61 protein-coding genes (1 of these 61 only partly in view) are annotated in these 55,659 nt (G+C 64.0%); 29 read left to right on the top strand and 32 right to left on the bottom strand.

Features of this window, described 5'->3' with window-relative positions; all coding sequences use genetic code 11:
* From WC704_RS01405 to WC704_RS01395, 3 genes are all read left to right on the top strand, one after another.
* Positions 1 to 192, top strand: the 3' portion of a protein-coding gene (locus WC704_RS01405) for a GcrA family cell cycle regulator (protein ID WP_372888206.1). The gene continues 519 nt to the left of window position 1, outside the view; the window shows 192 of its 711 coding nt (coding positions 520–711); its start codon lies beyond the left edge, outside the window; it ends in the stop codon at positions 190 to 192.
* 136 nt (positions 193 to 328) lie between these two features.
* Positions 329 to 2,308: a DNA topoisomerase IV subunit B gene (gene parE, locus WC704_RS01400; RefSeq protein WP_372888705.1), complete on the top strand. Its 1,980-nt coding sequence runs from the start codon at positions 329 to 331 to the stop codon at positions 2,306 to 2,308.
* Positions 2,309 to 2,341: 33 nt separating this feature from the next.
* Positions 2,342 to 3,541, top strand: a complete 1,200-nt coding sequence (locus tag WC704_RS01395; RefSeq protein ID WP_372888205.1) for a hypothetical protein — start codon at positions 2,342 to 2,344, stop codon at positions 3,539 to 3,541.
* An 8-nt stretch (positions 3,542 to 3,549) separates the two neighbouring features.
* Here WC704_RS01395 and WC704_RS01390 read toward each other — a convergent pair whose 3' ends face one another.
* The 5 genes from WC704_RS01390 to WC704_RS01370 are packed head-to-tail and all read right to left on the bottom strand — an operon-like array spanning position 3,550 to position 6,766.
* On the bottom strand, positions 3,550 to 3,816 hold the full coding sequence (locus tag WC704_RS01390) for a hypothetical protein (protein WP_372888204.1): 267 nt from the start codon (positions 3,814 to 3,816) through the stop codon (positions 3,550 to 3,552).
* Positions 3,813 to 4,349 carry a GNAT family N-acetyltransferase gene (locus WC704_RS01385; protein WP_372888203.1) on the bottom strand — a complete coding sequence of 179 codons (537 nt, stop codon included), beginning with the start codon at positions 4,347 to 4,349 and terminating at the stop codon, positions 3,813 to 3,815. Before WC704_RS01385 ends, WC704_RS01390 begins: the two co-directional genes overlap by 4 nt.
* A complete protein-coding gene (locus WC704_RS01380) occupies positions 4,346 to 5,152 on the bottom strand; it encodes a LysR family transcriptional regulator (RefSeq protein ID WP_372888202.1) in 807 nt (268 codons plus the stop codon). The genes WC704_RS01385 and WC704_RS01380 overlap by 4 nt, the downstream gene beginning before the upstream one ends.
* Positions 5,149 to 5,547: a Co2+/Mg2+ efflux protein ApaG gene (gene apaG / locus WC704_RS01375; protein ID WP_372888201.1), complete on the bottom strand. Its 399-nt coding sequence runs from the start codon at positions 5,545 to 5,547 to the stop codon at positions 5,149 to 5,151. Before apaG ends, WC704_RS01380 begins: the two co-directional genes overlap by 4 nt.
* A gap of 13 nt (positions 5,548 to 5,560) precedes the next feature.
* A complete protein-coding gene (locus WC704_RS01370; protein ID WP_372888200.1) occupies positions 5,561 to 6,766 on the bottom strand; it encodes a PLP-dependent aspartate aminotransferase family protein in 1,206 nt (401 codons plus the stop codon).
* 118 nt (positions 6,767 to 6,884) lie between these two features.
* Here WC704_RS01370 and WC704_RS01365 point away from each other — a divergent pair, with 118 nt between their 5' ends.
* On the top strand, positions 6,885 to 8,180 hold the full coding sequence (locus tag WC704_RS01365; protein WP_372888199.1) for a phospholipid carrier-dependent glycosyltransferase: 1,296 nt from the start codon (positions 6,885 to 6,887) through the stop codon (positions 8,178 to 8,180).
* Positions 8,181 to 8,322: 142 nt separating this feature from the next.
* Here WC704_RS01365 and WC704_RS01360 read toward each other — a convergent pair whose 3' ends face one another.
* The 8 genes from WC704_RS01360 to WC704_RS01325 all read right to left on the bottom strand — a co-directional run bounded on the left by WC704_RS01360 (position 8,323) and on the right by WC704_RS01325 (position 16,526).
* Entirely contained in the window at positions 8,323 to 9,423 is a 1,101-nt protein-coding gene (locus WC704_RS01360; RefSeq protein ID WP_372888198.1) for a glycosyltransferase family 2 protein, read from the bottom strand.
* Entirely contained in the window at positions 9,420 to 10,472 is a 1,053-nt protein-coding gene (leuB, locus tag WC704_RS01355; RefSeq protein WP_372888197.1) for a 3-isopropylmalate dehydrogenase, read from the bottom strand. Before leuB ends, WC704_RS01360 begins: the two co-directional genes overlap by 4 nt.
* A 47-nt stretch (positions 10,473 to 10,519) precedes the next feature.
* Positions 10,520 to 11,146 (bottom strand): DNA repair protein RecO, encoded by a 627-nt coding sequence (gene recO / locus WC704_RS01350; protein WP_372888196.1) that lies wholly within the window; start codon positions 11,144 to 11,146, stop codon positions 10,520 to 10,522.
* 149 nt (positions 11,147 to 11,295) lie between these two features.
* Positions 11,296 to 11,874, bottom strand: a complete 579-nt coding sequence (locus tag WC704_RS01345) for a hypothetical protein (protein WP_372888195.1) — start codon at positions 11,872 to 11,874, stop codon at positions 11,296 to 11,298.
* A 102-nt stretch (positions 11,875 to 11,976) separates the two neighbouring features.
* A complete protein-coding gene (locus WC704_RS01340; RefSeq protein ID WP_372888194.1) occupies positions 11,977 to 12,891 on the bottom strand; it encodes a GNAT family N-acetyltransferase in 915 nt (304 codons plus the stop codon).
* Positions 12,888 to 13,844 carry a polysaccharide deacetylase gene (locus WC704_RS01335; RefSeq protein ID WP_372888193.1) on the bottom strand — a complete coding sequence of 319 codons (957 nt, stop codon included), beginning with the start codon at positions 13,842 to 13,844 and terminating at the stop codon, positions 12,888 to 12,890. The genes WC704_RS01340 and WC704_RS01335 overlap by 4 nt, the downstream gene beginning before the upstream one ends.
* A gap of 70 nt (positions 13,845 to 13,914) precedes the next feature.
* Positions 13,915 to 15,318, bottom strand: a complete 1,404-nt coding sequence (locus WC704_RS01330; RefSeq protein ID WP_372888192.1) for an NAD(P)H-dependent flavin oxidoreductase — start codon at positions 15,316 to 15,318, stop codon at positions 13,915 to 13,917.
* A 68-nt stretch (positions 15,319 to 15,386) separates the two neighbouring features.
* Complete coding sequence (locus tag WC704_RS01325; RefSeq protein WP_372888191.1) at positions 15,387 to 16,526, bottom strand: glycosyltransferase family 4 protein; 1,140 nt, start codon at positions 16,524 to 16,526, stop codon at positions 15,387 to 15,389.
* 228 nt (positions 16,527 to 16,754) lie between these two features.
* Between WC704_RS01325 and WC704_RS01320 the strand changes: the two genes are divergently transcribed.
* Positions 16,755 to 16,934, top strand: coding sequence for a DUF465 domain-containing protein (locus WC704_RS01320; RefSeq protein ID WP_372888190.1), 180 nt, complete (start codon positions 16,755 to 16,757; stop codon positions 16,932 to 16,934).
* Positions 16,935 to 17,016: 82 nt separating this feature from the next.
* Complete coding sequence (locus WC704_RS01315; RefSeq protein WP_372888704.1) at positions 17,017 to 17,655, top strand: Bax inhibitor-1/YccA family protein; 639 nt, start codon at positions 17,017 to 17,019, stop codon at positions 17,653 to 17,655.
* Positions 17,656 to 17,693: 38 nt separating this feature from the next.
* Here WC704_RS01315 and WC704_RS01310 read toward each other — a convergent pair whose 3' ends face one another.
* A complete protein-coding gene (locus WC704_RS01310) occupies positions 17,694 to 18,809 on the bottom strand; it encodes a glycosidase (RefSeq protein ID WP_372888189.1) in 1,116 nt (371 codons plus the stop codon).
* 58 nt (positions 18,810 to 18,867) lie between these two features.
* On the bottom strand, positions 18,868 to 19,743 hold the full coding sequence (locus WC704_RS01305; protein ID WP_372888188.1) for an alpha/beta fold hydrolase: 876 nt from the start codon (positions 19,741 to 19,743) through the stop codon (positions 18,868 to 18,870).
* A gap of 49 nt (positions 19,744 to 19,792) precedes the next feature.
* On the opposite strand from WC704_RS01305, the gene WC704_RS01300 reads away from it, so the two are divergent.
* From WC704_RS01300 to WC704_RS01265, 8 genes are all read left to right on the top strand, one after another.
* Entirely contained in the window at positions 19,793 to 21,151 is a 1,359-nt protein-coding gene (locus tag WC704_RS01300) for a protein adenylyltransferase SelO family protein (protein ID WP_372888187.1), read from the top strand.
* A gap of 30 nt (positions 21,152 to 21,181) precedes the next feature.
* Positions 21,182 to 22,633, top strand: a complete 1,452-nt coding sequence (astD, locus tag WC704_RS01295) for a succinylglutamate-semialdehyde dehydrogenase (protein ID WP_372888186.1) — start codon at positions 21,182 to 21,184, stop codon at positions 22,631 to 22,633.
* An 83-nt stretch (positions 22,634 to 22,716) separates the two neighbouring features.
* The gene (locus tag WC704_RS01290; protein ID WP_372888185.1) at positions 22,717 to 22,890 is read left to right on the top strand and encodes a hypothetical protein; all 174 of its coding nucleotides are present in this window, start codon (positions 22,717 to 22,719) and stop codon (positions 22,888 to 22,890) included.
* A gap of 92 nt (positions 22,891 to 22,982) precedes the next feature.
* Positions 22,983 to 23,771: a uroporphyrinogen-III C-methyltransferase gene (gene cobA / locus WC704_RS01285; RefSeq protein WP_372888184.1), complete on the top strand. Its 789-nt coding sequence runs from the start codon at positions 22,983 to 22,985 to the stop codon at positions 23,769 to 23,771.
* Positions 23,768 to 24,064, top strand: a complete 297-nt coding sequence (locus WC704_RS01280) for a DUF2849 domain-containing protein (protein ID WP_372888183.1) — start codon at positions 23,768 to 23,770, stop codon at positions 24,062 to 24,064. The genes cobA and WC704_RS01280 overlap by 4 nt, the downstream gene beginning before the upstream one ends.
* A 240-nt stretch (positions 24,065 to 24,304) precedes the next feature.
* Positions 24,305 to 25,936 carry a nitrite/sulfite reductase gene (locus tag WC704_RS01275; protein WP_372888182.1) on the top strand — a complete coding sequence of 544 codons (1,632 nt, stop codon included), beginning with the start codon at positions 24,305 to 24,307 and terminating at the stop codon, positions 25,934 to 25,936.
* The gene (locus WC704_RS01270; RefSeq protein ID WP_372888181.1) at positions 25,929 to 26,336 is read left to right on the top strand and encodes a DUF934 domain-containing protein; all 408 of its coding nucleotides are present in this window, start codon (positions 25,929 to 25,931) and stop codon (positions 26,334 to 26,336) included. Before WC704_RS01275 ends, WC704_RS01270 begins: the two co-directional genes overlap by 8 nt.
* Positions 26,329 to 27,084, top strand: a complete 756-nt coding sequence (locus tag WC704_RS01265) for a phosphoadenylyl-sulfate reductase (RefSeq protein WP_372888180.1) — start codon at positions 26,329 to 26,331, stop codon at positions 27,082 to 27,084. Before WC704_RS01270 ends, WC704_RS01265 begins: the two co-directional genes overlap by 8 nt.
* Positions 27,085 to 27,267: 183 nt before the next feature.
* Here the strand turns inward: WC704_RS01265 and WC704_RS01260 are convergent, their stop codons facing one another.
* Positions 27,268 to 28,128, bottom strand: coding sequence for a metal-dependent hydrolase (locus WC704_RS01260; RefSeq protein ID WP_372888179.1), 861 nt, complete (start codon positions 28,126 to 28,128; stop codon positions 27,268 to 27,270).
* Positions 28,129 to 28,184: 56 nt separating this feature from the next.
* Here WC704_RS01260 and WC704_RS01255 point away from each other — a divergent pair, with 56 nt between their 5' ends.
* From WC704_RS01255 to lptG, 10 genes are all read left to right on the top strand, one after another.
* Positions 28,185 to 28,766, top strand: coding sequence for a TetR/AcrR family transcriptional regulator (locus WC704_RS01255; protein ID WP_372888178.1), 582 nt, complete (start codon positions 28,185 to 28,187; stop codon positions 28,764 to 28,766).
* A 35-nt stretch (positions 28,767 to 28,801) separates the two neighbouring features.
* Positions 28,802 to 29,845, top strand: coding sequence for a GTPase ObgE (gene obgE, locus WC704_RS01250; RefSeq protein WP_372888177.1), 1,044 nt, complete (start codon positions 28,802 to 28,804; stop codon positions 29,843 to 29,845).
* Between the two features lie 30 nt (positions 29,846 to 29,875).
* Complete coding sequence (locus WC704_RS01245; protein WP_372888176.1) at positions 29,876 to 30,433, top strand: Uma2 family endonuclease; 558 nt, start codon at positions 29,876 to 29,878, stop codon at positions 30,431 to 30,433.
* Positions 30,434 to 30,482: 49 nt separating this feature from the next.
* Positions 30,483 to 31,601, top strand: coding sequence for a glutamate 5-kinase (gene proB / locus WC704_RS01240; RefSeq protein ID WP_372888175.1), 1,119 nt, complete (start codon positions 30,483 to 30,485; stop codon positions 31,599 to 31,601).
* A 145-nt stretch (positions 31,602 to 31,746) separates the two neighbouring features.
* The gene (locus WC704_RS01235) at positions 31,747 to 32,652 is read left to right on the top strand and encodes an SDR family oxidoreductase (protein WP_372888174.1); all 906 of its coding nucleotides are present in this window, start codon (positions 31,747 to 31,749) and stop codon (positions 32,650 to 32,652) included.
* Positions 32,653 to 32,713: 61 nt separating this feature from the next.
* Entirely contained in the window at positions 32,714 to 32,956 is a 243-nt protein-coding gene (locus WC704_RS01230) for an acyl carrier protein (RefSeq protein WP_372888173.1), read from the top strand.
* 4 nt (positions 32,957 to 32,960) lie between these two features.
* Positions 32,961 to 34,223 (top strand): aminotransferase class I/II-fold pyridoxal phosphate-dependent enzyme, encoded by a 1,263-nt coding sequence (locus WC704_RS01225; protein ID WP_372888172.1) that lies wholly within the window; start codon positions 32,961 to 32,963, stop codon positions 34,221 to 34,223.
* Positions 34,224 to 34,273: 50 nt separating this feature from the next.
* The gene (locus WC704_RS01220) at positions 34,274 to 36,229 is read left to right on the top strand and encodes an ATP-binding protein (RefSeq protein WP_372888171.1); all 1,956 of its coding nucleotides are present in this window, start codon (positions 34,274 to 34,276) and stop codon (positions 36,227 to 36,229) included.
* Positions 36,230 to 36,319: 90 nt separating this feature from the next.
* Complete coding sequence (lptF, locus tag WC704_RS01215; RefSeq protein WP_372888170.1) at positions 36,320 to 37,531, top strand: LPS export ABC transporter permease LptF; 1,212 nt, start codon at positions 36,320 to 36,322, stop codon at positions 37,529 to 37,531.
* Positions 37,528 to 38,625, top strand: coding sequence for an LPS export ABC transporter permease LptG (lptG, locus tag WC704_RS01210; RefSeq protein WP_372888169.1), 1,098 nt, complete (start codon positions 37,528 to 37,530; stop codon positions 38,623 to 38,625). The genes lptF and lptG overlap by 4 nt, the downstream gene beginning before the upstream one ends.
* Positions 38,626 to 38,741: 116 nt before the next feature.
* On the opposite strand, the gene WC704_RS01205 is transcribed toward lptG, so the two are convergent.
* Entirely contained in the window at positions 38,742 to 39,842 is a 1,101-nt protein-coding gene (locus WC704_RS01205; protein ID WP_372888168.1) for a fatty acid desaturase, read from the bottom strand.
* Between the two features lie 122 nt (positions 39,843 to 39,964).
* On the opposite strand from WC704_RS01205, the gene WC704_RS01200 reads away from it, so the two are divergent.
* Positions 39,965 to 41,122, top strand: a complete 1,158-nt coding sequence (locus WC704_RS01200) for an N-acetyltransferase (protein WP_372888167.1) — start codon at positions 39,965 to 39,967, stop codon at positions 41,120 to 41,122.
* A gap of 50 nt (positions 41,123 to 41,172) precedes the next feature.
* Here WC704_RS01200 and WC704_RS01195 read toward each other — a convergent pair whose 3' ends face one another.
* The 7 genes from WC704_RS01195 to WC704_RS01165 all read right to left on the bottom strand — a co-directional run bounded on the left by WC704_RS01195 (position 41,173) and on the right by WC704_RS01165 (position 48,201).
* A complete protein-coding gene (locus tag WC704_RS01195) occupies positions 41,173 to 41,424 on the bottom strand; it encodes a hypothetical protein (RefSeq protein ID WP_372888166.1) in 252 nt (83 codons plus the stop codon).
* Between the two features lie 186 nt (positions 41,425 to 41,610).
* Positions 41,611 to 42,483, bottom strand: coding sequence for a transporter (locus WC704_RS01190; RefSeq protein ID WP_372888165.1), 873 nt, complete (start codon positions 42,481 to 42,483; stop codon positions 41,611 to 41,613).
* Positions 42,455 to 43,225, bottom strand: a complete 771-nt coding sequence (gene xth / locus WC704_RS01185) for an exodeoxyribonuclease III (RefSeq protein ID WP_372888164.1) — start codon at positions 43,223 to 43,225, stop codon at positions 42,455 to 42,457. Before xth ends, WC704_RS01190 begins: the two co-directional genes overlap by 29 nt.
* A 30-nt stretch (positions 43,226 to 43,255) precedes the next feature.
* Positions 43,256 to 43,597, bottom strand: a complete 342-nt coding sequence (gene erpA / locus WC704_RS01180; protein WP_372888163.1) for an iron-sulfur cluster insertion protein ErpA — start codon at positions 43,595 to 43,597, stop codon at positions 43,256 to 43,258.
* A gap of 40 nt (positions 43,598 to 43,637) precedes the next feature.
* Complete coding sequence (locus WC704_RS01175) at positions 43,638 to 44,831, bottom strand: M23 family metallopeptidase (RefSeq protein WP_372888162.1); 1,194 nt, start codon at positions 44,829 to 44,831, stop codon at positions 43,638 to 43,640.
* Between the two features lie 224 nt (positions 44,832 to 45,055).
* On the bottom strand, positions 45,056 to 45,526 hold the full coding sequence (locus WC704_RS01170; RefSeq protein WP_372888161.1) for a peroxiredoxin: 471 nt from the start codon (positions 45,524 to 45,526) through the stop codon (positions 45,056 to 45,058).
* A complete protein-coding gene (locus tag WC704_RS01165; RefSeq protein WP_372888160.1) occupies positions 45,523 to 48,201 on the bottom strand; it encodes a glutamine-synthetase adenylyltransferase in 2,679 nt (892 codons plus the stop codon). Before WC704_RS01165 ends, WC704_RS01170 begins: the two co-directional genes overlap by 4 nt.
* A 79-nt stretch (positions 48,202 to 48,280) precedes the next feature.
* Here WC704_RS01165 and WC704_RS01160 point away from each other — a divergent pair, with 79 nt between their 5' ends.
* Positions 48,281 to 48,454, top strand: a complete 174-nt coding sequence (locus WC704_RS01160) for a hypothetical protein (RefSeq protein ID WP_372888159.1) — start codon at positions 48,281 to 48,283, stop codon at positions 48,452 to 48,454.
* Between the two features lie 14 nt (positions 48,455 to 48,468).
* Here the strand turns inward: WC704_RS01160 and WC704_RS01155 are convergent, their stop codons facing one another.
* From WC704_RS01155 to WC704_RS01145, 3 genes are all read right to left on the bottom strand, one after another.
* The gene (locus WC704_RS01155) at positions 48,469 to 49,113 is read right to left on the bottom strand and encodes a sigma-70 family RNA polymerase sigma factor (protein ID WP_372888158.1); all 645 of its coding nucleotides are present in this window, start codon (positions 49,111 to 49,113) and stop codon (positions 48,469 to 48,471) included.
* A 76-nt stretch (positions 49,114 to 49,189) separates the two neighbouring features.
* Positions 49,190 to 49,330: a hypothetical protein gene (locus WC704_RS01150; protein WP_372888157.1), complete on the bottom strand. Its 141-nt coding sequence runs from the start codon at positions 49,328 to 49,330 to the stop codon at positions 49,190 to 49,192.
* 67 nt (positions 49,331 to 49,397) lie between these two features.
* Complete coding sequence (locus WC704_RS01145) at positions 49,398 to 50,204, bottom strand: response regulator (protein WP_372888156.1); 807 nt, start codon at positions 50,202 to 50,204, stop codon at positions 49,398 to 49,400.
* 264 nt (positions 50,205 to 50,468) lie between these two features.
* Between WC704_RS01145 and WC704_RS01140 the strand changes: the two genes are divergently transcribed.
* The 3 genes from WC704_RS01140 (at position 50,469) to WC704_RS01130 (ending at position 52,665) form a co-directional block, all read left to right on the top strand.
* Positions 50,469 to 50,645, top strand: coding sequence for a NepR family anti-sigma factor (locus tag WC704_RS01140; protein ID WP_372888155.1), 177 nt, complete (start codon positions 50,469 to 50,471; stop codon positions 50,643 to 50,645).
* A gap of 7 nt (positions 50,646 to 50,652) precedes the next feature.
* Positions 50,653 to 52,239, top strand: coding sequence for a sensor histidine kinase (locus WC704_RS01135; RefSeq protein ID WP_372888154.1), 1,587 nt, complete (start codon positions 50,653 to 50,655; stop codon positions 52,237 to 52,239).
* 291 nt (positions 52,240 to 52,530) lie between these two features.
* Positions 52,531 to 52,665, top strand: coding sequence for an entericidin A/B family lipoprotein (locus WC704_RS01130; protein ID WP_372888153.1), 135 nt, complete (start codon positions 52,531 to 52,533; stop codon positions 52,663 to 52,665).
* A gap of 58 nt (positions 52,666 to 52,723) precedes the next feature.
* Here the strand turns inward: WC704_RS01130 and tatC are convergent, their stop codons facing one another.
* Genes tatC through WC704_RS01105 form a run of 5 tightly spaced genes read right to left on the bottom strand, consistent with a single transcriptional unit; the run spans position 52,724 to position 55,507 of the window.
* The gene (tatC, locus tag WC704_RS01125; RefSeq protein WP_372888152.1) at positions 52,724 to 53,503 is read right to left on the bottom strand and encodes a twin-arginine translocase subunit TatC; all 780 of its coding nucleotides are present in this window, start codon (positions 53,501 to 53,503) and stop codon (positions 52,724 to 52,726) included.
* Positions 53,500 to 53,910 (bottom strand): Sec-independent protein translocase protein TatB, encoded by a 411-nt coding sequence (tatB, locus tag WC704_RS01120; protein ID WP_372888151.1) that lies wholly within the window; start codon positions 53,908 to 53,910, stop codon positions 53,500 to 53,502. The genes tatC and tatB overlap by 4 nt, the downstream gene beginning before the upstream one ends.
* 17 nt (positions 53,911 to 53,927) lie before the next feature.
* The gene (locus WC704_RS01115) at positions 53,928 to 54,164 is read right to left on the bottom strand and encodes a twin-arginine translocase TatA/TatE family subunit (protein WP_372888150.1); all 237 of its coding nucleotides are present in this window, start codon (positions 54,162 to 54,164) and stop codon (positions 53,928 to 53,930) included.
* Positions 54,165 to 54,191: 27 nt separating this feature from the next.
* On the bottom strand, positions 54,192 to 54,779 hold the full coding sequence (gene scpB, locus WC704_RS01110; protein ID WP_372888149.1) for an SMC-Scp complex subunit ScpB: 588 nt from the start codon (positions 54,777 to 54,779) through the stop codon (positions 54,192 to 54,194).
* On the bottom strand, positions 54,776 to 55,507 hold the full coding sequence (locus tag WC704_RS01105; RefSeq protein WP_372888148.1) for a ScpA family protein: 732 nt from the start codon (positions 55,505 to 55,507) through the stop codon (positions 54,776 to 54,778). The genes scpB and WC704_RS01105 overlap by 4 nt, the downstream gene beginning before the upstream one ends.
* Positions 55,508 to 55,659: the final 152 nt, after the last annotated feature.

Raw genomic sequence — 55,659 nt, 5'->3', positions numbered from 1 at the left:
CTCAGCGACAAGATCTGCAAATGGCCGATCGGCCACCCGGGCGAGCCTGACTTCCATTTCTGCGGCGAGAAGGTGAACCCCGGTTTCCCCTATTGCGTCGGCCATTGCGGCCACGCTTATCAGGCGCAGCTTCCGCGTCGCGATCGTCGCCCGGCCCCGCCGCTCCCCTTCGGCGGCCCGCGCGCCCGCTGATCTGCGCGACAGCTTAAAGGAAAGGGGGTCGCCGACACACCGTTGGCGGCCCCTTTTGTTTGAGCGCTTCGATCACCGCGTCGCAGTTCGGCGATGGTGCTTGGCAGTTTCCCCGCCCGCGCCGTATAGCCGCCTCATGCCAGAAGACCTGTTCGCCGCCACACCCAAGCCGATGACCGATTACGATGCCTCGTCGATCGAGGTGCTGGAGGGGCTGGAGCCCGTCCGGCGGCGTCCGGGCATGTATATCGGCGGCACTGACGAGCGCGCCTATCACCATCTCGCCGCCGAAGTGCTCGACAATGCGATGGACGAAGCGGTCGCGGGCCATGCGACGCGCATCGAGATCGAGTTGCACCCCGGCAACCGGCTGGTCATCATCGACAATGGCCGCGGCATCCCGGTCGATCCGCATCCGAAATTTCCGGGCAAATCGGCGCTGGAAGTGATCCTCTCGACGCTGCACTCGGGCGGCAAGTTCGACGGCAAGGCCTATGCGACGTCAGGCGGGTTGCACGGCGTTGGCGTCAGCGTGGTCAACGCTTTGTCCTCCGACACGATCGTCGAGGTCGCGCGCAACCGCGAACTGTATCGCCAGCGTTTCGCGCGCGGCGAAACGCTCGGGCCGCTGGAACATGTCGGCGCCGCCCCCAACCGGCGCGGCACCTCGGTCAGCTTCGTGCCCGATGCCGAGATTTTCGGGGCGGACATGCACTTCAAGCCCGCGCGCCTCTACAAACTCGCGCGTTCCAAGGCGTATCTGTTCGCGGGCGTCGAAATCCGCTGGAAATGCGCGCCCGGCATCATCACCGACGACACGCCGCCCGAGGCGGTGTTCCAATTCCCCGGCGGCCTCGCCGACCATCTGCGCGAGCAGATTGCGGCGCGTGAATGCGCCACCACCGATTTCTTCGTGACGCGCCAGGATTTCCCCGGCGAAGCGGGCCGCGTCGAATGCGCTGTCGCCTGGCCGCTGTGGAGCGACGGATCGTATAGCTGGTATTGCAACACCATCCCCACCCCCGATGGCGGCACGCATGAAGCGGGGCTGCGCGCGGCGCTAGTGAAGGGCATCCGCGCCTTTGGCGATCTGGTCGGCCAGAAAAAGGCCAAGGACATTTCGCCCGAGGATATCATGACCGGCAGCGAGCTGATGCTCTCGGTCTTCATCCGCGACCCGCAATTCCAGAGCCAGACCAAGGACCGCCTAACCAGCCCCGAGGCCGCCACACTGGTCGAACGCGCGGTGCGCGACCATTTCGACCATTTCCTCAGCGACAATATGGAGCGCGGCAAGGCGCTGCTCGCTTATGTCATCGAGCGGATGGACGAACGCCTCGCGCGCAAGGCCGAGCGCGAGGTGAAGCGCAAAACCGCGACCAGCGCGCGCAAGCTGCGCTTGCCCGGCAAGCTGACCGATTGTTCGTCCAACGGCCCCGAGGGCACCGAGATTTTCATCGTCGAGGGCGATTCGGCCGGTGGCTCGGCCAAGCAAGCGCGCGACCGCAAGACGCAGGCGATCCTGCCGATTCGCGGCAAGATCCTCAACGTCGCCTCGGCCACCTCGGCCAAGATCCACGCCAACCAGGAAATTGCCGATCTGATCCAGGCGCTCGGCTGCGGCACGCGCAAGGACTGCGTGGCGGACAACCTGCGCTACGAACGCGTCGTCATCATGACCGACGCAGACGTCGATGGCGCGCATATCGCCACGCTGTTGATGACCTTCTTCTTCCAGGAAATGCCCGAGATCGTGCGTGCGGGCCACGTTTATCTGGCGCAACCGCCGCTCTACCGCCTGACCGCCGGCACCAAGAGCCTGTACGCGATGGACGACGCCCACCGCGCACATCTGGAGGCGACCGAGTTCAAGGGCAAGAAGGTCGAAATCGGGCGCTTCAAGGGTCTCGGCGAGATGAACCCGATGCAGCTCCGCGAAACGACGATGGACCCCAAGTCTCGCGCGATGCTGCGCATCACTTTGCCGCAGGAATATGAAGAACGCGCGGTGGTGAAGGACCTAGTCGACCGTCTGATGGGCACCAATCCCGCGCACCGCTTCGCCTTTATTCAGGAAAATGCCGCGCGGATGGACGAAGACGCGATTGATGCGTAAGCTTAGGCAATAGTTTCGCGCCGGAGTTTTTTCATGCCCCGTCTAAATTCGCTGTGCCTGCTCCTTGCCACGATAGGCGCGCCAGCTCTGGCGCAAACAAAGGCCCCACAAACGACAAACACAGGCCCCGACATTGTCGTGACCGGCGTATCCCTGAACGACGCGAAGGCTGCGCTAAAAGCATGTCTGGATCAACATTGCCCGCCCGATAAGGATATCGCGGCGACATTGGCCGTTGCAGAAACCCAATTCGTCGCGGGCGATTATAAATCGGCACGTGGGACGATGCTCTCTTCGATTGGACGCAACCGTCGCTTCGCCAAGCAATATCCGGTCCCTGTGTCGGACCTGTTGCGCGCCAATTCCCGGGTTGCTGCGCATCTTGGCGAGGAGACCGCTTATCGCAGCGGCGCAATTCAGGTCGTCACGGCGCTCAAGGCGGGATTGCCCCCGTCTGACCCGCGCGTGCTGAGCGCCCAACTTGAACAGGGCGATAGCTATGCCAAGACCGGGGATATTCTCGAAGCCGTCGACCTATATCAAGAGGTCGCGAGCCACGCGCGCGCGCTCAAACAGCCGCGCAACGAAGGTTTTGCACTGCTTCGCATCGCACGCCTGTATGCCGCCCTGTCTTATGGCAAGTCGAGCCAATATTATCCCGAAGCGCTCGCCGCCGCCAATCGACTGATAGCGCGGCGTGAGCCGGATCTTGCCCCGTTTGCGCAGGCGGCAAAATTACTGAAGGCGAACATCGCGATCCGCCATGGCGACGCCGGTGCGGTTGACCACCTTATCGAAGAATACCGCGCTTCAGGCGCAGGTGCCAATGTCCCGGTTGCGCTCTACGCGCCCAAGATCGAACTGCGCCAACTTTCCGGGCGTGAGGGCGCTAGCGGCACCACACTTAACCAACTGGCACTTGATGAATTCGACAATCAATGGGTGGACGTTAGTTTCCTGGTCAATGCCGATGGCAAGGTCAGCGACGCCGAGGTGCTACGTAAGAGTAACAAACTGTCGGGCGATTGGGTGAAGCCGATTCTTACCGCTGTCGCTGCACGCCGTTATGCGCCACTTGCACCCGACAGTCCGGGCTTTTTTCGAGTCGAGCGTTATTCCTTCACTTCAGCCTGGACCACGGTAACCGGTTCGCGGCTGCGCGTACGCTCCCCTATCCCGAAAATCGAAATGGTTGATCTGTCGCGCGATGCGACCACTTCCCCTGCCGGCTGATCCACTCGTCAGCGTCGCATCCGCGCCTGATGGTATTTCATCCGAACCACCACCCCCGCCAGCACATGCAGCGCCGCCATGCCGATCAGGAACAGCGGCAGGATCATCGGCACTTGCGGCCAGTACCGCGCCCGCAGGCCTGCGAGCACCGCGCCGGCAATCGCCAGCGCGACGCCCATCCAGCGGATCGGTCGCGTAACCATGCGCAATTCCTTTTGATAGGCGGCGCGCTCGGCGGGATCGTTGAGGTTGGGGGGTGGCAAAGCGGGGGTCATCGCGCATTCCATTCGCTGGCGAGCAAGCCCCAGAGGAAGGTGTCGCGCACGCCGAGATGCGTTTCCCACTCCTCGCGCAGCCGCCCTTCGAGCGTGAAGCCAAGCGCTTTCAGCAGACCGTTTGAAGCCGCATTTTCGGGGTCGGTGTCGGCAATGACGCGGCGTTGCCCTTCGACGCGCAAGACCTGATCGAGCACAGCGCTCACCGCTTCGCGTGCGATGCCACGGCCCCAATTTGGGCGCGCGACCATATAGCCGATCTCGGAAACGCCGGGCCGTTTCTCGCGCAGCGTGACGAAGCCGATGGCAGTGTCATCGCCCGCGAGCGTGATCGCCCAACCACGAAAAACGCGTTGAACGTCTGCCGATTTGGTGAGTTTGGCGCGAGTCTCCTCGATCGACTGATGCGGCCCACTCGACCAATAGGTCATCAAATCGACATCGGCGAAAATCGGAAACAGCGCCCCGGCATCGTCCGGCGTCCGCTCGCGCAGCCGCAACCGTGCCGTTTCCAGTGTCGGAATCGGCCTCATGCCGTCAACGCATCGACCAGCGCCTTGACCTTTTTCTGCCGCCACTGTGGCAATGGCGCGACCAGCCAATAGCCCAAGCGATATGGCCGCGCCGCGCCCACCGCGACCACGCGCCCGGTCGCGAGGTCGCTCGCCGCGAGCAGTTCGGGGATCGTCGCCCGCCCAAGGCCCTGCGCAGCGGCATCGAGCGCCAATCCGGCATCGGCGACGCGGACCAGTGACTCCGCCAAATCATCGACACAACCGGGCCAGGAAATCCGCGTGTCGGCCCCACCGCCGGGCCGCTCGACCGTAATCATGCCCGCCGAGGCAATCGGTTCGCCCTCATGCTCGCCCGGACCATCGCCCCAGCGAATCGCGAGATCGAGATTGGCCTCGGTGAAATCGATCGCGCCGCTGGTGCCGAAGCTATCGGACGAGATCAGCACGAAGCGCATCTCACCATCGCTCCGTGCGATGTCGGCCAGGCGCGGCATCAGCCATTTTTGGGTAAAGTCGCGCGGCGCGGCGATGGTCAGCGATTTGCTGGTCTGCCCGGCCTGCATCGCGCGCACGGCTTCCTCGAATTGCAGGAAGCCCTGGCGCAGCGCGGCGAGCCCGCCTTCGCCCTCGGGCGTCAGCTCAAGGCCCTTGGTGGTGCGGCGGAACAGCACCACGCCCAGCGTATCCTCGAGCGCGCGAATCTGCTGGCCGACGGCAGCCGGCGTCACCGCCAGCTCGTCGGCGGCGCGGGTGAAGCTCAGGTGCCGCGCGGCGGCATCGAGCACGCGCATACCGTTGAGCGGAAGGTGCGTGCGCTTCATGCCCCCACCGCCGGCGCGATCAGCGCGAATTTGGGGATTTCCACGTCAAAGCCAGAGCCATCCTCGCCCATCATGTGATAGCTGCCGAGCATCGATCCGGTCGAGGTTGAGAGCGGGCAGCCCGACACGTAATCGAAGCTTTCGCCAGGGCCGATCAACGGCTGCTCGCCAATTACGCCCTCGCCCTCGACCGAATGGCGCGCGCCACGACCATCGGTGATGATCCAATGACGTGTCAGCAACTGCACCGCTTGCGGGCCGGCATTTTCCAGCCGGATATGATAGGCCCAAAACCACCGCCCACGCTCGGGCTCGGACTGTTCGGGCAGGAAGCTGACCGCGACGCGCACGATCACCCCGCGCGTCTCCGCGACGTAGGGGAACAGCGCCTTCACGACTGCCGCCCCGTCATAATCCCACCGCCGTCAGCGCGCGATCAAGATCCTCGATCACGTCGTCGGCGTCTTCCAGACCGACGTTGAGCCGCAACAGCCCCTCGGTCACGCCCATTTCCAGCCGCTTGTCTTCGGCGACGCCGGAATGGGTCGTGGAGGACGGGTGCGTCATCAACGAGCGCGAATCGCCGATGTTGTTGGAAATGTCGACCAATTGCAGCGCATCGAGCAAGCCGTGCGCCTGCGTGCGCCCTTCGACCTCGAACGCGAAGATCGGCCCGCACGCGTCCATCTGGCGCATCGCGAGATTGTGCTGCGGGTGGCTCGGCAAGCCCGGATGCAGGATGCGCGGCACGCGCGGCTCCAGGAAGCGACCGACCTTTAGCGCATTTTCCGATTGGCGGCGAATGCGCAAGTCGAGCGTCTCCAGCCCCTTCAACACCACCCAGGCGTTGAACGCGCTGAGCGTCGGCCCGGTGTTGCGCGTGAAGGGCAGCAGCGTGTTGGTGATGAAATCCTCGGTGCCGCACACTGCGCCTGCCAGCACGCGCCCCTGCCCGTCCATCATCTTGGTCGCGCTATAAGCGGTGACGTCGGCACCGAACTCCATTGGTCGCTGCAGCGCGGGCGTGGCGAAGGCATTGTCGACCACGCTGGTGATCCCGCGCGCGCGGGCGATGCCACAAATCGCGCTCAAATCGGCAATGTCCATCGTCGGATTGGCGGGGGTTTCGAAGAAGAACACCTTGGTGTTGGCCTTGGCCGCATCCTCGAACGCCTGCGGGTCGCGCGCATCGACCACCGTCGTCTCGATGCCGAATTTGGGCAGCAGCGTATCGACCAGCCAGCGGCACGATCCGAACGCCGCGCGCCCCGCCACGACATGGTCGCCGGTCTGGAGCTGGCACAGCAACACTGCGGTCATCGCCGCCATCCCCGTCGCCATCGTGCGGCACGCCTCTGCCCCTTCGAGCAAGGCGATGCGCGCTTCGAGCATCTCGACCGTCGGGTTTTGCAGCCGCGAATAGGTCATGCCGACTTGATCGCCAGCAAAGCGCGCCGCCGCATCGGCCGCGCAATCATAGGCATAGCCCGAGGTGAGGAACAATGCCTCGGACGTTTCCCCCCATTCGCTGCGCGCGGTGCCGCCACGCACGGCTTGCGTTGCGGGGCGCCACTGGCGCGTGATGCTCTGGTCCTGGCCGGTGCGACGCTTCATGGGCGCTGCTTTGCCGGGCGCGGGGGGCGCGCGTCAATGGGGCGATGCGTTTGCGCACCCGCCACGCACCAAATGCCGTGCCTTGAAAGCGCCGAACGGAAGACGGATAGAGACGCGCGTGAGCCCCGACCGATCCAATCCCTATCGTACCGCCGCGTTGCTGGCGGTGTTGTCGCAAGCGTTGTTCTGCTTTCGCCTGACCGTGCCGACCAAGCTGATGTTCGACGAGGTGCATTACGTGCCCGCCGCGCGCCAACTGATCGCGCTGAGCGGGCCAGTGAATATCGAACACCCGCTGCTCGCCAAGGAGATCATCGCGAGCGGTATTTTGCTGTTCGGCGATAACAGTCTCGGCTGGCGCTTCTTCTCGACGCTGGCGGGCACGGCGACGGTGCTGGGCGTGTTCGCGATCGTATGGCTGATGCTGGGGCGGGTGCGCCCGGCGCTGTTCGGCGCGCTGTTCGCCCTGTTCAACGGCACCGTGTTCATCCAGGCGCGGATCGCGATGCTCGATGGCTATATGGCCGCGTTCACGGTGCTCGGCATCGCCGCCTTGCTGTGGGCGATGCGCGCCGAGTCGAGCGGGACGGCATGGTCGCGCTGGGTGCTGGGAAGCGTGCTGCTGGGCCTTGCCGTCGCCGCGAAATGGATTGCCGCGCCGTTCGTCGCTTATGCCGCGATGGCCTTTATCGCAGTGCGGCTGAACGATGCGCGGCGTGAGGGGCGCTCGGTCTATGCTGCACTCAATGCCCGCCCGATCGGGGGCGTCCATCGACACTGGCCGGGCATGGCGGCAATCCCGGCGATCCTGGTGCTGGGGACGGTCAGCATCGCCACCTATTTCGCGACCTTTGCCCCGGCCTTTTTCTACACGGTGCAGCCGATGACTCTGGCCAAGCTGCTGCCGTTTCAAATGCAGATGTATGGCCAGCAAACACAAATCCTGCCGCACCACCCCTATCAATCGGCCTGGTGGACGTGGCCGGTGATGGTGCGGCCGATCTGGTATCTGTACGAGCGCATCGACGGTGCGCAACGCGGGGTGCTGCTGGTCGGCAATCCGGCGGTGCTGTGGGGCGGGCTGATCGCGGTCGCGGCGTGCCTGTACGGCTGGTGGCGGACACGCGCGCCTGCACTGCTGGCGGCGACGGGGCTGTGGCTGGGCAGTTATATAATCTGGGCGATCATCCCGAAATCGCTTGGCTTTTTTTATTATTACTATCTGCCGAGCATCTTCCTGTGCGTCGCGCTGGCGGTATCGCTCGATCAATTCGCGCGCGGCACGCGCTGGGATGCGCGCTTCCTGCTGCTGGTCGTCGCGCTGTTCGCGCTCTTCTATCCGGTGTTGTCGGCCATGCCGTTATGGGGCCCCAACGCCTTCCATTTCTGGACGTGGTTTCCGAGCTGGGTTTAGACCCCGTTCGCCCTGAGCCTGTCGAAGGGCCCCCTCGGCAAGGGCACCGCTCGCTTTGGAGGCGGGGCCTCGACACGCTCAGCCCGAACGGAATTTGGATGATCGCGTTTAAGCGAAGGTGGGCTTGTGAACGAAAACGACTCTAATACCGCCCCCACACGAAGCGCGACGACAGCGCATAGTTCCACACCGCCGCCACCACGATTCCCGCGAGCGCCGGGGCCGCCCACGCCCCGTGCTGCACGCTGAACAGGAACGCCGCGACCCCGACATTGGCCGCCGCGCCAACCGCGCAGACGAGGCAGAACGACACCCAGCCATCGAACAATTGCCGCGCGCCCTTCAGTCGCCGCTCGCGATAGGTCAGCGCATTGTTGAGGAAGAAATTGAAGGTCATCGCCACGCCGGTCGCCGCGATCGTCGCGGCCAGAAAGTTCAACCCCTCCTCGCGGAACAGCGCCCATAGCACCGTCAGGTGGACGAGCGCCCCCAACGCCCCAATCCCTGAAAACATCACGAACCGCACCGGCACGATCCGCCCGAACAGCCGGTCGTACAAAGCGATCAGAAACTCCATCGCCACGACATGGTCGAGCTTGCTCTCCCCCTCGCTGCGCAGGCGGAAAGTGTATGGCAGCTCGAGGAATTTCAGCGGTCGCGGGCTCGCGGTCATGACGTCGAGCAGGATCTTGAAGCCGATCGCCGACAGGCCCGGCACCAGCGCGCGCGCCACAGCGGTGCGGATCATGAAGAAGCCGCTCATCGGATCGCTGAGATCGGCCTTCAGCACATAGCGAGACAGCCGCGTCGCCAGCGCCGATTTGGCCACACGATCCTGATCCCAATCGCCCGTACCGCCCCCCGCGACGAAGCGCGAGCCGATCACCACGTCGAGCGCGCTATCCGCCTGCAGGGCATCGAGCATCCGCGGCAGCAGCGTCTCGTCATGCTGCAAATCGCCATCGATCACCGCCACCGCCGGTGCCGCAGTCGCGCACATCCCCTCGATGCACGCCGAGGACAGGCCCCGCCGCCCGATCCGCTGGATCACCCGCACGCGCGTATCGCGCAGGGCAAGATCGCGCGCTGCCTGCGCGGTGCCATCGGGGCTGTCGTCATCGACGAAGATCGCTTCCCAGCGTCGCCCGACCAGCGCCGCATCGAGCTTGGCGATCAACACTGGAACATTGCGCAGTTCGTTGAAGGTCGGGATGACCACCGCGAGTTCCAGCGCCTCGCTCATTTGAGCGCAGCCAGTACCGCATCGCCCATCGCCGCTGTCGAATGCGTCCCGCCAAGGTCGGGCGTGCGCGCGCCACCGGCAATCGCCGCGACCACCGCCGCCTCGATCCGCTGCGCCGAGGCTTCATCCGCCAGCGAGTGCCGCAGCAGCATCGCCGCCGACAGGATCGCCGCACACGGATTGGCCTTGCCCTGCCCGGCAATGTCGGGCGCGGAACCGTGGATCGGCTCGTACAGCCCGCACGTCCCCTGCCACTCATTGAGCGAGGCCGAGGGCAACATCCCGATCGACCCGACGCACATGCTCGCCTGGTCGGACAGGATATCGCCGAACAGATTGCCGGTCACGATCACGTCGAACGCGCCGGGGTTGCGCACCAACTGCATCGCGGCGTTATCGACATACATGTGCGTCAACTTCACGTCGGGATAATCAAGCGCGATCTCGTTCACCACTTCGCGCCACAATTGCGAGGTTTCCAGCACATTGGCCTTGTCGACCGAGGTGAGGATGCGCTTGCGGCGCTGCGCCATTTCGAACCCGACGCGCGCGATGCGGGCGACTTCGACCTCGTCATAGCGCATCAGGTCATGGCCCTCGCGCAGGCCAGTATGCGTGATGCCGCGACCCTTGTCGCCGAAATAGACGTCGCCGGTCAGTTCGCGCACGATCACCAGATCGATCGCACGTGCCACTTCCGGCCGGAGTGCAGAGGCATCCTCCAGCCCCGGAAACATCTTGGCCGGGCGCAAATTGGCGAACAGGCCGAGCGCCTTGCGCAGCCCCAGGATGGCCTGTTCGGGCCGAAGCGCGCGCTCCAGCCCGTCCATCTCGGGATCGCCGACCGCGCCGAACAGGATCGCATCGGCGCGCTTGGCCAGCGCGAGCGTTTCGGGCGGCAGCGGGTGGCTGGTCTGGCGATACGCCGCACCACCGATTGGCGCGCTCTCGAATTCATGGCCAAGGTCGAGCGCTTCGAGCACGCGGCGCGCCTCATGCGTGACTTCGGGGCCAATGCCGTCTCCGGCGAGAAGTGCGATCAGTGCCACAGGCGTGCTCCCTTATGCTGCGCAGGCCAATGCCGAGGCGAAGCGCCTCACGCAACCGCCCTTTTCAACCGATCGACCAGCCGCGCCCGCGCATCGAGCGTCGCCGCCCTCCGATCCACCAGGATTTGCCGCTCCAGCGCGTCGCCGGTAAGCGCGAGCGCGGCGAGAATGTCCTCCCAATCGGGCGCGACGCCGGTGGTGAGTGCGCGCGGCAGCGTGTCGCGCTCCAGCCCATAGCCAAGCTCCGCCAGCAGCAGCAGTTCATAGCGTGCCAGCGCCAGCGCCCATCCCCGCGCGGCGGGCGCGGATTCGACCGCCATGATGGTCCCGTCGAGCGCCGCATACAGCCGCGGATAGGGCTGCGCCTCGGGCAAGGCGGCGGCGGTCAGCGTCGTCACCCAATCGAGCGCGGCGGCGGGCAGCGGCTCGGCATAAAGCTGCGCGCGGCTGGTGACGAGTTCCACGCTCAGGCTGGCAAGCTGGTCATCGGTGCGCGCGCGCCATTCGCCGATCACACGATTGGCCGGCTGCAGGATCGGCCGAATACGACTGGACCGCCCGCCGCGCACATAGCCCGCCTGCAAGCCATGCTCGGCGGTGAGCGCGCGCACGATCGCGCCGTGCTCGCCATGATGGCGGATGGCGAGGATCAGGGCTTCGACACGCAGATGCATGGCGGCGGTGTAGCGCGGGGGCGAGTTTTCGCCAGCCTTGGCGTGACAATGGGGGATTTGACTTAGATTGGGTCGAAACGGTCAGGCAGGTTTCAGCGGAGGCCACTTGCTCCATAAGAAAGGTGAAGCTGCCGTTCACTCCCGCCACGCTATTTGCGGTCTGGAACTGTCACCCTGTGCAGGGGCATCGAGCAGGCGTAGGCAACCTTGTACGGCTGCTCCCAGCAACGCTCGAGTCCTTCGAAGACATTCAGGTTGAGGGGCCATTTAAGTGGTATTGGTTGTCCGTTCGGACCTTGCATGGTCAAATTTCCAGAACGAGGCAGAGCAATAAGCTTAGCCTTAGCCGCGTCGAAAGCCTGCCGATCCCTTTCGAGAAAAGCGATCGTGCCGTCCACATACAAGTTCCAGCCCAAGCCATGATCTTGTTGAACGGTCTTGTAGGATTGCTGGAACAGCGCGATGGCCGCCGCGGTCTGACCAATGTCAGCACGGAGCTGCCCTTCATGCCAAAACAAAATGCTTTCCGTCGCCTTATGCGCCATGCGCCAATCCCGGATGAGATTGGCAGCCTCGACTTCACAGCCATCTAGCTCCAGCTTACGCCACCCGCCGGTAATGTCCTGATCGAAGGCGTTCTGATCGAGCGCCATCAGCGCCGACCGATCGTATTGACAACCCTGAGCAGCAGCGGCCGCTTGTGCGAGTATAGCGAGTAGCAGTGTCATTGCCGTTAAGCATTTCACATCGCTTAGCTTGAAACAAGCCATTCCTTGTGCACGATATCGTCGTGCTGATTGGGAAAGGGCTCACCGAGAGCAACCCAATCCCTACCGCCGCACCCGCTTCGCCAGCGCCTCCAGCCCCAGCCGCGCGACCGCTCGCTTGCCCCACGCCGCGCTGCGGTCGAACACATCGAGCGCCAGCATCGTCGCGCGATTGGCGAGCGAGGGGCGCAGCAATAACAGGTCGAGACAGGCGACCCCATGCGTAGCGAAGCTGCGCTTGTGCTGGCCGTCGCCCTCGGTGAAATCGAAATGCGTGAGGCCCGGCTCGGCATAAAGGTCGCGCATCGCCTCCAGCATCAACACCCCGCCCGGCGACAGATCGTTGAACGCCGGATCGTGCCCGACATGGTCATAGCGCACTGTGCCCGCCACGACCGGGCAATAGAGATAGGCGGCAGGCTCCCCGGCGATATAGAGCAGCCACGCGCGCACCGAATCCGCCGCTGCCAGCGCATCAAGGCTTTGCAGAAACGCCGCATCGTCGGGCAGACCGCCGCCCAGCAACCGCTCCTGATAGGTGCGCCGCGAAATGCCGCGCGCAATGTCGTGAAAGTGCCGCATCTCGTCGGGCGTGCGGAACCGCCGCACGTCGAGCAGCCCGCCCGACACCTCCATCACGCGCCGCGTCTTGCGCTTGAGGCCCGAGCGCGTGTTGCCCGACAGCGCGGCCTGATACGCGTCGAACCCGATACCGAGATCGGCATAATGCCGCGTATAGCGTTGCCGTACCTGCGCGATCATCCCTGGTGCCGCCGCCAGCATCGCGTCGCGCTGCACGACAGGCAAGGAAGTGACGAGATAGCCGTGCGCCCGGGCGGAAAGCGGCGGCAATACCGGCAACCGCCCGTCCAGCACCTGCGCCAGCGACAGCGGCACGCGCACCAACTGCCGCTCCACCGCGGCCAGCGTCCGCGCGCCAATTTGGAACCGCAAGGGCAGCGGTTCCGCCTGGTTCACGCGGCCCGTTCCGCGACCATGTTCGACCATAATTGCTCGGCCTGACGCCAGCGCGTGCGCAGCGGATCGGGCCCGAGCGGAACGTCATATTGCCCGAGCCGCAGCGCCGGACGATCGGCAAAATGCATCGTCGGCAGTTCAGCCGCGCGCGCGCCCAGCAACGCGCACAGCGCCTCGAACCGGCGGACATGCACCGCATTGGGCCGCGTCCCCGCACGGTTGGCGAGTTCGAAGCCGTGGCTGACGATCGTCACCGCCGCATGGCGCTGGTCGCGCGCATGGTCGAGTGCTGCGCGCATTTCGCCCGCCGACAGCGCGCAGATCTGGAAATTGCGTAAAGCGCCCACTCTCTCCTCGATCAGCGTCACCGGCACCTCGATCATCCCGCGATGCAAAAGCGGCGCGATTTGTGCGGCGGGCAAATCGATCGCGCTCGGCCAGGGATGCTCGCCGCCATTGTGGCTGGCATCGTAGACGAACCCAAGCTCGGCGAGCGCGCAAAGCGTATCCGCATTGGCGCTATACGATCCCGCGCGAAACGCGATCGGGTGCGGCGCGCCGGTCGCGACGAGCAACTCGGTTGCCCCGCGAATCAGGTCGCGTTGTTCGGCAAGGCTATATTCGGCCAGTTCGAATCGCGCGGCCTGCGCGCCCTTGTCGCCCGCCACCGCCGTGGTCCAGTTCGGATGAAGGTGAAGCTGCACCTCTTGCCCGGCAGCGAGGATCGTCTCGACGATCGCCCGGACGGGCGCGAGACCAAAGGTGAGCGCCGGCATCGGATCAACGAAGAAGCACGCCTTCAGCCCGTGCCGCGCGAGCACTTCAAGCTGATACGACACCCCAACGCCCGCCGGTTCCAGCGATCGCGCGAAAATTTCGGCACCGACCAGGCCATCGATGTGATGGCGCCACATCAATTCCGTATCGACGGTCAAGAAAACGGGAGAGGTCATCCCATCGGCACCTAATGCGACGGGATGAAGATTTTACCAACCCAAAACACATTACGGCCACGCTAGGACATCAGTCCCCGGTCAAAATACGATCGACCAATTGCTTTACCGTTGGCACGAAACCATTGGAATAAAACGGATCGCGCTTGAACTGATACGCACCGTGCCCGGCGAACATCAGATTTTGTTCGACATCGCCGCCATGCGCGATGTTCTGCAGCGTCTTCTGGATGCAGAAGCTGCGCGGATCGGCCAAACGACCGGTCGAATTGGTTTCGGTGTCCGACCAGGAGGAAAAGGCGCACTGGCTGAGGCAGCCCATGCAATCCGCCTGATCCTTGCGAATCACCCCCTTGTCCTCGGGCGTGACGAAGACGAGCGTGTTGTCGGGCGTCTTCAGCGCATCGGTGAACCCCTCGCCGAACCATTGCCGCGCGCGCAGCAGGTCGTTGCGCGTTACCCAGAAGTTCTTGCCCTTCACCCCCACATCGAGCTGGAAGACATGGTCGCCGGCACTTTGCGTCGAAAAGGCGATCTGCCGTTCGGAACGCGCCTGCAAATGCCGCAGGAACGGGTTGAGCACCGCGCTCGAATAAAAACCGGTCGGGGAGAAGCGATGCAGCAGCACCTCGCCCTCGTCGATATTGGTGAGGCGTGCCTTCCACGCATCGGGAATCGGGCTTTCCTGCGTCAACAACGGACGCGTGCCGAACTGAAAGGCGATCGTGCCAAGCTCGGGATTGTCGATCCAGTCGGACCAGTCGCGTAAGTACCACACGCCGCCTGCCATCACGATCGGCACGCTATCGGCAATGCCGCCCTCGCGCATCGTCTCGCGCAGCGCCTTCACGCGCGGATACGGGTCCTGCGGGACGAGCGGGTCTTCGGCATTGGACAGGCCGTTATGGCCGCCCGCCAGCCACGGATCCTCATACACCACCGCCGACAGCCATTCCGCCGCCTTCGAATAGGCGCGCTTCCACAGCGCGCGAAAGGCGCGGCCCGAGCTGACGATCGGCAGATAGCTGACTTCGTAGGATGCCGCGATCTCGCTCAATTTATACGGCATCCCCGCGCCGCAGGTGACGCCCGAAACGAGCCCGCGCGTACGCTCCAGCACACCGTGCAGGATGCGCTGCGCCCCGCCCATTTCCCACAGCACGTTGATGTTGATCGCGCCCTTGCCACCGGCAATGTCGAACGCGCGGCGCACTTGCTGCACCGCCCCCTCGATCGCATAGTCGATCAGTTCCTCATGCCGCTCGCGGCGGGTGAGCGCCTTGTAGATTTGCGGGATGATCTTGCCGTCAGGATCGTAACTGTCGGCATTGACGGCAGAAACCGTGCCGATGCCGCCCGCCGCCGCCCAGGCGCCTGCGCTCGCGTGATTGGTCGCGGCGACGCCCTTGCCACCCTCGACCAGGGGCCAGACCTCGCGACCGCCATAGACGATGGGCTTCAAACCTTTGAACAACGTGACGGCCTCCGACTTAAACTTACGTTCGATATACGCTTTGGATGCACTGACGGGCAAATCGTCAATTAGACGAAGGCTTCCGGCAGCCCGATCACCCCTCCATATAGCGCGGCGTAGCGCGCGATCATGGTGGCTTCGTCATACTCGGCGACTGCCTTGCGCCGGTTGAGTTCCCCCAGCCACCGCCGCCCTTCCGGGTCGGATTTGGCGAGCGCTTCCAATGCATCGCGGATCAACACTTCATGCCCGCGCTTTTCGATGAAGCTGCTGTTTTCGGGCACGACCATCCGCAGCACGTCGCCGACCGGGGTCGAAACGATCGGCAGCCCCGCCGCCATCCCCTCGATTACGCAGATCGGGAATTGTTCGGATTTGGACGACAACGCCAGAATATCGAACAGCCCGATATATTCGTGCGGGCGCGGCAGGAAGCCGGGCAGCACCAATTGGTCGAGCATTCCCATCCGCTCGGCGGTGTCGAGAATCGCCTGCCGCTCGGGGCCCTCCCCCACGATCACCAGCCGCACGCGCGACGACATGCCGCCGACCGCGCGGACCAGCATCGGCAGGTCCTTCACCGCGCGCAGCCCGGCAAGCGTGCCGATCACGATTTCGCCCGGCTTGCGCTTGAAGCCGGGGATCGCATCGGGCTTGGGCTTTTGCGCATACAGCGCAGTGTCGATGCCATTGGCGATCCGGTGGACGCGCGCGCGTGGCTGCTTCCACGTTTTCAGCGCAATGTCTTCCAGCGTCTCGGAGGGCACCACCAACGCCGCCGCCTTGGTCAGCGCGAAGCGGCGATAGAGGTTGCGCGTCGGCTTCAACCCATCGGCTTCGTCGGCGTTGAAGCCGTCCTCATGATGCACCAGCGGCGGCACCCCGGCGGACGACACGCGCCGCGCCATCGCCCCGTCGATCGCGCCCCAATTATAGGTGAGCACCAGATCAAAGCGGCGCATATAGGCCGCGATCGCTTCATAGCGCTTGACCGAGGGGCCACCGGTCAGCGGCGGCGGGTTTTGCGCGATTTCGTAATCGATTCCCTGCGCAATTGCATCGCGCGCGCCATAGTGGCCGTCCATGCTCGACACGATCGTGTGCCGCGCGCGGTCGCCAAAGGCGTTCATCAAACGCACCGCGCGCGCCTCCTTCCCGCCCAGCGAAAAAGTGGAGTGCAGATGCAGGATGTTGACCGGACGCGCCATTGGCCGGGGGCGTTAGCGGCAAATAACGCCCGCGTCATCTCCCCCCTCTTGAAAGCGCCCGTAACGATACATATTGTTGGTTTGCGGACCGGGCCCCTCTGGCGAGGGCTGAACAAGCCCTCGTGATGTCGGACCGCATCGAGCTCGCTCGGTGCAGGACGGCCCATAACACCGTCCCCGCCCCGAAACAGCCCGATCGATTTCACCATCGAAGAAGAGGCTGCTGCCATGACCAAAATGATCGACCGCCTGACCGCCCTCCACCGCGCGATTGACGCCGCTGTGGCGCGCGAACGCGCGCGTCTGGCCCCCGATCCCCTGCATATCGCCGCGCTGAAAAAGCGCCGTCTCGCGATCAAGGACCATCTTCACCGCGCGCTGACCCGGCGCACCACCGCTACCGCATAAAGGAACCGTACCCGTGCAACCCAATGCCTATCGCACCATCCCCAACACCGTCGCCGCGCGCGATGAGGGGCTTCGCCGCTACATGCTCGGCATTTATCGCAACATGGGGATCGGCCTGGCGCTGACCGGGCTGGTCGCGATGGGGGTCGCCTCGACGCCCGCGCTGGTCGCGTTGATCTTCGGCACGCCGCTCAAATGGGTGGCGATGTTCGCGCCGCTCGCCTTCGTGATGTTCTTCTCGTTCCGCATCGACCGGATGACGACATCGGGCGCGCGCACCGCCTTCTTCGCCTTCGCCGCGGTGATGGGCGTGTCGATGGCGAGCATCTTCCTGGTGTTCACCGGCACCAGCATCGCACAAGCGTTCTTCACCGCCGCCGCACTGTTCGCGGGCATGAGCCTGTGGGGCTACACCACCGGGCGGGACCTGACGCGGATGTCGACCTTCCTGATGGTCGGCCTGATCGGCGTGATCGGCGCGAGCCTGGTCAATCTGTTCATCGGTTCGTCGGCGTTGCAGACGATCGTGTCGGTCGCCGGTGTCGTCGTCTTCACCGGTCTCACCGCCTGGGATACGCAGCGCCTGAAGAGCGAGTATTTCGCGTATGCCGGCACGCAAGCTGCCGAAAAGCTCGCGATCATGGGCGCGCTGTCGCTCTACCTGAACGTCATCAACCTGTTCCAATTGCTGCTGGGCCTGTTGGGCCAACGCGAGGAATAAGCCCTTCCCCCTCCCGCTACCACGCGGGAGGGGTTCGTTCAGGCAAAGGCCGATTTCGGGATATGCGTGATCCGACACGCGAGATCGGCCTCACCACTCGCCACGACATAATGGTCGCCTGCATCGACGATGCCCGTGGTGAACACGACATTGTCGAGATACATCAAATCCTTGATCGGATCGGTCAACGCCGGATTGGCCTCGATCAGCGGATCATGGCTGGTGCGCAGGACGATGCTCGGGTCGTCGCGGTCCAGGATCGACCAATAGGTCCGGTAAATCCCGACCACGCCCGACGGCTCGACACCATGCCACAAAGTAAGCCAGCCCTCGGGCGTCGCAATCGGCGGGGCACCGCCGCCCATCCGCGCGGTCGCCATCGTCGCGGCGTGGGGGCGGATGCCGGGCTTGTCATACGGCTTCCAATGCAGCGCGTCGGGTGAACTGGCGAGGTTGATCGATGGCCCCGCGCGCCATTCGCTGCCCGGCGGATACGCGAAATACAGGTCACCCAAGGGCCGCGTCTGCGCCCAGTATTTGTCGCCGATCAGCCCTTCGAAAATCAACATGTCCTTGTTCTGGTGATCGAGCACGATCCCCTCCAGCGTCCAGTCGAGCGCATCGGCGGAGGTGTAAAGCGTGGTCGAATGCCGCTCCGGGCTGACCGAACAGGTCGTCATCAAATAACGATCGCCAACCTTGCTGATCCGCGCATCCTCGACGCCGTAACACTGATAGGACGCGCGCGGCGTGACCGCCTTGTCGTAATGCACCGCCTCGACACGCGTGCCGTCGGCATTCAGCTCGACCGGCAGCAGCCACGAAAGCGAGGTGAGCGCCATCACCCGCCATCCGCCGCCGCGCATCATGAACTTGCGCGGATCGGAGGTATCGACAAAATCGAGCGGCCAGGCATCGAGGCAATAGCCGCCGTCGAACCAGCGCAAGGCGTTGATATGCTGCTCGGCCATCGGCGTCCGCAACGCCTCCGCCACCCGCACCATCAGCAGCAAATTGCCATTCGCCAGCCGCGTCATGCCGGGGTTGAAGGCACCGAGCACATACGTCTCGGCATCAATTTTGCCGGCCAGCGGCGATCGCGCCAAATCGACATCGGCGGGGCCAAAGATCAGTGCATCCTGCGAAAAGGTCATTCCGAATCCTGCATTGGCGGCGGTGCGGGCGGCATCGTCGACGTGCGGGAGAGACGCCTCACGCCGACGCCGGTTCCGCCGCGATGTGGCCCAGCAGGCGATCGATCCCGCCAAGCGCCGGGGGCTCGCCGAGCGTCGGGGCATGGCCGACATCGGGCAGCGTCACCAATTCCGCCTGTGGGAGCGCCGCCTTCATACGATCAGCCACCGCGGCAGAGAGCACATCGGACTTCGCCCCGCGCACGATCAACGTCGGCACATCCTTCAGGCGATCCAGCGCGCGCCACATATCGGGGCCCGCCTCATTGCCGGGCACGCGGAACGGTTCGGCGATCTTCATGTCATAATCGAGCACGATCCGCCCGGCGCTGTTGAGCCGGTAGAGCCGCTTGGCCATCGCCAGCCAGTCTTCCAGGCCAAACGCCGGATAGACATCGCCATTCGCCTCGGCCACCGCGCGCGCCGCATGAATCCAGGTCGGCCAGGTGCTGGACTTGCCGACATAGCTGCGGATGCGCGACAACCCCTCGGGCATGATTTCGGGGCCGACATCGTTGAGCAGCACCGCTGCCAACCTCTCGCGTGCCGTCCCGGCAAGCAGCATCGTCACGATCCCGCCAAGCGACGTGCCGAAGGCGATATAGCGCCCCACCCCCAATTCGGTGAGAAGCGCCTCAATATCCTGCACATAGGTGAGCGGGACATAGCTCATCGGGTCCTTGGCATAGCCGCTCTCGCCGCGCCCGCGCAGGTCAATCGCGATTACGCGCCACTGCGGCGACAGCCGCCGCGCGAGGTCATCATAATCGCGGGCGTTGCGCGTCAGGCCGGGCAGGCACAGGATCGGCGGACGGTCAGCGGCGCCAGGATAATCGCGATAGTGCAACCGCACCCCGTCATTCGACCACCAATATCGATTTTCATAAGGCGACATGGTCAGATCCCGGGTTGCGTCCTGCGGTCGGCACCCTCCATATCCACGCATGAGCATTCCCCCGCAAGCATATGCACGCGAAAGCACGATCCTCGAACTGGGCGATGCGTTTTACGATTCCGTCGCCGCCGCTGATTTCCCCGAGACACGGCTCCGTTTTCGTAACGATCGCGCGGCGCAGGAGGTTGGGCTTGCCGGGCTTTCGGACACCGAATGGTTGCGCCATTTCGGGCGATTCGCACCCGTGCCGGGCAGCCTCGCCGAGCCGCTGGCGCTGCGGTATCACGGCCACCAGTTCCGCGTGTATAATCCCGAAATCGGCGACGGGCGCGGCTTCCTGTTCGCGCAAGTGCGGGATGCACGCGGGCGGTTGATGGATCTCGCCACCAAGGGATCGGGCACGACACCGTGGAGCCGCTTCGGCGACGGGCGGCTGACGCTGAAGGGCGGCGTGCGCGAGGTGCTGGCAACCGAAATGCTGGAAGCGCTGGGCGTCGCAACCTCGCGCAGCTTCTCGCTGATCGAAACCGGCGAAGCGCTGGAGCGCGGCGACGAGCCCTCGCCCACCCGCTCGGCGGTGCTGGTACGGCTGAGCCACGGCCATATCCGCATCGGCACATTCCAGCGCATCGCCTATTTGCGCGATGCCGAAAACATGACGCGGCTGGTCGGATACGTCCTGCGCAACCTGTATGATGAGCAGCCGGGCGATGCCGCCGCCGAACGGCTGCTCAACCTGGTGGTCGATCGCGCCGCGACGCTCGCCGCCAGCTATATGGCGGCGGGGTTCGTCCACGGCGTGCTCAATTCCGACAATATCAACGTGACCGGCGAAAGCTTCGATTACGGCCCGTGGCGGTTCGCACCAAGCTGGGACCCATCCTTTACCGCCGCCTATTTCGATCATGCCGGGCTTTACGCTTTTGGTCGCCAGCCCGAGGCGATTCATTGGGATGTGATGCAACTCGCAATCAGCCTGCGCACGATCAGCCCCGCGGAACCGCTAATTGCGGCGTTGGACGGCTTTGCCGGGCGCTATCAACGCGCCGTTTCCCGCGCGATCCTGTGGCGTCTGGGCGTTACCCCGCGCGATCCACAAGCGGACCGCGCCTTGGTGCAGGCGATCGAACGCGGGCTGCGCACCAGCGCGACCGGCATCGACCGCTTCTTCTTCGATGCCTTCGGCGGCACCGCGCCCGAGGGTGAGGCCTTTGCCGAAGCGCGCGTGGCGCTCGCGCCCTATGCCCCGCGCAAATCCCGCAAGCATCGTTATTGGCAAAGCGAGCCCTGTTCGATGCTGATCGATGAGGTGGAGGCGATCTGGGCGGCGATCGATCAGCGGGACGATTGGGGACCGTTCGAAACCAAGATCGCGCGGATCAGGGAAATGGGGGAAGCGCTTGCCTGATCCCCGCGCCACCTGAAGGTGGGAGTTTGAGTGGATTCGCGCGCAATTCTGGGGCAGAGACTGTCAGCAATGTCTTCCGAACTCCTTTCCTACGAACCCGCGACCGGTGCCCAATTGTGGCGGGGTGCGATTGGTGATGTCGATGCCGAGGTTGCCACGGCCCGCGCGAGTTGGGCGGCCTGGGCTGCGCAGCCGCTTGCCTATCGCATCGAGGCGCTACGCCGCGTTGCCAATGTTGTGCGCGCCCGCGCGGACGCCTTTGCCGATCTGATCGCGCGCGAAACCGGCAAGCCCTTGTGGGAAGCGCGCACCGAAGTCGAAACCGTGATCGCCAAGGTCGACATCTCGGTCACCGCTTATGCCGAGCGCACGCCGCAACGTCGTCTCGATTCGCAAATGGGCGGACGCATGGCGCTGCGCCACAAACCGCACGGCGTGCTTGCGGTGCTGGGCCCCTATAATTTCCCGGCGCATTTGCCGAACGGGCATATCGTGCCCGCCTTGCTCGCCGGGAATGCGGTGGTGTTCAAACCATCCGAAAAGACCCCGGCATCAGGCGCATTCCTCGTCGAGTGCTTCCACGCCGGCGGCGTGCCCAGCGGGTGCATCCGCCTGCTGATCGGCGGTGCCGCCGAGGGCAAGGCGCTGGCCGCGCATGACGGGATCGACGGGCTGCTCTTCACCGGATCGGCGCATACCGGGATCGCACTCAACCGCGCTTTCGCGACCCGGCCCGAGAAGATTCTCGCGCTGGAAATGGGCGGCAACAATCCAATCGTCGTCTGGGACTCACCCGATCTGCATTCGGCCGCCGTCATCATCGTGCAATCGGCCTTTACCAGCGCGGGCCAGCGCTGCACCGCCGCACGCCGCCTGATCGTCGATGAAAAGCTTTATGCTCCGCTGATGGACGAAGTCACCAAACTCGTCAGCCGCATCATCGTCGACGAACCCCATGCAAACCCCTCGCCCTTCATGGGGCCAGTGATCGACAATGAAAGCGCGGACCTGCTAACCGAAAGCTTTCTGGAGTTGATGATGCGCGGGGGGCGCCCGATCCGCCATCTCGAACGCCCGATCGCCAATCGCCCATTCCTGCGCCCGGCGTTGATCGACACGACCGAGATGAACGATCGCCCCGACATCGAATTGTTCGGACCGATTTTGCAAGTCATCCGAAAATCGAGCTTCGAGGACGCGATTACCGAAGCGAACAACACCCGCTACGGCCTGTCGGCCTCCTTGCTCAGCCAGAATCCGGTGCTGTACGATCAATTCTGGGCCAATGCGCGCGCCGGGATCGTCAACTGGAACAAGCCGACCAACGGCGCGTCGTCCGCCGCGCCGTTCGGCGGCATCGGCTGGTCGGGCAATCATCGCCCGAGTGCCTATTACGCCGCTGATTATTGCGCTTATCCGGTCGTTTCCAGTGAAGCGGATCAGGCACGCGCGTCGATTGGGGTTGGTTTGCGCGACGCATAGCCCGATCAGGCCGCCCGCAATCCTCGGGTGCGGCCAACCGCTTGTCGCAAAATCAGGAACTTGCGGGCGTACGGCGCTTTTGCGTGTTCGTGAAACACGCCGACTGCCCACCGCCCCGCGCCCGAAAACTGAAAACCGAATCGGACAATTGCCTCGCCATCGCGATTCGCGAACGCGACAGCGCGGTCGCCGCCTTGCTGATCGACGAGGCCGCAAAATTGGCGCGTCGATCGAAGGAGTTGGCAGGCAAGGGTTGATTGCCTAGCGGAATAGTAGGGAAAAGCTGGCCTACCGCGCGCCCAAGCAACCTTGAATTGCCCAAGCGTCCCGTGCAGCCCATCTGACAGCGATGGCAACGCTTCTCGACCCCACCCCGCGCGGCCGCGTGATCCTTGTCGGTGCCGGGCCCGGTGACCCCGGCCTGTTGACCGTGCGCGCGGTCGCGGCGCTCGAAAGCGCCGATGTCGTCGTACATGATGGACTGATCGATCCGCGCGTACTCGACATCGCCCCCGCGATGGCGCAGCGCATTTCGGTCGCCAAACGGCGTGCGCGGCACACGCTGCCGCAGGAGGCGATCAACGCCCTCATTATCGCGCATGTGAAGACCGGCGCGATCGTGGTGCGGCTGAAGGGTGGCGACCCGTTTATCTTCGGCCGCGGCGGTGAAGAGGTCGAGGCGGTGCGCGCTGCCGGATTGCCGGTGGAGGTTATCCCCGGCGTGTCGGCGGCGCTTGGCTGTGCCGCCGAGGCGATGCTGCCGTTGACGCATCGCGACCATTCGAGCGCGGTGAGCTTCGTCGCGGGCCAGTGCAAGGGCCTGGCCGATCAGGATTGGTCGGGGTTGGCTGGCAAGGGCCGCACGCTTGTCATCTATATGGGCGTCGCCACCGCCGCCGACATTGCCGACAAGTTGATGCGCGATGGCGTCGCCCCCGAAATGCCGGTCGCGGTGCTCGAACGCGGCACGCTCGACGGCCACCGCGCAATCCGCACGTTGCTCGCCGATTTGGGGTCGATGGTCGAGCGCGAGAAGGTCGGCTCGCCTGCGATCATCGTGGTGGGGGAGGTTGTCGATCTGTCCGATGCCGAGGACAAATTGGGCCGCTGGGCCCGAATTGCGGAGTCTGTTGCTTGAAACTGCTGACCGGAAACGATTTGCCGACGGGTGATGTGCTGTGGTGGACGGGCTCGACCTGGTCGCGCCATGTCGAGGATGCCGTCGATGTGGGCGACCAGGGCGAAAGCGTTGCCCGCGCCGAGGAAGGCGCACGCCGCGTCAACGGTGCCTATGTGATCGACGCCACCGCCACGCCCGAGGGGCCCCGCCCCGCGCACATCAAGGACCGCGTCCGCGCGCTCGGGCCGACGGTGCGGCCTGATCTGACCTTGAAGCCTGCCGACCCCGCTGCGGGAAGCTGGGTCATATGATCTTTTTGCACGCGAAGGCGCGGAGACGCGGAAAAGAAGGTTTGTTCGCGCAGAGGCGCGGAGGACGCAGAGGCCGCTTAATTGCCGCGCAGCGGCCCTCATCTTCCGTAGTCGCAGGGTCATCCCTTCCCTCTGACGCGGGCGGTCTCCCGTCACCCAGCCCCTCTGCGTCCTCCGCGCCTCTGCGCGAACCAATTTTTCTTCTTTTCTCCGCGTCTCCGCGTCTCCGCGAGAATCACAATGTATAAATACGACCAATACGACCAGCAGATCATCGACGCGCGCGTCGAGGAGTTTCGCGATCAGGTAAAGCGCCGTCTGGCGGGGCAGATCACCGAGGACCAGTTCAAGCCGTTGCGGCTGATGAACGGCCTGTATCTGCAGCTCCACGCCTATATGCTGCGCGTCGCCATCCCCTATGGCACGCTCGACAGCCGCCAGATGCGGATGCTGGCGACGATCGCGCGCAAATATGATCGTGGCTACGGCCATTTCACCACGCGCCAGAACATCCAGTATAACTGGATCAAACTGTCCGACGCGCCCGACATCCTTGCCGATCTGGCGACGGTCGAGATGCACGCGATCCAGACCAGCGGCAATTGCATCCGCAACATCTCGTCCGACCAATATGCTGGCGCCGCCGCCGACGAAGTCGCCGATCCGCGCGTGTGGGCGGAATTGCTGCGCCAGTGGAGCACCTTCCACCCCGAATTCAGCTATCTGCCGCGCAAGTTCAAGATCGCGGTGATCGGGGCCGAGGAAGACCGCGCGGCGATGCGGCTGCACGACATCGGCATTCAGTTGGTGAAGCGTGACGGCGTGCTCGGCGGGCGTATTTATGTCGGCGGCGGCATGGGCCGCACCCCGATGATCGCCCCCGAGATCAAGGATTTCGTCACCGCCGACGATTTGCTGAGCTATGTCGAAGCGTGCCTGCGCGTGTACAATCGCCATGGCCGCCGCGACAATATCTACAAGGCGCGGATCAAGATCCTGATTCACGAAATCGGCGCCGACGACTATCGCCGCCAGGTCGAGGAAGAGTTCGCGCACGTCAAATCGCTCGGGCTCGATCCGCCCAAGGCAGAGTTCGAGCGCATCACCGCCTTCTTTGCCTCTCCCGCGTTCGCAGCCGATGCACCGGAGACGATCGACCGCAGCGATCCCGATTTCGCGGTCTGGGTCGATCAGAACACCGCCGCGCACAAGCAGCCGGGCTATGCGATCGTCACGATCAGCCTGAAGCCCACCGGCGGCATCCCCGGCGACGCCACCGCCGAACAGATCGACCTGATGGCCGATCTCGCCGAGCGCTACAGCTTCGACGAACTGCGCGTGACGCATTCACAGAACATCGTCCTGCCGCATGTCCGCAAGGCCGATCTTTACGCCATTTGGCAGGCGCTCGACGGTGCCGGGCTCGCCCCCGCCAATCTCGACCTCATCAGCGACATCATCGCCTGCCCCGGTCTCGATTATTGCAGCCTCGCCAATGCACGCTCGATCCCGGTCGCGCAGAAGATCGCCACGCGCTTCGCCGACCAGAACCGCCAGCGCGACCTTGGCGAATTGAAGCTCAAGATCAGCGGCTGCATCAATGCCTGCGGCCATCACCATGCCGGGCACATCGGCATCCTCGGCGTCGACAAGAAGGGCACCGAAAATTACCAATTGCTGCTCGGCGGATCGGGCGCGGAGGATACCAGCCTCGCCAAGATCACCGGCCCCGGCTTTGACGAGGACGGCATCGTCGATGCGGTCGAAACCGTGACCAACGTCTATCTCGCCAAACGCGAAGCGGGCGAGCGCTTCCTCGACACCTATCGCCGCGTCGGCATGGACCCCTTCAAGGAGGCGCTTTATGGTTGAGCAACCGCATGACGAGCCCGCCGTCACGCTCGACGCGTTCCTCGATTCGCAGACCAACGCCACCGCCGTACGACTTGAGGCGGGCGACGATGCGCGCGCGCTGCTGCCCTATCTCGACCGGATTGCATTGGTCGAAGTGAGCTTCCCCACATTCCGCGATGGCCGTGGTTACTCCGCCGCGCGCGTGCTGCGCGAGGCGGGCTATACCGGCGAACTGCGTGCGCAAGGGGATGTCCTGGTTGACCAGATGCCGCTGATGAAGCGCTGCGGCTTTGACAGCTTCGCGCCGCAAGCGGAGATTGATCCCGCCACGCTCGAAGCCGCGCTTTCGCGCTACGAGAATGTCTATCAAAAGGCCGCCGACGGGCGCGTACCGGTCTGGGCGCTGCGGCATGGCTAGCACGGCCCGCAAGCTCGACCTGATCGACGTCACGCCCTTTTCCGCCGCCGATGCAGCGGCGATGGAAGCGCGTTTCGCCGGGGTTGGCACCAGCGAGATGCTGGGCGAACTGTTGACCGGCGAGCTCAAAGGGCGCGTCGCGGCGGTATCATCGTTTGGTGCCGAAAGCGCGGTGCTGCTCCACCTGATCGCGCAAATCGACCGCGATATTCCGGTGATCTTCCTCAACACGCAGAAGATTTTCGGGGAAACGTTGGCCTATCGCGATCAAGTGTCGGAGCAGCTTGGCTTTACGGATTTGCGCGTGTTCCGGCCCAATCCGCGTCTGCTCGCGGCGAAGGACGGCACGGGCTTGCGCTGGAATTACGATCCCGACGGCTGCTGCGACCTGCGCAAGGTCGAGCCGCTGCGCCGCGCGCTCAGCCCGTTCGACGCGTGGATTTCAGGCCGCAAGGGCTTCCAGGCGGGCACGCGCAAGGCGATGCCGCGCTTTGAGGAGGATGAGGGCCGCCTGAAGCTCAACCCGCTGGCGGATTGGGACAAAGCCCAGCTCGATGCCTATTTCGCCGAACACCAATTGCCGCGCCATCCGCTGGAAGCCGAGGGCTATCCCTCGATCGGCTGCGCGCCGTGCACGAGCAAGGTGCACCCCGGTGAAGACCCGCGCGCCGGGCGTTGGCGCGGCTGGGAAAAGGTCGAATGCGGCATTCACGTGCCGGAGAAGCCGGGCGAGGAGCCGGTATTTTAACGGGACGACGTCGTCTTCCCCCATGATCGTCATTCCCGCGCAGGCGGGAATCTATAATCGTAGCGATCGTTGAGGAGCGGTGAGGCCAACATGTATGGATCCCCGCCTGCGCGGAGATGACGGCTGAAGACTGGAAATCTTGCTCGTCGACAAGCTCAGGGCGAACCAAGGTATCGTCGGCCGCTAAGCCGCGACCACCGCCCTCGGCAGCACCGCCGCAGCATAATCACTTTCCGCCAGCGCGATCAACGCGCGGTCGTCATGCTTCCACGGATGAAAGCCCGGCAGGAAGAAAGCGAGCCATGCCCCGAGGATTTTCCGCGCCATCCCCGGCTGCCCAAGCGCATACCACAGAATCCCGAGATGCGCCCGCGCGCCGGTAATGCCGTCCTGCCGCAGCAGCTCGAGCATGCCCTTGTACCGCCCAGCGAAAAACTTCTGCGTCGTGCCGATCATAACCAGCGCCTTGATCTTCCAGCGCTGCCACCGCGACCAGTCGCGCGTCGCGTGGAGCCAGGTGTCGTAGGCTACGCCCTTATGCTCGATCTCCTCGGCGGCGTGCCAGCGCCACAACGCCGCCGCCTGTTCATCCCCGCCCGCCAGATGGCGCGGATCGGCGATCAATTGATGCGCAAGCATCGCGGTAAAATGCTCCAGCGCCATCGTCGCAGCCAGGCTCGCGATCGGCGGACGCCCCTTGGTCAGCGCCAGCGCCTCGTCGATATGCCGCTCCAGCAGCGTCACGTCATAGCCCTGATCGGTGACATGACGGTTGAAGGCGATATGTTCGCGCGTGTGGATCACTTCCTGCTTGATGAACGCCTGAATCTCGGCGTGCAGGCGCGGCGGCGTGCCCTCGCGGAAATTGCGCACGCTTTCGATGAAAAACCCCTCGCCCTTGGGAAACGTCACCGACAGCGCATTGTAGAAGGCGGTCGCAAACGGATCGTTATTGAGCCACCACCGCCGCATCGGCGTGCCGCGCCCGAAGCGCAGATCGCGCGGCGTGATCGACAGATCTGCAGGACTTGTTGCTTTCGCCACGAAAAACTCCGTACAGCGGGGAATAACAGGTCCGAAACTATGAGCTACTTACACTCGTGTCAATAGTGCGCAAACGGCTTACCCCGGAGGAATCGCGGGACGCCGCGATTGAGGCTGCGCGTGCGTTGCTGGTCGAACAGGGCCCGCAAGCCGTCACGCTCAAAGCCGTAGCGGCGCGGATCGGGCGGACGCACGCCAATTTGCTGCATCATTTCGGCTCGGCGGCGGACCTGCAAAAGGCGCTCATCACGCATCTGGCGGATTCGATCACAGCGCAAATCGGCGCGGCGGCGAAGCGTGCACGCGTGGGCGAAGCCGATCCGCGCGAAGTGGTCGATCTCACCTTCGACGCCTTCGCCCACGGCGCGGGGGCGATGGCCACGTGGATGATTCTGTCGGGCAATCACGATGCGCTCGACCCCGTGCTCAACGCGATCCACCGACTGGTCGACGAACTGGCCGAGGATGAGGATTCGGGAAAGCCGATCTACGAGGACACGCTCCAGCTCGTGCTGATGGCGATGGGCGATGCGCTGCTCGGCAAGGCGATGGCGAGCGCGCTGGGCCTGCCGCCGGAAGCCGCGCGGACCATCGCCACGCGCGCTTTGATCGCCTCGCGCAGCGTGCTGCCAGCCTGACTGGCTAAAATCGCAATTTCCGCTAAAGAGCGGTCATGCATTTTCTTGACCAAGCAAAGATCTTCGTCCGGTCGGGCGCGGGCGGCCCCGGTGCCGTCAGCTTCCGGCGGGAGAAGTACATCGAATATGGCGGCCCGGACGGCGGCAATGGCGGCAAGGGCGGCGACATCGTGTTCGAGGCCGTCGCCGGTCTCAACACGCTGATCGACTTCCGCTACACGCAGCATTTCCGCGCCCCGCGCGGGCATGGCGGATCGGGCTCGAACCGCACTGGCGCAGGCGGCGACGATCTCATCATCCGCGTGCCCATTGGCACGCAGGTGCTGAGCGAGGATAAGGAAGAGGTGCTCGCGGATTTCACCGTTCCCGGCGAACGGGTCGTGTTCCTGCGCGGCGGCGATGGCGGTCGCGGCAACGCCACCTACAAGACCTCGACCAACCGCGCCCCGCGCCAACACGGTACGGGCTGGCCCTATCAGGAAATGTGGGTGTGGCTGCGGCTGAAGCTGCTCGCCGATGCCGGACTGGTGGGCCTTCCCAATGCCGGAAAATCGACCTTCATCAATGCGGTGACCAATGCGCAGGCCAAGGTCGGTGCCTATCCTTTCACCACGGTGCGCCCGCAACTGGGCGTGGTCAGCCGCCACAATCGCGAATTCGTCGTCGCCGACATTCCCGGCCTGATCGAGGGTGCAGCGGACGGTGCCGGGATTGGCGACCGCTTTCTGGGGCACATCGAACGCTGCAAGGTGTTGCTCCACCTGGTCGATGCGACCGAGGATAACCCTGTGGAAAACTACCGGATCGTCCGTGCAGAACTCGACGCCTATGGCGCAGGGCTTGTGGATAAGCCGCAAGTGATCGGCCTCAACAAGATCGACGCGCTCGATCCCGCCGAGGTGAAGAAGCTCGTCACCAAGCTCAAGCGCGCGAGCAAGGCCGATGTTCTGCCGATGTCGGGCGCGGGCGGCGCAGGCATTGAGGCGGTGGTCGACCGGCTGATCGAGGTGATCGGCCCGGCGGAAGGCGCCCCCGCGCGCGACGATGACACGCCACCGGGCGAGTGGTCGCCTGTTTGAGACGCGCGCGTCCTCTGGTATAAGCGCCACATGGCCACGCAACCCGTCTATCCGCTGCTGACCGCCGAGGACTTTCTCGAGATCGATTTTGGCGACCGCAAAGCCGAACTCGATAACGGCGTGATTCGGATGATGGCAGGCGGCACCGCCAGACATGCGCGTGTGCAGGGAAATCTCTACGTCGCGCTTGCCGTTCGTCTTCGTGGCACGGGATGCACGCCGTATAATTCCGATATGGCCGCCCGCACGCGCGACCATTCGGTCCGGTATTCGGACCTTTCGGTTTATTGTGGCCGGGACGGCGCAGAGGACGATGATGCGAAGGCGTTTAACGATCCTCGGGTCCTCTTCGAGGTCCTCTCCGCAGGCACCGCACGCACCGACCTGCGCGTAAAGCTCGACGAATATAAGGCACTGCCAAGCGTCGACACGATCGTCTTTGTCGACATCGCCACCGAGCGGCTGCGGATCATCCAGCGTACCGGCCCGAGCGGCTGGACCGACATCGCCTATGACGCGCCAACCGACGTCGCCTTGCCCGCCCTCGACGTAACGATCCCGCACGCCGAGATTTTCGCGCGCGACTGAAACCACGCGACGGTTGGCGAGAGCGGTAACGCGCGCTAACGCAGTCACAATGTCCGCCTTTTCCCCTGCCTCCACACCTCGCCTGATCGTCAAGGTCGGTTCGTCGCTGCTTGTCGCGCCCGACGGGACCGTGCGTCGGGCCTGGCTGGCGAGTTTGGTCGCCGACATCGCCGCGCGCGTGCGGCTAGGCCAGGAAATCGCGGTGGTGTCCTCGGGCGCAATCGCGCTTGGCGCGCGGCGCTTGAAGTTGCCCAAGGGCGGCCGCGCCAGCCTGGAAGATGCCCAAGCCGCCGCTGCTACCGGGCAAATCGCACTGTCGGGCGTCTGGGCCGAACTGCTCGCCGCCGAGGGCCTGACCGCCGCGCAGATGCTGGTCACGCTTGACGATCTCGAGGATCGCCGCCGCTATCTCAACGCTGCCGCCACGCTTGGGCGGCTGCTGTCGCTGGGCGTGGTGCCGGTCATCAACGAAAATGACAGCGTCGCCACTGAGGAAATCCGCTTCGGCGACAATGACCGGCTCGCCGCGCGCGTGGCGCAGGCGGCGGGCGCGCAGGGTGTGATCCTGCTGTCCGACGTCGCTGGCCTCTACGACGCCAACCCCAACACCAACCCCGACGCCACGCTGATCGAACGCGTCGAGCGAATCGATGCGCGGATCGAGGCGATGGCCGATGGCGGATCGGGGTCGGGCATGGGATCGGGCGGGATGGTCTCGAAAATCGCCGCCGCGCGCATCGCCACTGCCGCCGGGGCGCAGCTCGCGATCGTGTCCGGCCATGCCGAACATCCGCTCGCGACGTTCGACGCAACCGCGCGCGGCACGGTGTTCGCTGCCGAACGCGCCGCACCTGCGCGCAAGGCCTGGCTGGCGGGCGGACTCACCGCAAAGGGTGAGATCATGATCGACGCAGGCGCGGCGCGCGCGCTCGCGGACGGCAAGAGCCTGCTCGCCGCCGGGGCGACGCAGATTTCGGGCAGTTTTGCGCGCGGTGATCTGCTGTCCGTGGTCGGGCCCGACGGGCGCACGCTGGCGCGGGGCCTGAGCGAATATGATGCCGCCGATGCCGCCGCGATCACCGGCAAGCGCAGCGACGAACATGCCGCGATCCTTGGCTATGCCCCGCGTGCGGCGTTGATCCACCGCAATCATATGGCGCTGGTGTGAAAGTGAGCCGCCCCCTAGTTCCTTCCCCGGCGAAGGCCGGGGCCCAGTTACGATGCGGCAGTAACTCTGGCGCCTCGCGCGATCCCGAGAGGCCTCTCAACTGGCCCCCGGCCTTCGCCGGGGAAGGACCTGGAGGACAAATGCTGTGACCATCCTCGCCACCACCGGCGGCACCGGCTTTGTCGGATCGCGCCTGATCGATCTTGCGCTCGCCGCCGGGCATGACGTGCGCGCGCTCACCCGTCGCCCGCAGCCCGCGCGGGCAGGCGTGGTGTGGATCGAGGGTGCACTCGATACGCCCGACGCGCTCGACCGGCTGGTGACGGGCGCGGACGCCGTGATCCACGTCGCGGGTGTCGTCAACGCGCCTGATCGCTCTGGATTCGTCGCTGGGAACATCACCGGCACGCAAGCCGTCGTGGATGCCGCCGAGCGCGCCAGGGTTCGCCGTTTCGTCCACGTCTCCTCGCTCGCCGCGCGCGAGCCGAGCCTGTCGATCTATGGCTGGTCCAAATATGAGGCCGAACAGGTCGTCGCCAAGTCCAGCCTCGATTGGGCGATGGTGCGGCCACCCGCCATCTATGGCCCCGGCGACATGGAAATGCGCGACCTGTTCCGCATGGCCAAAATGGGGATCGCGCTGCTCCCTCCGGCGGGCCGCGTATCGGTGATCGAGGTCGGCGATGTCGCCGCCTTGCTGCTCGCGCTTGCGGAGGCAGGCCCGGCACACAAAATCTACGAGCCGGACGATGGCCGCGCGGGCGGGTGGACCCACGGCGACCTGATCCGCGCGATCGGCGTTGCGGTTGGCCACAAAGTGCTGCCGGTCGCACTGCCCAAGGCGATCCTGTCGCTTGCCGCCCATGTCGACCAGATGTTCCGCGGGAAGGGCGCAAAGCTGACCGCCGACCGCGTCGGCTATCTCTGCCATCCGGACTGGACCGCCTCCCCCGCCAAGCGCCCCGATCCGGCGATGTGGGTGCCGCAGATGCCGACCCCGCAAGGCCTTGCCGCAACGGCGGCATGGTATCGCGCGAACGGCTTGTTATAGGCTTGCTATAAAGCCGCCGCATTTTGGCGGCACAGCCGACACATCACTTCAAGGACCGAGCATGAGCGACCGTCAGGCCATTTACGATACCGTTACCGCGCAGATCGAACCCTTCAACAAGAAGGGCGTCACGCTGAGCGATACGACGACGTTCCAGGGCGATCTCGAATGGGACAGCCTGACCGTGATGGATTTCGTCGCAGCGATCGAGGATGAATTCGACATCATCATCACCATGAACATGCAGGCGGAAATCGAAAGCGTCGGCCAATTGGTCGATGCCGTCGCGAAGCTGAAGGGTTGATCCGATGAGCGATGCCGGCCTAGCCCCCGAAAGCCTTCCCGCCGATCCCGCCACGATCGCACCCGAGCGCGACTTGATGTCGAAATTCGATGCGCTGATCGCCGAGCGTCAGGCGCTGATCGACACCGGCGTGACCGACCCCTTCGCGATCGTGATGGAGCAGGTGAAATCCCCGACCGAAGCCGTCATCGCAGGGCGCGACACCATCCTGCTCGGCACCTACAATTATATGGGGATGACCTTCGATCCTGACGTGATCGCCGCGGGGCACGCCGCACTCGACCAGTTTGGCTCCGGCACCAATGGCAGCCGGATGCTCAACGGCACCTTCCGCGACCATATCGAGGTCGAGGATGCGCTGCGCGATTTCTACGGCGTGTCGGGCGCGATCGTGTTTTCGACCGGATACATGGCCAATCTCGGCATGATCTCGACGCTCGCCGGCAAAGGCGAATATGTCATCCTCGACGCCGACAGCCATGCCTCGATCTATGATGGCTGCCAGCAGGGCAATGCCGAGATCGTGCGCTTCCGCCACAACAGCGTCGAGGATCTCGACAAGCGGCTCGGTCGCCTGCCCAAGGAGCCGGGCAAGCTCGTCGTGCTGGAGGGCGTCTATTCGATGCTCGGTGACATCGCGCCGCTGAAGGAAATGGTCGCCGTCGCCAAGAAGCACGGGGCAATGGTGCTGAGCGACGAAGCGCATTCGATGGGCTTTTACGGCCCCAACGGGCGCGGCGTGTATGAGGGGCAAGGCTGCGAAGGCGATGTCGATTTCGTCGTCGGCACCTTCTCCAAATCGGTCGGCACCGTCGGTGGTTTCTGCATTTCTAACCATCCGAAGTTCGAGGCGATCCGCCTCGCCTGCCGCCCCTATATCTTCACCGCCTCGCTGCCGCCGTCGGTCGTCGCCACCGCCGCCACCTCGATCCGCAAGCTGAAGCACGCCCACAAAAAGCGCCAGCAATTGTGGGAGAATGCCCGGTCGCTGCATGGCGGGTTGAAGGCGCTTGGCTTCAAGCTCGGCACCGAGACGCCCGACAGCGCGATCATCGCGATCATCCTGAACGATCAGGAACAGGCGGTGGCGATGTGGCAGGCGCTGCTCGATGGCGGGCTTTACGTCAATATGGCGCGGCCACCAGCGACGCCTGCTGGCACCTATCTGCTGCGCTGCTCGCTCTGCGCCGAACATACGCCCGAACAAATCGCCACGGTGTTGACGATGTTCGCCGCCGCAGGGCGTGCCACTGGTGCGATCGGCTGACCACCGTTCGCCGCCTGTTCAACAATGCTCCCTTGGGCTAAATCGCTGACATGAGCGGGACAGTGGCCGAGGCAACAGAAGCGGACCCGTCTGGCGAAGCCTGGCGTACCGTCACCCTGGTCGTGGTGGCGGTGTTGGGCGCATTGGTGCTGGTCGCGCTCAATCTGACGCTTGCCGAGGCGAACCGTCAGCGTGATCGCGCGCTGGCATTGCAGACGCACAGTTATGAGGTGATGATCCTCTCGGCCAATTTGGCCGGGACGATGGCGCATGCCGAAGCGGCGCTTGGCCGCTATGTCATCAGCGCCGATACCACGCTTGGCCAGGCCTATTCGGCCGATTGGCAATTGGCCGGGCAACAATTGGCGCGGCTCGACCAGATCACGCACGACAATCGCGAACAGCAGGTGCTGCTCAAGCAGTTGCGCCAAGCCTTTGAAGCGCGGCGCGAGGAGCTGTCATTGACCGCGCGCAGCACGCTCTATGGCAAAAACGCCCAGGCGCTCGCATTGTTCTACAAGACCCGCGAATCGCCATCGCTGACCAGGATCGACCTGTTGCTCGACCGGATCGGGACTCAGGAACGCACGTTGCTCGCCCGTCGCACCGGCGACGCGATGCGTTCGGTCGCGCGATCGAGCGGCATTGCCAGCGCCTTGTCGGTGTTCGGCGTGCTGCTGGTGCTGGGGGCGATTGCGCTCGGCTGGCTGACGGTGACCGCGCTTGGCCAACGCGCAACCGCCCGCGCCGAGGCCGAGGCCGAGCGCGATCGCGCCGTCGAGCTGGAAGCCGCGGTCGCCCGCGCCTCCGCCGTGCTGTTGGCGCAGGAAAGCAAGTTGCGTCAGGTCCAGAAGATGGAAGCGGTCGGTCAATTGACCGGCGGCATCGCGCATGACTTCAACAACATGCTGGCGGTGGTTCTGGGCGGTCTCGAACTGGCCAAGCGGCAGATTAACGGCGATCCTGCCGCCGCGCGCCGCCACATCGACAATGCCGCCGATGGCGCCAACCGCGCCGCCGCGCTGACCCGGCAGTTACTCGCCTTCTCGCGCGAGGAGGCGTTGCGCTCGGAACCGATCGAGCCGGTCGCCCTGGTCAAGGGCATGTCCGACTTGCTCGACCGCACGCTTGGCGACGGTATCGAGGTTACAGTCCATGCAGCGGACGACGCTGCCTGGCTGGTGCGGTCGGATCGGCACCAGCTTGAAAACGCCGTACTGAACCTTGCCGTCAACGCCCGCGACGCGATGAACGGGCGTGGCCAGTTGACCATTACCGCTGCCGCCGAGACGCTGGCCGAGGGTGCGGTGGGCACGTGCCGCGCTGGGGAATATGTCGCGCTCAGCGTCGCCGACACCGGCTGCGGCATGACGCCCGAATTACTGGAGCGCGTGTTCGAACCTTTCTTTACCACCAAGCCCGCCGGCAAGGGCACTGGTCTCGGCCTCAGCCAGGTGTTCGCCTTCGTGCGGCAGGCCGAGGGCGAGGTGGGGCTTCGCTCGGAGGTCGGGCGGGGCACCACGGTTACGATCTACCTACCGCGCTACGCGGACGGCCCCGTCGTTGAGCCGCATTCCGAAAGTGCTGCGATCGATCTGCCCGATACCCCCGCGCTCGACATCCTTGTCGTGGAAGACGATCCACGCGTCCTGACCGCGACGATCGGCGCCTTGCACGAACTCGGGCACCGGCCCGTCGCCTGCAGCGATCCACTGGCGGCACCGGCTGCGCTCGATCAGCTCGCCCATGTCGATTTGCTGATGTCCGACGTGTTGATGCCGGGGCAAACCGGCCCCGAAATGGTCGCCGCACTCCTCCATCGTCATACCGACATGGCGGTGCTGTTCGTCACCGGTTACGCCGGCGAAGCGGGCGGCGAGGTTGAATTTGGCGGGCACCACGTCCTGCGCAAGCCCTTCACGCTGGCCGGGCTCGAACGCGCGATTGCCGCGGCGCTCGAAGCGCGGTCGATGCGCGCGGCACCCGCCCCTGTTGCCGCCGCGTGATTTCGTAGCTGACGGACGGCTCGCGCGCCGATATAGCCGCGTGATGCGGGTTCCCCTTCCCCTCCGGCCAGAGGCCAGCTTCCTACCATCATGAAATCCATCGATCGCTACATGGCCCGATTGATCGCGGTGCCGCTGTTCTCGACACTGGTCATCTTCGCGATGCTGCTGGTGCTCGACCGCATGTTGCGCCTGTTCGATTTCGTGGCGACCGAGGGCGGCCCGGTCAGCGTGGTATGGCGGATGCTGGCCAATTTGCTGCCCGAATATTTCGGGCTGGGCATTCCGGTCGGGCTGTTGCTCGGCACGCTGCTCGCCTTCCGCAAGCTCGCCACATCGTCCGAACTCGACGTGATGCGCGCGGTCGGCATGAGCTATCCGCGGATGCTGCGCGTGCCCTATATGTATGCGATCACGCTTGGGCTGCTCAACTTTGCCATTGTCGGCTTCGTGCAGCCCGACGCCCGTTATAATTACGAAAAGCTGCGCTTCGAACTGCGGACCGGCGCGCTCGGCGCTTCGATCAAAGTCGGCGAATTTACCCATTTCGGCAATGGCATGACGCTGCGAATCGAACAGAGCCACGACAATGGTCGCAAGCTTTCCGGCATCTTTCTGCGCCGCGATGATGGCAAGGGCGGTTCGATCGCCGTTACCGCCGCCAGCGGGCAGTTCTTCGCGATCGACAATCCCGACGAGATCATCTTCCGGCTGAGCGACGGCACGCTGATCCGCAGCGAAGCAGGTGTTGCCTCGCCGCGCGTGCTGCGTTTCACCGCGTTCAGCTTGCCGATTTCGCTGCCCAAGACCGAAAGCTTCCGCATCCGCGGTGGCGAAAATCTCGAGCGCACTCTGCCCGAATTGGTCAAGGTCGGCACCGACTACGGTGCCACCAAGGAAGAACGCGACACCAGTCGCGCCGCCTTCAACTTCCGCACCGCCGAAGTGCTGTCGATTCTGGTGCTGCCATTGCTGGCACTCGCGCTCGGTATCCCGCCGAAGCGCTCGACCTCGGCGCTCGGCGTCTTCCTCGCAATCATCATGATCGTCGCCTATCACAAGGTGAACGAATATGCCCAGGCGGTGGGGGGCCTCGGCAAGATCGATCCGGTGCTGGCAATCTGGATCCCGTTTGCGGTGTTTACCGGCCTGACGCTGTGGATGTTTTACACCATCGCCTTCGTGCCCGGCGGGCAGCCGATCGGCGCACTGGAGCGTGTGTTCTCGAAGCTCGGCAAGGCGATTGGCAAATTGATGCCCGGCAGACGTGACGCCGCCCGCTTGCAGGAAGCTGCGGCATGACTGCGCTCGACCTTTTCCCCTCGCGCACCGTTGCGCTCTATATGGGCAAGATGTTCCTGACGCGCACGTTCGCTGTGCTGATGATGCTGGTGTTGGTGTTGCAGGCGCTCGATCTGCTGACCGAATCGGGCCACATCCTGGCCCATGCCGAGAACGGCCAGCCCGAGATCCTGCGCTATCTTTCGCTGCGAATCCCCGAAATCATCGCACAATTCCTGCCCTTCTCGGTGTTGCTTGGCACGATCATCACGCTGTCGACGCTCAACCAGAATAGCGAAGTCATCGCGCTGAAAGGGTCCGGCATGTCGGCGCATCAGGTGCTGGCACCGCTGTTGATTGCCAGCCTTGGCGTCGCCTTCATCTCCTTCACCTTTAACGATCGTATCGTCAGCCGCGCGACCGCCACGCTCGATCAATGGCAGAAGGTCGAATATGGACCGGTTCCGGTCGACCGGGGCGACCGCACCAACGTGTGGGTACGCGATGGCGATGATTTGCTGCAAGTCGATCAGGTCCGGGGGCGCGGCGATGCAACGCGGCTGTCGGGCATTACGCTGTTCGATCGCACCGGTGGCAATCTCGTCGGCATCATCACTGCCAAGGCAGGGGTGCGGGTCGCAGACGGTTGGAAAGTCGGCCCGGCGACACGCTTTGACGTTGCGAGCGGCAAATTGGTCCATGTCGGGACCGTGGTGATTGGCCGCGATGTGCGGCCCGACCAATTTGCGCTGTCGAACATCGACGCCAATGGACTGTCCTTCGGTGCCCTGCGCGATGCGATCGCCGACCTCAAGGCGGGTGGTCGCCCGACCAAGGCCTTGGAAGGGGCCATGTGGCACAAGCTGGCGGGGCCACTCTCATCGGTGCTGATGCCGTTGCTGGGCGCCGTTGCCGCCTTCGGTCTGGCGCGGTCGGGCAAGCTGTTCATCCGCGCGGTGATCGGGATGATGCTTGGATTTCTCTATTTCGTTGCCGACAATTTCGCGCTGGCGATGGGCAATCTGGGGGCCTACCCCCCTTTCCTCGCGGCCTGGGCACCCTTCCTGCTGTTCTTCATGATCGGCGAAGCGGTGCTGATCCGCACCGAGGAATAGCGGCGCATGGCGCTGGGTTGGAGCGTCGCACTCTTCGCCGTCGCGGCTTGCTCATCCGCGGCCTCTGCCTTGCAACCTTGCAAGGGCCGCCGATAAAGTGATGAGCCTGCGCGGACTTAAGCGCGGCGTCCCATCGTACTGCGGACCAGCCGCGCGACGAGCCCCGGCAGCCCCGCATAATTCGCCTTGTGATAGGGCGAATCTGCATCGAGCGCCGCCACCAGCCGACGGTGCGCCTCGGCCAGGCCATGATAGGGCACACCCGGCAGCAAATGGTGCAGCGCGTGGAATCGCAAACCAACCGGTGCCCACAAAAGCGGCAGCGTCGCGGGCGGCGGTACGTTGACCGAATCGAGATATTGCGCGGTGACGGTCATCACTTCCCCGTCATTGTCCCACAAATGCGCGACCAGAGTGCGAATCTGGTTGAGCACATAGACGCCCGAGGTGACCGCCAACACGATCGCAAATTTGCCTAGCGGGAACACGCCGCTTGCAACCAGCGCAACCAATGTGATCGCCCAGACGCTGCACGCCGCCTCCAGCCAACGCCATTGCACCGCCGCCGACCCCTCCGGAAGGCGCCGCCGGAAGGACGGGTTGATCGAAAGCGAGGAATAACGCTCGATCAACACCCGGCGCATCCCCGGTACGACCAGCGACAACGGCGTCAGCACGGCATAGCGCACCAGCAACGCAACCGGCGCGAGAAGCGAGGTCAGGATGAAAATCGGCAACGTCCACGGCTTCATCGATGCCAGCGGTAGATATTCAGGATCGTCGATCGTGCCATAGCGCGTGCGCGCGTGGTGCAGATTGTGAACGCCTTCATACATGAACGAGGGCACCAGCAACGGCACGCCGGCAATCACATTCCAGCCGAAACGAAAACCGGGCAACGCGCTGTGCCGGATATGCGTCACCTCGTGGATGAAGCTGCCCGCGCGGTACAAGGCCAGTACCGCGACCACGCCTGCCGCGATGATCCATCCAACCGACCCGACGCTCAGCGCGACCGCAAGTGCGCCATATCCGATGCTCGCGGAAACCAGCAGGTCGGTCCAATAAATCGCCGGGTTGGGCGCATTCAGATCGCGGGTCAGTTCGGCTGCGGTCCGCAGCATCGCCTTGTCGTCGGGGATGGTCGACAACCGCACGCGCGGCGAAAGCGCGGCGGACGCACCGCCATGACGATCAAGGGAAAGCGAACTGTTCATGGGATTGGCCATTGGCGGAAGATAGTGGCTAGATGGTGGCAACAACAGGGGACACGCGCCGCGCTTGACAGCGGCGACCCCACGCGAGACTGCTCGCTCGCTTTCCTTGAGGTGACCTGCCCGTGGCCAATGCTCCGCTTTCCATTCGCCCGATCGACAGCAAGGCCGATCGCAAGCGTTTCGTCGATTTACCGTTCCGCCTCTATGCCAACGACCCCAATTGGGTTCCCCCATTGAAGGGGGAGGCGCTCGGCCTCATCACCCCCGCCAAAAATGGCTGGTTCAGCCATGCCAAGGCACAATTGTTCCTGGCCGAACGCGACGGCAAGGTGGTCGGGCGGGTTTCCGCGCATATCGATACGCTGGCGCTGGCGATGAACCCCTCCAAGGGCTTCGGCCCCGGTTGCGGGCAGTTCGGCCTGCTCGACGCCGAGGATGCAACCACGGCGCAGGCGTTGATCAACGCCGCCGAGGGGTGGCTGCGCAATCAGGGGATGAACCGTGTGCTGGGGCCGATCAGCATGTCGGTGTGGGAAGAGCCGGGCCTGTTGGTCGAAGGGTTCGACCACCCGCCGACGATTATGATGGGCCATGCCAAGCCCGAATATCGCGGCTGGATCGAGGCGGCGGGCTATACCAAGGTTAAGGAATTGCTGACCTATGAGCTCGACATCACAAAGGATTTCCCGCCGTTGCTGCAACGGATCATCGCCTCGGGCGAAAAGAACCCGCGCATCCGCATCCGCAACGTCGACAAGAATAAATTCGAAGAAGAAGCCGACATCATCCTGACCATCCTCAACGACGCATGGTCGGATAACTGGGGCTTTGTGCCGTTGACCGCGCCCGAGATAAAAGATGTCGGCGTGAAACTGAAGCCAATCGTCTTCAACGACCTCATCCGCATCGCCGAACTGGATGGCAAACCGGTTGCGTTCATGATTACCCTGCCCGACCTCAACGAAGCGATCATGCCGCTCCGGGGCAATTTGTTCCCCTTCGGTTGGGCAAAGCTGCTGCTGTGGTTGCGTCGTCCGCGCGTCAGAACGATGCGCGTCCCGCTAATGGGGGTGTTGAAAGAGCTGCAATCGTCTCGCCTGGCGAGCCAGCTCGCTTTCATGATGATCGAATATATCAAGCGCGCATCGGTCGCCAATTATGGTGCGACGCGCGGCGAAATTGGCTGGATTCTCGACGACAATCAAGGAATGCGGTCCATCGCCGAGGCGATTAATTGCACGATCAACAAGCGCTACTGGATCTACGAAAAGACGCTGTAGTGCGGTGAAGCGGTGCTGCCGGGGTTCGCAGCACCGCTCATTTCTCGCACCTATTTGGCGAGCGGATCGTATCCCTCGTCGGCAATCCACTGCTGACGGGTCTTGCAGGTTTTGTGACCTATGCGCGAGCCGGTCAGTTGATCGATCACGCAATATTTGGTGGCGGATTTACCATCTACCGCCTGCTGGGCAGATCCGGCAGGCTGGCTTTCGGTCGCAACGGGCTTGGCGTCGCGCGCCACCACGGGCGTTGCGGTAAGGGTCAGCAAGCTGCTTGCGGCAATCAGGAAAAAATGGGTCATCGGGTCGGTCCTCCGCTTGGTTTGCGGGTTCCGGTGGTCGGCCCGCCACCGTGTTAGTGCATTACTCATGCCAAACACTTAAATATAATAATTTCAATATCTTAATGAAATTATTGAACCGGAAGTGAATAGGATTTTCTGCGAAATGTCAGGATAGAACGCTATTCGATAGCACCAACCCCAGGATCAAAATCGCTGCGAAACGCCGACATAGAGCTCAACATCGGGGGCGGCGCGATTGAGCCCCGCCACCGCACCGGCATCGAATTGCAGCGTATCCTTTGCTCGCCAGGCAAGCGAACCGGAGGCAAGCGCTTGCGTCGTCTTGCCCGCCGGATCCTCGTCCCGCAGCACTTCGGCTTCAAAGGTTGCGGACAATGTCCTGGCGATCTTGATGTCCAGCCCCGCGATTTCGGAATAGGCGATGTGTCGCCCCATTCCATCGCCATCGACCGCCGCATCCACCTCGGTCGTCGCCGCAAGATTGAGTGCTTTGGTCACATCGAAAGTTACCGGCGCGATGATGCCGCCGCCCCAATTGCCGGCACCCAGCGGCACGCGCGCGACGGGAATCGTCACGAACGGTTGAACGGCAATGGACAAGCCGGCGCCATCTGGATGCAGCAGATTGGCCTTGAAGCCGATCGTCGCGTCACCGACTCCCTTTGCGGTAGCCACACTTTGCGACGCCTTGTCGCGCGTCCGAACATGGGCGTAGGGCGTCCACCCGAATTGCGCCTCGACACTGTCGGTCAAGCCAATGCGAACCGCCGTATCGCCGCCCAATAGCGCATCGGTGCGCCGATCGGGCTGATTGTCGAGCGTCCAGTCGGTTAGTGCCACTTCCACCGACACATGCTTGGGCGCAATGGTGCACGGCGTAATTCCCAAGCCAGGACGCGTCGGGCAGTAATCACGCTCTTCGGCATGGAGTGGGGACGCGGTGGCCATCAGCAAGGCCACCCCCCACCAATAACGTTGCAGCACCTCGATGTCTCCCGGCGTCAGGCACGCGATCGGGCGCCCGCCGCTACCGCAGTTGAACCCAGGTCGGCGCATGGTCGCTGGCTTTTTCCCGCCCGCGATACGCCTTGTCGACCCCGGCATCGATCAGCCGGTCCGCGGCGACCGGACTCAGCAGCAGATGGTCGATGCGGAAACCGGCATCGCGCTGCCATGCCCCTGCCTGATAATCCCAGAATGTCCACACCCCGCCGCCCGGATGGCGGGTACGCAGCGCATCGGTCCAGCCCTGGGCGAGGAGCGCGCGGAAGCCCGCACGACTCTCGGGTTGCATCAATGCATCATCCTGCATCGCGCGCACCGAATAGGTATCGTCGTCATTGGGAATGACGTTGTAATCGCCCGCGAGCACCACCGGCGTTTCCTCCGCCAGCAATGCCTTCGCGCGCGCCGCCAGCCGATCAATCCAGCGCAGTTTATAGTCGAATTTGGGGCCCGGCTGCGGGTTGCCATTGGGCAAATAGAGCGATGCGACCGTCACGCCACCCACTTCGGTTTCGAGATAGCGGCTGTGATCGTCCTCGGTCTCGCCCGCCAGGCCGCGCTGGCGCTCGACCGGGTCTTGCCCCTTCGCCAGCACCGCCACGCCGTTCCAGCTCTTTTGTCCATGCCACACCGCGCCATATCCGGCGGCACGGATATCGGCCTCGGGAAAGGTTTCATCACTTGTCTTGAGTTCTTGCAGGCACACCACGTCAGGCTGCTGCTCGGCGAGATATTCCAACAGGCGCGGCAAGCGCGCCTTGATGCCATTGATATTGTAGGTAACGATCTTCACGCGGCGAGGCCCCTTTGTCCGGGGCGGACGTTACACCGAGAAGCTGGAACCGCAACCGCAACCCGACGCAGCGTTGGGGTTGGTCACCTTGAAGGCCGCGCCGCCAAGTTCCTCGACATAGTCGACCGCCGAACCGCGCACGAGATCAAGGCTGACCGAATCGACCACCAGCCGAACCTCGCCCTGCTCGGCAACGGCATCATCAGCCTCGATCGAATCGGCAAACCCAAATCGATATTGAAAGCCCGAACAGCCCCCGCCATCGACCGAAAGCCTCAGGATAGCAGGCTTGCCCTGTTTCGCCGCAATCGTCGCGACACGCGCGGCAGCGGAAGGGGTCAATACGATTTCAGGAGCAAGGATTGCGGACATGAGCGAGAGATAGGAGGTCGCAGCCCGATCGGCAACCGGATCAGTCCGCCGCAGCCGGCCCACCCACCGCGACCGGGATCGCCTGGATCGATCGATCCTGCGCTGCCAGCAGGTAATCCGCTGTTTGCAGGAAGGGCACCGGGTTCACCGCGTGGCCATCGATACGCACTTCATAATGCAGATGCGGCCCGGTCGAGCGCCCGGTCGAACCCATCAGCGCGATCAACTGCCCACGATGCACGCGGGTGCCCGCCTCGACGAGGATCTTGGAGAGGTGGCCGTAGCGGGTCTGAATGCCCTTGCCATGATCGAGTTCGACCAGATTGCCATAGCCGCCCGAGCGTTCGGCACGGTCAACCGTGCCATCGGCGGTGGCATAAACGGGCGTACCCACGGGTCCCGGAATATCGACCCCGGCGTGCATCGCGGCGACGCCGCGGAACGGGTCGGAGCGAATGCCGTAATTGCTGGTGAAGGCAAGACGCTCAACCGGCTGCGCCGACGGAATTGCGATCACGCCATGTTCGAGCGTATCGAGCTTCTTCCAGGTCATGAACAGCGAGCGAAATTGCGTGTCGGCGCGCAAATCGGCTTCGGCTACCGCGCTGTCGGCCGCTTCGAACGGGCCCCCCATTGCGGGCTGGCGCTGCATCAACCGCTCGGGAGCAAGACCAAGGCTGCGGACATGCGCAATGGCGCGGGCGAAGCGCTGCTCCGCAACACGGCGCGCCTGCACGACGACGGCGAGTTGCTGTTGCTCGACCTTCTTGAGCGGCGCGACCACATCGGCGGCGAGGGCATCGGCCTTGGCGTCGATCGTCGGCGTCGGCTTTGACAGGGCCGCGACATCGCCCTTGCCGGATACGACCGCGACCAGCAGCGCCTGACGCTGCTCCACGCGCGCGGCGTGCGCCTGCGCAGCGGCCTTGATCGTCGCAACATCGGCCTGCATCTTGCTGACACGCAACTGCATCTGGGCGACCTTGGCTTCCGGCGATAGCGGCGCACCGACGATTCCCGTCATCGCCACAGCGCCCACCGCCGCCTGCGCCACGCCATAAGCGGAGAAGCACAGGGTGACCCCCGCGACGCCTGCCATCATTGCCTGCGCGCGCGCGCCAAGGCTGAAACGTTGCAGATCGCGCCCGTCATGGAAGATGAAATCACGGGTCTTGAAATAGGTCTTTAGGCGCGAAACCAGCCGCACGCCCGACGCAATCGAAATTGAGTTCATGTGACCCCGGCGACCTTTTATGCGAATGCCGGAAAACACCAGCGCCCGCCCCTCTATCGCCCGCATACAGCCCCCCTGTATCCGGACGGGCAGTGTGTGCGGGAGTTTGGGAGGTTGGGGCAAGGCTTTCTGCCCTGCCCCACGTTGAAGCGGCTGATCGTTGCGCCGAGTCGTTGCACACTTCGTTAAGACTATCCGTAATGACCGCGAATCGATCGAATCGATCACGCCAATGCGCGTACCGCCTCGAGCACATCGACCACGTGCCCCGGCACCTTCACCTTTCGCCAATCGCGCACCAAAATGCCGGTCGTATCGAACAGGAAGGTGGAGCGATCGATGCCCATATAGGTTTTACCGTACAGCTTCTTTTCGACCCACACGCCGAAGGCTTGCATCGCGGCATCGCTATCGTCGGTCGCCAGCGGCACCGTCAGATCATATTTGTCGATGAACTTCTGGTGCTTGATCGGCGTGTCGCGCGACACGCCCAGCACGTCGGCCCCATAAGCCCGAAACTCGGGATAGAGACGACTGAAATCCTGCGCCTCGCGCGTGCAGCCCGAGGTGTCGTCCTTGGGGTAAAAATACAGCACGAAAATCTTGCCGAGATAATCATGCAGGTTCACGCGGCCGCCGCTTGGCGTTGCGAGTTCGATTGCGGGAAGCTTCCCGCCTTCCTCGATGATCTTCACGGTTCAACACCCTCCACATGCGCAAGCCAGGTCGCGACCTCCTGCCGCGTCGTTTCCAGCGACGCAACCACGCTCCTCCACTCGTCAAGGCCAAGGGCGCGCGCGACCAGGTCCTGGGTCGCGGGGCGCGGGGGCTGGGCGTCCGGTGCCACAAGGCGCAGCGTCACCAGCAACCGCGTCAGAAAATCATGCGCCGCGAGCATCGCCGCGGGCGCCCGGCCAGCGGCGATCAACGCCGCGATTGCGACGCGCAGGTCCGGGTCGAGCCCCACCCCGTTGCTGAGCTGCACCATGTGAACCGCAAATTCGAGATCAACCAGCCCGCCGGGCAGCAGCTTGGCATCGAGCGGCCCGAGCGGCGGTTTATGCGTCGCCATTTCCGCCCGCATCGCCGTGGCATCGGCGATCACGTCGCGTATCGGACGATCTCCACGCAGCACGCCGTCGATCACCTCCGTCACCGCCGTGCGCGCCACCACCGATCCAAACACCGGTCGCGCGCGGGTAAGCGCCATATGTTCCCACGCCCATGCGCTCTCGCGCTGATACCGCGCAAACCCGTCGAGCGAGACACTCAGCGGCCCTTGCGTACCCGACGGTCGCAAGCGCGTATCGATTTCATAGAGCGGCCCCAAAGCCGTCGGCACCGACAGCGCCGCACTCACCCGCTGCGCCAGGCGATTGTAATAGAGCACCGCGCCAAGCGGCTTGGGCCCATCGGATTCGGCAAGATGATCGCCGGTGAAGAGATAGACCAGGTCGAGATCCGAGGCATGGGTCAGCGCGCCACCGCCCATCCGCCCGAGCGCGAGGATAACCAGCTCACTTCCTGGAACCCGGCCATGCGCGGCGGCGAATTCGGCGATGGTCGCCTTGGCCAATATCCCGATCGCGGCTTCCGCAACACGCGCATAGCCTGCTGAAACAGTCAACGGATCGGCCGCGCCAGCGACGATTTGCGTGCCGAGCGCAAACCGCTTTTCGCCAACCACACGCCGGACATGATCGAGCCGCGCCTGATAATCCGCGCCGCCCGCCATCTCCACGGCGAGCGCCGTGACGTCGCCCACCGGATCAAGCGCGGTCGCGTCGATCAGCCCGTCAAACAATTCGGGCCGCCGCGCCAGCTCTTCGGCCAAGGTCACCGCATGGCTGAGAATCAGCCCGAGCAAGCGCGCGAGCGCGGGCCGCGCCTCCAGCAGGCGGAAGAAATTCACCGCACTCGACAACCGCGCCAGCATCCGGTCGAGCCGGATGATCGCCCCTTGCGGGTCCGGTGCCTTGCCGAGTGCGACAACCAATCCTGGCAACACCGCCTCCAGCGCCGCGCGCGCCGCCGGGCTGCGCAAGGCAGGATAGGTTCCGCTGCGCCACTGCTCGATACGCTGCGCCGCCACCTCCCCTTCGCCAAACCCGGCGGTGCCAAGCTGGGCCGAAAGATGGTCCCGATCAAAAGACAGGGCATCACTGTCATCGGGATCCAGCGCGTCATAGCTCGCCGCCGTCGCCACCACATGCGGTCGCAGCAAATCGAGCAACGCCGCGCCGTCAGACACCCCGTGCAACCGCGCAACCCCGTCCAGCGCCGCGCCGCCCGGCAATTGATGCGTCTGGCGATCATCGATCATCTGGACGCGGTGTTCGATCGTGCGGAACAGCGTGTAGGCGCGCACCAGTGCCGCCGCTTCTTCCGTGTCCACCCACCCAGCCGCCGCCAATGCGGCCAAAGCGGCGCACGTGTCAGGCACCCGCAGCGCCGAATCGCGCCCGCCATGAATCAGTTGATGGATCTGCGTGAAAAATTCGACCTCGCGAATGCCGCCGCGTCCGCGTTTGAGATCGAAGCCGGGGCCAAATGCCTGCCCCTGCGCATAATGATCGCGAATGCGCCGTGAAATGCCGCGAATTTCGCCAATCGCGCCGAAATCGAGCGCACGCCGCCACACGAACGGCTTTACCGCATCGAGAAAATGCGCGCCGAGTACAATATCTCCCGCCGCCGCCCGCGCGCGGATGAAGGCCGCTCGCTCCCAGGGCAATGCAAGCGATTCATAATAGGAAATCGCCGCATCGACCGACAGCGCGATCGGCGTGACCTCGGGCGAGGGGCGCAACCGTAGATCGACGCGCACCACATAACCATCGCCATCGCGCGCCTGCAGGATTTCTACCACACGCTTGCCGATCCGCACCGCCGCCTCTTCGGGCGCTTCGCGCGGGCGGCGCGGCAAGGTTGCCGGGTCGAACAGAAAAATCGGGTCGATGTCCGAGGAATAATTGAGCTCGCGGCTGCCCTGTTTGCCGAGCGCGATCGCGGCAAACCCTTGCGGTGTCGCGTCGGGGGTTCGTTCCGTAATCGCCGCAGCAATCGCGGTATCGAGCGCACGGTCCGCAAAATCGGACAGCGCGTGCGTCACCGCCGTCAAATCGTCGCGCCCGGCCAAATCCCCGATTGCCACGCGCAACGCCAACCGTCGCCGCTCCAGCCGCAACCGTCGCGATACGGGCATCGCGGGCTCATCTTCCAGGACCGCCGCAAGCGGCGGCAACTCGCCTTGAGCCAGCGCGGTCGCCAGCCGTGGCTCCCGCTCGAGCAGCATAGCGAGGAACGGAGAACACGCCCGCGCCCGCGCGACAGCGTCCACTACGTGCTGATCGTAAAGCGTGTTTTCCATGAATCGTGATCGTTTCCGGCCGACCAGGCACGAGCAGAAAGCAACAAAAGACGTGTTCGTCCGTTGTCGAGATATGTCAATGTACGACGCTCCCGATCCGCGAAACACACGCGATATCGCCTATATGGTGCCAACGCCCTTACGGTCCGACGTACTGAGCGTAACGCTACGCAGTGCGTATCGCCCCGCCGAGGACGCAAACGAAACCTTCGGCGACCTGCTTCGCGCGCTGGACCGTATCCGGGTCGGGTAAAACGATCGAAACGTTCAGCCGCGATCGCGGCTGAGTTCGTCCACTTCGCTCATAATGGTGTCGAGCGCCGTCATGCCCGGTTCGTTGGTATGCGTACGGCGCGAAGCGAGCGTGTTGCCGTTCATCACCGCTTCCAGCGCAACACGGCCCCGCGCCACACGGCTCTTGATCGTACCAACCGCAACGCCGCAAATCTCGGCGGCCTCCTCATAGGCAAAGCCGCCTGCACCAACGAGAATCAACGCCTCGCGTTGCGGCTGTGGCAAGTGCAGCAGCGCGCGCTGCATGTCGCCGAGCTCGACATGCTTGTCCTGGCTGGCCGGGGCCGCAAGGATGCGATCGGCGACAAGATCGTCCCATTCGCCCTTGAAGCGCGCGCGGCGCATCTGGCTGAGATAAAGATTGCGCAAGATGATGAAGGTCCACGCCCGCATATTGGTGCCCGCCTGGAACCGCAGCCGTGCCGCCCACGCCTTCATCAGCGTTTCCTGCACCAGATCATCAGCCAGATCGCGGTTACCCGAAAGCGAACGGCCAAAAGCACGAAGGTGGGGGATAACCTGCGCCAATTGCGTCTTGAACTCGCTGTCGGAAAGCGAGACATGCTCCACGACTTCGGGCGCGGCCTCGTCTTCGTCCTGGTCGATCGCGTCGGTCATGAAATACAGTCTCGCGTAGCGTAGCACAAATGGGGCCCGGGGACGTGGAAGTCCACCGTGCCAGCGGCATCAAAATTCAACGGTAAAAGAACAGCAACGCGGCAAACACCACGATCACCAACGTCAAGGATATCGCGAGCACATACCGCGTGACATGCGGGGTCTCCCCGGCGCGGGCGTCTTGCGCGGTTACCTTGATTTGATCGTCGTCGGCCATGTCGCCCCCGTGTCGTTGTGGCTCCGTATCGTATGGAACCCAACCCACGGGGGTACGAAACGGTTCCCTATACGGCGGGAACGGTCGCCTGGTCGAAGAACAGCGCCTGCGCGATCGCCGCTTTCACGGTCGAACGCTGGAAAGGCTTGGTAATCAGGAAGGTCGGCTCGGGGCGTTCACCCGTCAACAGACGCTCGGGGAAAGCGGTGATGAAGATGACCGGGACTTCGAATTCGGCGAGAATATCCTTCACCGCATCGATCCCCGAACTGTCGTCCGCCAATTGAATATCGGCCAACACCAGACCGGGACGGTCCTCCATCGCCAGCGCAACGGCCTCGTCGCGGGTCACCGCGACACCTGTGACTTCATGACCCAGATCGCGAACGATCGTCTCGATATCCATCGCGATGATCGGCTCGTCTTCGATGATGAGGACCCGCGCACGCGTTTGCTTCTCGATTTCGCGGAGCGCCTCTGCCACCAGGGATTCGACTTCGCTCGTATCAACATCGATCAGATAGGCTGCGTCTTCGGGCGTGAAGCCTTCCATCGCGGTCAACAGCAATGCCTGCCGCGACAACGGCGTCATCCGGGCCAGCCGCGCGCGCGCAATCGCCTCCTGCCCATCGCCGTCGGCGGCACTCATATTCTCGGGGCTTTCCTCGTAATTGGTCGAGTTCCAGATCGCATGGAACATACGGTACAAGCCGAGACGGGGATCGACTTCACGCGGAAATTCGCCCGGCGCGGCGACGATCGCCTCCAGCGTCGCACGCACATAGCGATCCCCATGCGATTGGCTGCCCGTCAGGGCGCGCGCGTAGCGGCGCAGGAACGGAAGATGGGGGGCAAGTTGCTGTCCTAGCGACATGACTGTCGGTGTCTCCCTGAGATAATCTCGAAGGGCCTTGTGGAAGCGGCCCCCCGCATATGCAACGCGTTTTGTCACCCCGACGGTGTCGGCGTTAATTCGCATCGGGCATGGAACCAACGACGCGCAATTTGGTTTCATGCTGAAATCCGGTCGGTGCAATCCGTTTGCGCTCGTTCACCGTACCGAATTGAGCATCGTGCCGGATTGTTACGGCGGTATTTTAACTCTATCCGGCGTATCCGGGTAATCAGGGGGACGACATTGCGTTCGGGCGACGGATCTTCAAAAAAGCCGGGTGCGGCACGCGCGTCCGAAACCGGCGCGAAGGTTCAAAGCAAGGACCGCGACATGGGCGCTGCTTTGCGCACGGTCTATCAACGCACCGTTGAAGAGGCCATTCCGCCCGAGATGCTCGATCTTCTGGGCAAATTGGACTGATCTACACATGACGGACATCGCCGGGGATATCGCCCCTGCGCGTCCAGGGAGCGGGCTGATCGATCGCATCCCGACGGGTGCGAAAATCTTTCTGATTTTGAGCGCCGCGCTGTTGCCGCTCGCCATCATCGCCTTCTTTGCAACCTTGCGGACAGCGGAAATTGCCGACGAGGCCACGCAGGCGCAATTGCGCGTCACCACCACCGAAAGCGCCCGCAAGCTGGCAATCGAGTTGGTTGGCGACATGACCGCGCTGCGCGTGTCGCTCAATGCCCTGGAGGCCGACCCCGCCGACGCCCCCAGTTGCGCGCGCGCGCAAGGGGTCTTCGCGCCGCAAGCTGCCGCAGGCACACGGTTCATGGTGTCGGACGCGCATGGCCGCATCATCTGCGGCCAGCAACTGCCAGTTGCCGCGTGGCCCGCACTACCGGGTTCCGACAAGATGATTGCAGCGCGCATCTATCCTGGCCGTGGCCTGACGCTTGCCACCACCAGCACCACCGGGCGAACCCGCGCCGCCGCTTTTTTCCCGGTCAGCGTGCTTGCCGCCACCGCTGCGCCAAGTGGATATGCCGCCCCCTATGAGGCGCGGCTGGTGCTTGGGGACGATGCGCTTACGCTTTCGGCGCTGCCACGCCAGGCGCAATTGGAGCGGCGCGCAGGCCTCAACATGGCGATTGGCGTCGGGGACATTGCGCTGACCACCCACGTGCGCAGCGCGCCGATTACCTCCCCGGTGCTGGTCGCGCTGATCCTTCCGATCATCATGTGGGCGGCTGCAGCGGGGATTGGCTGGTTCGTGGTGGATCGCCTGCTGATCCGGGCGTTGCGGCAATTGCGGTCGCGCGTCGCCAATTTTGTGCCGGGCGAAGAGATCGATCCCGGCGCGATGCACGCGCTCCCCGCGCAAGAGATTCGCGAATTGGGGGAAACCTTTCGCGCCATTAGCCGCACGGTTGCCGACCACGAAGCGGGCCTTGCGGAGGGTCTGATCCGACAAACCAAATTGACGCGCGAGGTGCATCACCGCGTCAAGAACAACCTCCAGGTCATTTCCAGCCTCATCAATTTCCATGCCCGCGCGGCACGCAGCACGGAAGCGACACAGGCTTATGCCTCGATCCAGCGCCGGGTCGATGCGCTTGCCGTCGTCCACCGCAACCATTTTGCCGAGCTTGAGGAAAATCGTGGCTTGTCGCTGCGCTCGGTTCTGGGCGAACTCGCCTCGAACATCCGCGCGACCGCGCCCGAGGATGCGCCAATCGGGGTTTCCCTCGACATCGCACCGTATCTCACCAACCAGGATGTCGCGATCGCCATTGCCTTCCTGTTGACCGAGATTGTCGAGCTGGCGATGACGGTCAATCCAGCGGCGCAAATCCGCATTTCGGTTGGGCCGAGCGAGACCGAGGATCGCGCGATCCTGCGCGTCAATTCATCTGCCCTGATCGATGACGACCGTATGCGGCTGCTGGTGGCGGAACGCTATGGTCGCGTGATCGAGGGCCTTGCCCGACAATTGCGCGCCAAGCTCCATTACGACCCACTCATCGGTGCCTACGAAATCACGGTCGCCGTTACCGGTCGCGACTGAGCATCGTCACTCACAAAAAATTCGCACATGCCGTATTTTTTTGGGGAACCCATTTTCGCGAAGGCCGTTCTGACCTTCGGATAGTGACTTTATGCCCCCCCGCTCTCGCTATCCAAGACATGGGCCCGGACGCGCTTACCCTCCCCCCGGTAGCGCGTTCGGGCCCAAACTTCTTCCACCACACCCCGTAGCGTAGCGGATGCAGCGCGAAGCGCGTGGAACGAAGCGGCTCACCGAACATTGCAAGCCAGGCGTCCGCGTTTCCCCGGACCAGCTCTTCAGGAGATTATCATGCGCAAGGTTACCACGATCGCCCTCGTCGCCACCGCATTACTGCTTGGCGCGTGCAACACCGTTGAAGGCGTCGGCAAGGATGTGCGTTCGGCGGGCGACACCGTCGCCAAGACCGCAGACGGCGCGAAGTAAGCGCATAGCGCGCCGACTGATGGCCACGCCCGCTTATCCGGGCGCGGCCATTTTCGTGTCAGCTTTCCACCAGCTCGGACGTGGTATCCTTGCCGCGCCGCCGCTCGGTAAACCAGATCGCGATCAGCGCGAGTTCGTAGAGTGCGACCAGCGGGATCGCGAGGATAATCATCGAACCGGCATCGGGCGGGGCCAACACCAGCGCCACCGCGAAGCAGCCGACGATCGCGTAGCGCCGCCCGTTGACCAATTGCTTGCGCGTCACCAGCCCCGCGCGCTCGACCAGCATCAGCAGGATCGGCAACAGGAAAGCGAGCCCGAAGGCAAACAGGAACTGCATCACGAAATCGAGATAAGAGGCGACCGAGGTCAGCGCCTCCTGCTCGACCCCACCCAAATTGCCCTGGAAACTCAGGAAAAAATGCAGCGCTGAGGGGATGGCAACAAAATACGCCATCGACGCACCGACGATGAACAGCACTGGCGTCGCGAACAGGAACGGCAGCAACGCGCGCTTTTCCTTGCGGTAAAGCCCCGGCGCGACAAAGCCCCATAATTGGTTGGCGATGACCGGAAACGAGATCATGATCGCCGCGAACAGCGCGACCTTCAACTGCACGAAGAAGCCGTCGAACACGCCGATCGTCACGATCCGTTTTTGCCCCGCCGCCAGCAACGGGTGCACCAGCACCGTAAAAATCTCGCGCGAATAGATATAGGTGCCGATCAGCGCCACCAGCACCGAGACGATGCAGAAGAACAAGCGACGGCGCAGCTCGACCAAATGATCGAGCAACGGCGCCCGGCTCGCTTCGAGGTCATCAATCGGAGCGTTCACGGATGCGCCCTGGGTTCTGGGTCGCCCGGCGATGTGATTGGCGGCGCGATGGCGGGGGATGCGGCGTGAACGATCGGCGGCTCGACCGTTACCGGCGGCGCATCTTCGCCATGAGGCTCATGCGCTTCTACCGCAGGCGTATCCGCCATCGGCAACATCTGCACCGGCTCGGCCGGGTGTTCGCGCATGATCCGCGCGTTTTCCGCCGCCCACTTCTTTTCCATTTCCTGCAATTCGGCCTCGCGCACCATATTGTCGAAGCCCGAACGGAACTGGTTGGCGACGCCGCGCACGCGCCCGACCCATTGCCCGGCGATCCGCATCGCCTTGGGCAAATCCTTGGGCGGGATGACGAGCAAGGCAACGACCCCGAGCAGGATCACCTCGGAGGATGCGACATCGAACATGACAGCGGAGCGCTAAATCAGATTTCGGTTTCGCGAATACGATTGCCATCGCGGTCGAACACGGGTTCCGCCGCCTTTTTGGCTTCGATCCGGCTTGGCTCGCGCGCAGACTCATCGTCCTCGGCCATACCCTTTTTGAAGGACTTTATGCCCTTGGCAACGTCGCCCATCATGTTCGAGAACCGGCCGCCGCCAAACACGAGGACCAACACCACGCCCAGGATGAGCCAATGTGTTATGCCGAAAGTACCCATTACTGAATCTCCTGAATTCCCTCCTATCTAGTCCTCCTCATCGGAAACTTCCACCTCTGCGGTGGTATCGACCCGTTCGAAGGCGAGATCGACCGGATCGAGCAAGCCCGCCGCGCGCAAATCGTCGATCCCAGGCAAGTCACGCCTGCTGGCCAGACCGAAATGCGCAAGAAAGCCCGGTGTGGTTGCGTACAGCAACGGTCGCCCCGGCACCTCGCGTCGCCCGGCGGGTCGAATCCAGCCGGCCTCCATCAGCACGTCCAGCGTGCCCTTGGAAATCGCAACCCCGCGAATGGCCTCGATCTCGGCGCGAGTCGTCGGCTCGTGATAGGCGATGATCGCCAGTGTCTCGATCCCCGCGCGACTGAGCTTGCGCGGTTCCTCGTGTGTCCGCCGCAGCAAATGCGCCATGTCGGCGGCGGTCTGAAAATGCCAGCGGTCGCCGCGCTGCACCAGTTCGATGCCGCGCCCGGCATAATCAGCCTGAAGGGTGCGGAGCGCGGCGCGCACCTCCACGCCCTCCAGATGCGCGCGGATCGCATCGACGGTCATCGGCTCGGTCGCCGCGAACAGCACCGCCTCCACCGCGCGGACCAGCGGATCGGGCGCGCTCATGCCAAGGCCCGGATGTAGAGCGGCGCAAAAGGCGATTGTTGGCGCAGCTCGATCTTGCCCTGCTTGGCCAGTTCCAGTGCCGCCAGGAAGCTGGAGGCGAGCGCTGATTTGCGAAAGGCACCATTCGCTTGCTCGGGCAGGAAGCTTTCGATCGTCGCCCAATCGATTTGCGTGCCGACCAGCGCCGATACCCGCTCCAGCGCGGTCTCCAGCGTCATCACCGCGCGATGCGCCACGACATGCAGCACCGGGCGTGTGCGCGCGCTGATGACGCCATACGCCGCGATCAGATCATAGATTTCGGCCTGCCACAGCGCCTTGCGCTGCGTGCGCAAGCCCTCCGGCGCGCCCCGCAAAAACACGTCGCGCCCGACCCGGTCACGCGCGACCAACCGGGCACCCGCCTCGCGCATGGCGCTCAATCGCTCGAGCCGGAGTTGCAACCGCAGCGCCATTTCCTCGGGCGACGGCTCGATTTCGGGGTCACGTGGCAGCAGCAGGCCCGATTTCAGATAGGCAAGCCACGCCGCCATCACCAGATAATCGGCGGCAAGCTCCAGCTTGATCGCGCGCGCCTCCTCAACGAAGCGCAGATATTGGTCGACCAGCGCCAGGATCGATATCGCCTTCAGGTCCACCTTCTGATTGCGCGCAAGCGCCAGCAGCAGGTCGAGCGGGCCTTCCCAGCCTTCCAGGTCGAGCGTGAGTGTTTCTGGTTCGTCGTTCACGCGAGGAAGCGTAGCAAATCCTCCCCGGCACGGGGAGGGGGACCGCCAGCCTTCTTCAGGCTGGTGGTGGAGGGGGCGAGCCACGAGCGTAGCGCGTGTTGAAAACCCGCTCCACCACTCGGCTGAAGAAGCCGAGTGGCCCCCCTCCCCGT

The sequence above is a fragment of the Sphingomonas sp. genome (genome assembly GCF_041661885.1).
In the GTDB taxonomy this organism is placed as follows: domain Bacteria; phylum Pseudomonadota; class Alphaproteobacteria; order Sphingomonadales; family Sphingomonadaceae; genus Sphingomonas.
This window is presented reverse-complemented; position numbering and strand designations above follow the sequence as displayed.

What these genes read in the sequence shown, in the direction of transcription:
- parE (WP_372888705.1), top strand. Translation starts at nt 329, where the DNA reads ATGCCAGAAGACCTGTTCGCCGCCACACCCAAGCCGATGACCGATTAC.
- WC704_RS01300 (WP_372888187.1), top strand. Translation starts at nt 19,793, where the DNA reads ATGAGCATTCCCCCGCAAGCATATGCACGCGAAAGCACGATCCTCGAA.
- WC704_RS01385 (WP_372888203.1), bottom strand. Translation starts at nt 4,349, where the DNA reads ATGAGGCCGATTCCGACACTGGAAACGGCACGGTTGCGGCTGCGCGAG.
- WC704_RS01390 (WP_372888204.1), bottom strand. Translation starts at nt 3,816, where the DNA reads ATGACCCCCGCTTTGCCACCCCCCAACCTCAACGATCCCGCCGAGCGC.
- WC704_RS01175 (WP_372888162.1), bottom strand. Translation starts at nt 44,831, where the DNA reads ATGAACTCAATTTCGATTGCGTCGGGCGTGCGGCTGGTTTCGCGCCTA.
- WC704_RS01220 (WP_372888171.1), top strand. Translation starts at nt 34,274, where the DNA reads ATGAGCGGGACAGTGGCCGAGGCAACAGAAGCGGACCCGTCTGGCGAA.
- WC704_RS01310 (WP_372888189.1), bottom strand. Translation starts at nt 18,809, where the DNA reads ATGACCTTTTCGCAGGATGCACTGATCTTTGGCCCCGCCGATGTCGAT.
- WC704_RS01205 (WP_372888168.1), bottom strand. Translation starts at nt 39,842, where the DNA reads ATGAACAGTTCGCTTTCCCTTGATCGTCATGGCGGTGCGTCCGCCGCG.
- WC704_RS01275 (WP_372888182.1), top strand. Translation starts at nt 24,305, where the DNA reads ATGTATAAATACGACCAATACGACCAGCAGATCATCGACGCGCGCGTC.
- WC704_RS01155 (WP_372888158.1), bottom strand. Translation starts at nt 49,113, where the DNA reads ATGACCGACGCGATCGACCAGGACGAAGACGAGGCCGCGCCCGAAGTC.
- lptF (WP_372888170.1), top strand. Translation starts at nt 36,320, where the DNA reads ATGAAATCCATCGATCGCTACATGGCCCGATTGATCGCGGTGCCGCTG.
- WC704_RS01115 (WP_372888150.1), bottom strand. Translation starts at nt 54,164, where the DNA reads ATGGGTACTTTCGGCATAACACATTGGCTCATCCTGGGCGTGGTGTTG.
- WC704_RS01395 (WP_372888205.1), top strand. Translation starts at nt 2,342, where the DNA reads ATGCCCCGTCTAAATTCGCTGTGCCTGCTCCTTGCCACGATAGGCGCG.
- WC704_RS01195 (WP_372888166.1), bottom strand. Translation starts at nt 41,424, where the DNA reads ATGACCCATTTTTTCCTGATTGCCGCAAGCAGCTTGCTGACCCTTACC.
- obgE (WP_372888177.1), top strand. Translation starts at nt 28,802, where the DNA reads ATGCATTTTCTTGACCAAGCAAAGATCTTCGTCCGGTCGGGCGCGGGC.
- WC704_RS01315 (WP_372888704.1), top strand. Translation starts at nt 17,017, where the DNA reads ATGCTCGGCATTTATCGCAACATGGGGATCGGCCTGGCGCTGACCGGG.
- WC704_RS01130 (WP_372888153.1), top strand. Translation starts at nt 52,531, where the DNA reads ATGCGCAAGGTTACCACGATCGCCCTCGTCGCCACCGCATTACTGCTT.
- WC704_RS01265 (WP_372888180.1), top strand. Translation starts at nt 26,329, where the DNA reads ATGGCTAGCACGGCCCGCAAGCTCGACCTGATCGACGTCACGCCCTTT.
- WC704_RS01165 (WP_372888160.1), bottom strand. Translation starts at nt 48,201, where the DNA reads ATGGAAAACACGCTTTACGATCAGCACGTAGTGGACGCTGTCGCGCGG.
- WC704_RS01320 (WP_372888190.1), top strand. Translation starts at nt 16,755, where the DNA reads ATGACCAAAATGATCGACCGCCTGACCGCCCTCCACCGCGCGATTGAC.
- WC704_RS01160 (WP_372888159.1), top strand. Translation starts at nt 48,281, where the DNA reads ATGTACGACGCTCCCGATCCGCGAAACACACGCGATATCGCCTATATG.
- erpA (WP_372888163.1), bottom strand. Translation starts at nt 43,597, where the DNA reads ATGTCCGCAATCCTTGCTCCTGAAATCGTATTGACCCCTTCCGCTGCC.
- recO (WP_372888196.1), bottom strand. Translation starts at nt 11,146, where the DNA reads ATGCATCTGCGTGTCGAAGCCCTGATCCTCGCCATCCGCCATCATGGC.
- WC704_RS01190 (WP_372888165.1), bottom strand. Translation starts at nt 42,483, where the DNA reads ATGCGCCGACCTGGGTTCAACTGCGGTAGCGGCGGGCGCCCGATCGCG.
- WC704_RS01325 (WP_372888191.1), bottom strand. Translation starts at nt 16,526, where the DNA reads ATGGCGCGTCCGGTCAACATCCTGCATCTGCACTCCACTTTTTCGCTG.
- WC704_RS01245 (WP_372888176.1), top strand. Translation starts at nt 29,876, where the DNA reads ATGGCCACGCAACCCGTCTATCCGCTGCTGACCGCCGAGGACTTTCTC.
- WC704_RS01150 (WP_372888157.1), bottom strand. Translation starts at nt 49,330, where the DNA reads ATGGCCGACGACGATCAAATCAAGGTAACCGCGCAAGACGCCCGCGCC.
- WC704_RS01360 (WP_372888198.1), bottom strand. Translation starts at nt 9,423, where the DNA reads ATGAGCGAGGCGCTGGAACTCGCGGTGGTCATCCCGACCTTCAACGAA.
- cobA (WP_372888184.1), top strand. Translation starts at nt 22,983, where the DNA reads ATGGCAACGCTTCTCGACCCCACCCCGCGCGGCCGCGTGATCCTTGTC.
- lptG (WP_372888169.1), top strand. Translation starts at nt 37,528, where the DNA reads ATGACTGCGCTCGACCTTTTCCCCTCGCGCACCGTTGCGCTCTATATG.
- WC704_RS01370 (WP_372888200.1), bottom strand. Translation starts at nt 6,766, where the DNA reads ATGAAGCGTCGCACCGGCCAGGACCAGAGCATCACGCGCCAGTGGCGC.
- tatB (WP_372888151.1), bottom strand. Translation starts at nt 53,910, where the DNA reads ATGTTCGATGTCGCATCCTCCGAGGTGATCCTGCTCGGGGTCGTTGCC.
- WC704_RS01230 (WP_372888173.1), top strand. Translation starts at nt 32,714, where the DNA reads ATGAGCGACCGTCAGGCCATTTACGATACCGTTACCGCGCAGATCGAA.
- scpB (WP_372888149.1), bottom strand. Translation starts at nt 54,779, where the DNA reads ATGAGCGCGCCCGATCCGCTGGTCCGCGCGGTGGAGGCGGTGCTGTTC.
- WC704_RS01145 (WP_372888156.1), bottom strand. Translation starts at nt 50,204, where the DNA reads ATGTCGCTAGGACAGCAACTTGCCCCCCATCTTCCGTTCCTGCGCCGC.
- WC704_RS01225 (WP_372888172.1), top strand. Translation starts at nt 32,961, where the DNA reads ATGAGCGATGCCGGCCTAGCCCCCGAAAGCCTTCCCGCCGATCCCGCC.
- WC704_RS01270 (WP_372888181.1), top strand. Translation starts at nt 25,929, where the DNA reads ATGGTTGAGCAACCGCATGACGAGCCCGCCGTCACGCTCGACGCGTTC.
- WC704_RS01305 (WP_372888188.1), bottom strand. Translation starts at nt 19,743, where the DNA reads ATGTCGCCTTATGAAAATCGATATTGGTGGTCGAATGACGGGGTGCGG.
- WC704_RS01345 (WP_372888195.1), bottom strand. Translation starts at nt 11,874, where the DNA reads ATGACACTGCTACTCGCTATACTCGCACAAGCGGCCGCTGCTGCTCAG.
- WC704_RS01335 (WP_372888193.1), bottom strand. Translation starts at nt 13,844, where the DNA reads ATGACCTCTCCCGTTTTCTTGACCGTCGATACGGAATTGATGTGGCGC.
- proB (WP_372888175.1), top strand. Translation starts at nt 30,483, where the DNA reads ATGTCCGCCTTTTCCCCTGCCTCCACACCTCGCCTGATCGTCAAGGTC.
- WC704_RS01135 (WP_372888154.1), top strand. Translation starts at nt 50,653, where the DNA reads ATGACGGACATCGCCGGGGATATCGCCCCTGCGCGTCCAGGGAGCGGG.
- WC704_RS01380 (WP_372888202.1), bottom strand. Translation starts at nt 5,152, where the DNA reads ATGAAGCGCACGCACCTTCCGCTCAACGGTATGCGCGTGCTCGATGCC.